Here is a 56,622-nt window from a genome sequence, read left to right as displayed (position 1 = left end):
CGTGGGAGACGTCGCCGAGGCGTACGCCCGGGCCCGCGGCCGCGATCCCGGCGCTCAGCGCACGCTCCGTCGCGGCGATCATCGCGGTGTCGGCCGCGTCCTTGGCCTCGCCCACGACGAAGCTGATCGCCGAGTCGGTGACGACACCGCCGAGCGAGACGGCGAGGTCGAGCGTCAGCAGGTCGCCGTCGGCCAGCGCGTAGTCGTGGGGCAGCCCGTGCAGCACGGCGTCGTTGACCGAGGTGCAGATGTAGTGGCCGAAGGGGCCGCGCCCGAACGACGGCTCGTAGTCGACGTAGCAGGACTGCGCGCCGGCCTCCACGATCATCGCCTGTGCCCACCGGTCGATGTCGAGCAGGTTGGTGCCGACTCCGCTGCGGTTGCGCAGGGTCTGCAGGATCCCGGCGACGAGCGCGCCGGTGTCCTTGGCCCGGGCCAGCTCGGTGGGGCTGAGGATCTCGATCATGGCCGTGCCTTCCCTCGAGCGGCCGATAACTATCCCGGCCATACTATCCCGGTATTAGTATCGGGCCATGGTCCGGTTGCCCCTCACCCCCGCCGAGGTCGAGCGGGGGCAGCGCCTCGGCGCCCTCCTGCGTCGCGCCCGGGGAGAGCGCCCGATGCTCGCCACCGCCCTCGATGCCGGGGTGTCGCCGGAGACGCTGCGCAAGATCGAGTCCGGCCGCGTCGCGACCCCCGCCTTCCCGACCATCGCCGCGATCACCGCCGTCCTCGGCCTCTCCCTCGACGACGTGTGGGCCGAGATCAGCAGGCCCGTCGAGATCGAGCCCGCAGACGCCGGGGAGCGGCTGGCCAGCTGACCGCACTGCTTGTCAGGCACGCCTGTCAGCACGGCGGACCAGCACGACGGACCAGTACGACGTAATCAGCACGGCGTATCAGCACGACAGCGCCCGGCTCTGCAGCAACGGCCCCCATCGGGAGCCGATCCCCGTCAGAGAGCCGGACGAAGGACGTGCCGTGACAGAAGGACGAGCCGTGACGAACGCCCGCAAGCTCCTCGCCGTGGCGGCCGGCGCCGTCGCGGCGGCCGCGCTCGCCGCCCCCGCGCACGCCGCCACCCCGACCACGACGGTCACCCTCAGCATCCGCGGCTGCGACGGCTGCACGTTCGGCGTCTGGAACACCACGGAGGCCGGCACGTCCGACCGCCCGTTGCGGACGGTGACGGTCAGGAACGGCACGGCGAGCTTCCGCGTCCCGACGGCACTGACCAAGGGCCTCGCGCTGGACTGGCGCGACCCGAAGGGCCGCTACCAGCTGCCCGGCGCCGTACCGGCCGTCTCGATGGCGCTGCCGCAGCACGCGCCCGGGACGGTCGTGAGCGAGCCGCGGGCGCGGGCCGCCACCCGGGCGTACTACTGCTGGGCCGGCACCCGGGCCAGGACGTACACGATCCGCCTGGGCCTCACGACGTTCCGCACCGAGAGCTACGAGGGCGACCGGATGGTGACCGGCGCCGCGATCTGGGCGTCGCCGACGCTGAAGGGGTACGGCACGGCCCGCACGCTGGAGAAGGGCCCGCAGGGCGAGCCGCCGATCTCCGGCCTGGGACACCAGGACGCGCCGTACTGCGGGAGCTGACCGGCGGTGAGCCCGCCGGGCGGCGGGGCGGCACCTGATGGTCGCCGCCGCGTCGCCGGCTGTCCGCATGGGCTTAACGCGCGGTCCCTAGCGTCCCCGGGACTCCAGAACCCCGGAAGGACCCTTCGTGCGACTCCGTTCTGCCCGTGGGCTCGGCGTGCTGGCGGCTGTCCCGCTGCTCGCCGTCGCCCCGCTCACCAGCTCCGCGCCCGCGACCGCCGACAGCGCCGTCGTGCTGCGTGCCGACTTCGACGACAACGTCCTGCCGGCGGGCTGGCGCCCGATCGAGGGCACGTGGGCCGTCCGGGACGGCCGCCTGGTCGGGACGAGCGCCAGCTCGAGCCAGCAGGCTCGCATCACGTTCGGCGAGCACCTCAGCGACTACCGGGTCGAGGCGACCGTGCGCTTCGAGACGGTGCAGAACACCGCGCGCTGGAGCGCCGTCGCCCTCGACATGCCCGCCGACGGCAGCCGGCCGTGGTGGATCGCCACCATGCGCACGGGCTCCACCGCGGCGAACGGGCTCGAGTTCGCGCAGATGACGGCCGGCGGCGCGTGGAACGTCACCAACACCGCCAGCGCGCCGACGACGGCCGGCACCGGCAAGGACGTGCGCGTCGCCGTCGAGGTGCACGGCAGCCGCGCGACCTGGGTCTTCAACGGCACGAAGGTCATGACGACCAGCGCGCTGCAGCGGTCGGCCGCGGGCGTGCTCGGACTGGTCGTGAACGGCGCGCAGGCGAGCTACGACGACATCGTCGTCACCAGGCTCGACCCCGAGCCGGTCATCGTCCCCGACGCCCCCGGGGCCCTGCCGGCCGTCATCGCGCACCGCGGCGACTCGGCCACGGCGCCGGAGAACACCCTCGCCGCCTTCGAGTCGGCCATCCGCAACGGCGCCGACTGGGTGGAGACCGACGTGCAGACCACCCGGGACGGCGCGCCTGTGCTGATGCACGACAACACGGTCGACCGGACGACCGCGGGGACCGGCGACATCAGCACGCTGACCGCGGCGCAGATCGCCCAGCTCGAGGCCGGCTCATGGTTCTCCGCGGCCGCGTACCCGGGCCAGAAGGTCCCCGCCCTGACCGACGTGCTCGACCAGGTCCGCGGCCGCGCGAGCAAGCTCCTGCTCGAGGTGAAGGGGCCGGAGACGCAGGCCGAGGTGGACCGGGTCGTCGCCGCCATCAAGAGCCGCGGGCAGACCAGTGAGGTGCTGCTGCAGAGCTTCGACGTCAACGTCCTGCGCCACGCCCGCGCGGCCGACCCCGAGCTCCGCCTCGGCCTGCTCCGGTCCGCGCTGGACGCCGACCCGGTCGCGGTCTCGAAGGAGCTGGGGCTCGCGGCGTACAACCCCAGCTGGGACGGGCTGAAGGCCGACCCGGGGGTCGTCGAGGAGCTGCACGAGGCCGGCGTGGCCGTCATGGTGTGGACGGTCGACGACACCGCCTCGTGGGAGCGGCTGCGCGAGCTGGGCGTCGACGGGATCATCACCAACAAGGCCGGGCAGCTCGCCGGCTGGCAGGACCGCTACACCCAGGCGCTGGCCGGCAAGCCGACGGCCTCGGTGCTCGCTCCCGCGGCCGGCGCCCAGCTGACCCGCGGCGAGAGCCTCACGCTCGCCGTCGCCGAGCAGGACGCCGACTCGGTCAGCGTGACCCTGGACGGGAAGCCGGCGGCCGAGGGGCAGGTCACCGACGTCGACACGCTCGCGCTCGGCACGCACACCGTCGTCGTGACGGCGACGGGCGAGGGCGGCACGACGACGACCACGTCCACGTTCACGGTGGTTCCGACCGCCCGCGGCCTTGCCTCCCTGCTGGCCGGGCCGCAGGAGGTCAAGCCGTCGCTGCGGCGCCGGATGCTCGACGACATCGACAAGCAGGACTGGGCGCAGCTGGTCGACGACGCCGAGTCGCACGCCGGGCGGGGCGTCCCCGAGCCGCTGGCGGCGCTGCTCGCCGCCGACGCCCGGGCGCTGCTGGCCACCGGGAGGTAGCCCGCTGCGGCGGGGCCCGGCCTCCGGGCCCCGCCGCGCGTCACTCGATCGGCCCGCTCGGCACCCGAGAACCCAAAGGTCCGCGCTCGACCAGCCGACAAAGCGTGGGTGAAGCAGCCGGGGGAGCGCCGTACGCGGGGGTCGCTGCGCCCACGGCTGCTCGCCCTCGTGGCGGTGCCCATGCTCGGTGTCGTCGTGCTGGCGGGCAGCGGCGTGAGCGTGACGCTCACGAGCGCGCGCGACGCCCAGGACGCCGAGCGCTCGGTCACGCACGCCGCCGCCCTGAGCTCGGTCCGCAGCATGATCGGCCAGGAGACGCTGCCCTCGGTCAGCGTCGCGATCGCCGGAGACGTGGAGCTCTCCCGCATGGTCGGGCTGCCGGAGGTGCAGCGAGAGCCGCTGCTTGCTCTGACGCTGAAGCAGGCGCAGGCCGCCCGTACGGCCACCGACGCCGCCACGGCCCGGGCCCGCGCGCAGGGCGTCAGCCCGTCGCTCATCGACTCGGTGACGTCCCAGCTGTCGGCGCTGCGAGCCGGGCTGGACGAGGAACGACCGGACACTCAGACCGCCGAAGGCGCCCTTGACGTCGCAGCCGACGTCTATCGCCGCTATGCCCGGGTCTCCGCGCAGCTCACCGAGGCCGAACGCGCCCACATCGACGACGCGATCGAGCAGGGCCTCGACCCCGACGGCGTCGTCGCCCTCGAGGACATCGCCCGCATCTCCGACCTCGTCGAGGCTGCGGCAGAGGAGCTCGGGCAGTTCCTCGCGGCCAACTTCGCCGCAGAGGGCAGGGAGGCCGAGCAGCACGCGATGCTGCTCGCCGACCGCGGCGCCTACGAGGCCGCGGCCGAGCGGGTGGACGGGCTGCACACCCCGAGCCTGCGGCAGGCCTGGAAGGCCCTGCAGCCGAGCCCGCCGGTGCGCCGGTTCGAGCGCGCGCTCGGCAGCACCACGCTGGCCCCGAAGGGCTCCGCGGCCGCCCCTTCCTTGGGCAAGGTCGTCGACAGCTATCGCGACGGCATCGCCCGCGACACCGCGCTCGTCTCGCTGCTGGACCAGGCCGCCGACCACGCGATAGCGGTGACGGGGGAGCAGCGCTCGACCGCGATCGGCACCCTGCGCGTCGTCGTGGGCTCCGCCCTGCTCCTGCTCGTCCTCGCGCTCGTCCTGCTCGTCGCGGTGGAGCAGTCGGTCTCCCGCCCGCTGCGCCGGCTGGCCCGCGATGCCGACGCGGTGAGCCACGGGCAGCTGGTCGAGGTGCACGAGTCCGGGCCGACGGAGGTGCGCACCGTCGCGCGTGCCCTCGCCGGAGCGGTCGAGAGCCTGCGGCGGGTGCAGGGGCACGCCGAGGCCGTCGCCCGCGGCGAGCTCGACGACGCGCGCCTCCGCGAGCCGCTCACCGGGCCGCTCGGCCAGGTGGTGCACGCCTCCATCGAGCAGATCGTCACCTCGATCCGGCAGCGCGAGACGCTCCAGGTCGAGCTCGCCTTCCAGGCCGCGCACGACGCGCTCACCGAGCTGCCCAACCGCGCCCAGGGGCTGCGGCTCATCGCGGGGGCGCTGCACCGGGCGCAGCGCGCCAGCGCCACCGTCGCGCTGCTCTTCGTCGACCTGGACTACTTCAAGAAGGTCAACGACACCTTCGGCCACGCCGCGGGGGACGAGGTGCTGCGCACGGTCGCGCGCCGCATGCAGGCTCTGGTCCGCTCCGGCGACGTCGTCTGCCGCCTCGGCGGCGACGAGTTCCTCGTGCTGCTCGAGCCCGTCGAGTCCGACGTGTCGCTCGTGGCGCTGGCGCAGCGGCTCATCACCGCGGTGTCCGACCCCATCGCCATCGGCGACAGCACCGTGCGCATCGGGGCCAGCGTCGGCATCGCCATCAGCAGCACCGGCTCGGTCGACGCCGACGCCCTGCTGCGCGAGGCGGACGCAGCGGCGTACCGGGCCAAGACCTCTGGGCGGGGCACGGCCGAGGTGTTCGACGAGCAGCTGCGGCGCGAGCTGGCCGAGCGGGCCGACCTCGAGGCCGCGATCGCGCACGGCCTCGTGGCGGGGGAGTTCCTCCTGCACTACCAACCGGTGGTGTCGGTCGCAACGAAGGAGCTGCGCGGGTTCGAGGCGCTGCTGCGCTGGGACCGGCCCGGGCACGGCCTCGTGCCGCCGGCCGCCTTCATCCCGCTGGCCGAGCAGTCCAACCTCATCTGCGAGCTCGGCCGGTGGGCGCTGGGCGAGGCGACGCGCCAGCTGGCCGCCTGGTCCGCCGCCGACGCCGGCCGCGGGCTCACGATGGCCGTCAACGTCTCCGGCCGGCACCTCGGCAGCCCCCGGATCCTGGACGACGTCGCCGACGCGCTGGCCGGGTCCGGGGTCGACCCGTCGTGCCTCGTCCTCGAGCTGACCGAGACGATGATCGTCGACGACGTGGCCTGCACGGACCGGCTCCGCGCGCTGCGCGGCAGCGGGGTGCGCATCGCGATCGACGACTTCGGCACCGGCTACACCTCGATCGGCCAGCTGCAGAACCTGCCGGTCGACACCCTCAAGATCGACCGCAGCTTCGTCGCGTCCGAGGCGCCCGGGCACCAGGAGCTGGTCCGCCTCATCGTGAGCGCGGCGCACACCTTCAACCTCGCCGTCGTCGCGGAGGGGGTCGAGGAGGACGCGCAGCTGGCCGCCCTGCGGACGCTGCAGTGCGACGCCGCGCAGGGCTTCCTGATCGCGCGGCCCATGTCCGCGGCCGCCGTCGAGGCCTCCTGCGGGCTGGGCGCGCGGGCGATGAGCTCGCCGGAGGCCGCGGCGCCGGCCTGACCGGTCAGGCCGACGGCGGCCTGGGCCGTCAGCCCAGCTGCAGCGCCTGCTCCACGTCCGCGCGCAGCGCGGCGAGCGCCTCGGCCGTCTCCCTGCTCGCGGCGTCCACGTCCCCGTCGGACACGTGCGCGACGACCTCGAAGTAGCACTTCAGCTTCGGCTCCGTCCCGGACGGCCGCACGACGACGCGGGCGCCGCCCTCGAGCCGGAAGCGCAGCCCGTCGGTGGGAGGCAGCCCGTCGCTCCCGGCCGAGAGGTCGTCGACGGCGAGGACGGCCCGTCCGCCCAGCCGCTCCGGCGGGTCGGCCCGGAGCCGCTCCACCGCAGCGGGGATCAGCGAAAGCTGCTTTACGCGTATGGACAGCTGGTCCGTGGCGTGCAGCCCGTGCTCGACGGCGATCTCGTCGAGGAGGTCGAGCAGCGAGCGGCCCTGTGCCTTGAGCGACGCCGCGATCTCGGCCACCACGAGCGCGGCGGTGATGCCGTCCTTGTCGCGCACCCCCTCGGGGTCGACGCAGTAGCCCAGCGCCTCCTCGTAGCCGAAGACGAGCCCCGGCACCCGGGAGATCCACTTGAACCCCGTGAGCGTCTCGGCGAACCCCATGCCGTGGGCCGCCGCGATCCGGCCGAGCAGTGACGAGGACACGATGGATGTCGCGAGCACGCCCCCGCTCCGGCCTTCGTGCGCGGCGCGGCGCGCCAGGTGCGTGGCGAGCAGTGCGCCGACCTCGTCACCGCGCAGCACCGTCCACCGGCCGTGGCGGCCGCCGGAGCGTACGGCGACGGCGACGCGGTCCGCGTCAGGGTCGTTCGCCAGCACCACGTCGGCCTGCTCGCGGCCGGCCGCAGCCAGCGCGAGGTCCATCGCCCCCGGCTCCTCCGGGTTGGGGAAGGCGACGGTCGGGAACGCCGGGTCCGGCTCGGCCTGCTCGGGCACCACGTAGGGCTCGGCGAAGCCAGCGCGGGCGAAGGCGGCGAGGGCGGTGTCGCGGCCGACGCCGTGCAGCGGGGTGTAGACGATCTTCAGGTCTCGCGGAGCGTCGGGCGGGACGACGGCAGCGGCGCGGGCGACGTACGCCTCGACCACGTCGTCCCCGGCCTCGGTCCAGCCCTCGGCCTGCGGCACCGTCATGATCGGCCCGACCGCGTCGATCTCGGCGCTGATCTCCGCGTCCGCCGGCGGGACGATCTGCGACCCGTCGCCGAGGTAGACCTTGTAGCCGTTGTCCGCGGCAGGGTTGTGCGATGCCGTAATCATGATTCCGGCATCTGCGGACAGGTGTCGGACCGCGAACGCGAGGACGGGGGTCGGCAGCGGGCGGGGGAGGACGACCGCCTCCAGCCCGGCCCCCGTGACGACCGACGCCGCGTCACGGGCGAAGTCGGCCGACCGCGAGCGGGCGTCGTAGCCGATCACGACCCGCTTGGCGACCCGGCTGCGCAGGTACGCCACGAGCCCGGCCGTCGCGCGCAGCACGGTGAGCCGGTTCATCCGGTTCGGGCCGGCGCCCAGCTCGCCGCGCAAGCCCGCGGTGCCGAACTCGAGCCGGCCGACGAAGCGGTCGCCGAGGGCGGCCGCCGGGTCCGGCCCGGCCAGCAGCGCCTGCAGCTCCCCGCGGGTCGCCTGGTCCGGGTCCTCGGCGAGCCAGGCGCGTGCGAGCTCGAGGACGTCCACGGTGTCCTCGGACTGTCGGTGCTCGTGCGCCCAGTCGGCCATCGTCTGGCCGTCGCCGGGCACCGGGTTGGGGGTCAGCGCAGGGTCGTCGCCCGGGCCGCCGGTCGCGGTGCGGTCGCCCGGCGCGCCGTGCTCGGCCTCCGGCGAGGCGGCCGCGCTGCCCTCGGTGTCCTCGGCGCGCAGGCCGTCGGGCACGCGCTCCTGGTCGCCTGCGCGCGCCTCGTCCGAGGTGGAGGGCGGCTGCTCGCTCACAGGCCCGCCACCAGGTCGCCGAGGAGCGTGCCCATCCGGCTGGCCGCCGCGTTGCCCGCAGCCAGCACCTCCTCGTGGTTGAGCGGCTCGCCGGTCATGCCCGCGGCGAGGTTGGTCACGAGGGAGATGCCCAGCACCTCGGCGCCGGCCTCACGGGCCGCGATCGCCTCCAGGGTCGTCGACATGCCCACGAGGTCCCCGCCCACCGCACGGACCATGCCGATCTCGGCCGGCGTCTCGTAGTGCGGGCCGGGCAGCTGCACGTAGACCCCCTCCTCCAGCGACGGGTCGACCTGCTTGCACAGCGTCCGCAGCCGCTTGGAGTAGAGGTCCGTGAGGTCGACGAAGCGCGGCCCCACGAGGGGGGACGTGCCCGTCAGGTTGATGTGGTCGCTGATGAGGACCGGCTGCCCGGCTGAGAAGGTCGGTCGCAGCCCGCCGCACCCGTTGGTCAGCACCACGACCGAGCACCCGGCCGCGGCCGCGGTGCGGACGCCGTGGGCGACCGCCGCCACGCCGCGCCCCTCGTAGAGGTGCGTCCGGCCGAGGAACGCGAGCACCTGCTTGCCGCCCACCGCGAGCGAGCGCACCCGTCCCGCGTGGCCCTGCACCGCCGGAGGAGCGAACCCGGGCAGGTCGGTGACGGGCAGGTCGGCCCTCTGGGAGCCGCGGCCCTCGACGATCCCGTCGACGGCGGGCACCCACCCCGAGCCGAGGACGAGCGCGACGTCGTGCCGCTCCACGCCGGTCAGCTCGCGGAGGCGATCGGCCGCGGCGCGGGCGAGGGCGTACGGGTCGTCGGTGGGAGAGGCCCCGGATGCGGGCTGGAAGCTGTCGCTCACCCGCTGCAGCGTAGGGCCGGGCTTTCGGGCGGGGCACTAGGCTCCCCGTCATGCAGGCTCTGGCTGAGGAGACCGGCGGCCGCGCGCTGATCGTGGTGGACGTGCAGAACGACTTCTGCGAAGGCGGCAGCCTCGCCGTCGAGGGCGGGGCGGAGGTCGCCGAGGCGCTCGGGGCGTACGTCCGCGAGCACCGCGACGCGTACGACCGGGTCGTCACCACCCAGGACTGGCACGTGGACCCCGGCGACCACTTCTCGGCCGCGCCGGACTACGCGCACAGCTGGCCGCCGCACTGCGTCGTCGGCACCGGTGGGGCCGACCTGCACCCGGGCCTGGACGCCGGGCACGGGGGCGGCTTCGTCGAGGCCGTGGACGTCGTCGTGCGCAAGGGCGAGCACGCCGCGGCCTACTCCGGCTTCGAGGCGACGACGCCCGGCGGCGAGCCGCTGGACGGCTACCTGCGGGGCGCGGGCATCGCCGCAGTGGACGTGGCGGGCATCGCCACCGACCACTGCGTACGCGCCACGGCGCTCGACGCGGCCGCGGCCGGCTACTCGGTCCGGGTCCTGCTGCCGCTCTGCGCCGGCGTGGCCCCGGCGTCGACGGAGCGCGCGCTGTCCGAGCTGCGCGAGGCCGGGATCGAGCTGGTCGGCGACCTGGTCTGAGCACCCCCGGGCCGCGCCGGGTCACCCCAGCGGCTCGGCCACCGGGAGGCGCTCGGCTTCGACGGCCGCGCCGGCGTGCCGAGCGAGGTCGATCCTGCGCCGACCGCGGCGGTCCGGCCGCGGGCCGGCGGACGGCTCCTGCGCCGACCACGAGGCCGCGTCGAGCCCGACCTTCTCCCGGTACATCGCGCTGTCCGCCGCTCTCAGCAGCGCGTCGGGGTCGTCGAACCCAGGACCGGCCGTGGCGACCCCGATGCTCGCGCGCAGCACGACGTCGTGGCCCGCGACGTGCAGCGGCGCCTCCAGGGCGGCGCGGACGCGTGCGGTCACCACCGCGAGCGCGTGCTCGGAGATCGTCCCGTGCGGGCCGGCCGTGAGCGACTCGCAGAGGATGACGAACTCGTCGCCGCCCAGCCGGGCCAGCGTGTCCTCGGTGCGCAGCGCGTTGCCCAGCCGCCCGGCGGCCTCGACGAGGACCTGGTCGCCGACCTCGTGGCCGTGGGTGTCGTTGATCGCCTTGAAGCCGTTCAGGTCGAGGAAGAGCACCGCGAGCGGTGCGTCCCGCCGCTGCGCCGACGCCAGCGCGTGCTCGAGCCGGTCGTAGAGCAGCGCCCGGTTGGGCAGCCCGGTCAGCGCGTCGTGCGTCGCAGCGTGGACCAACGCGTCCTGCGCCGCCTCCGCCTCGTCCCGGTCGTGGGCCATGACCACGTAGCTCACCGCGACGTCCGCGAGCGTCCGCGCCGCCTCCAGGTCCTCCTCGCTCCACGGCGACGGGGCGGACCGGTACAGGTCCAGGGCGCCCCAGGCCCGGCCGCGCGCCAGCAGCGGGACCGAGGCGACCGAGCGCATCCCCACCGCGACCGCGCGGTCGGCGAACTCCGGCCAGCGCCAGGCGCCGACCGCGAGGTCGGGCTCGAGCACGGCCTCGCCCGCGTCCACGGCGTCGTGACAGGGGCCCTGCCCCAGCACGTCCTGCGCGGTCTCCGCCTCGCACGTGCTGTCGCTGCTCGCGTCCACGAACCGCAGCCGCCGGCCGTCGACGTACATCACGCCCGCGCCGGTGACCGGAAGGACCCGGCAGGCGGCGGCCGCGAGGTCGCGCAGCACCCCCTCGACCGTGAAGGCGCCGGTCGCGCGCCGGGCGAACTCGACGACCACGTCGAAGAGCTCGCGCTTGTCCGCCATGTGCGGTCCTTCCCCCGGCAGGTGGGCCCGAGGACGTACGCCCCGGGCGGCGTGGCTGTAGCCCACGCGCGGCTCCGGGCGGCTTCAGAGCCTGAAAAGCGCAGAAATGCGCGGCGAAGTGACCGGACTATAGCCCCGTTCAGTGGGTGCGCAAACACAGCGGGTCAGCTTCGGCAGCTCGGGGGGTGCTCCGACGCCTCATGCCGACGGGGCGGGTGCCGAAGGACGAGGTAGGACAACCCCGGAGGACTGGAGCCCCATGCGCACGACGAGCATCCGCACGAAGCTGCTGGCCGGCTTCCTGTCAGTCGTCGGGCTGTCGATCGCGCTGGGGGTCTACAGCGCCTGGTCGTTCGCCCGCATCAACAACGGCGTCGAGAAGGTCGTCGCCACCCAGGACCAGGTCCTCGCGGCCGGTCAGGTCCGCTACCTCACCCAGAGCCTGACGGTGAGCGCGCTCGCCTACCCGATCACCGAGGGCGACGACGCCAAGGCGCAGATCAGCGAGGGCGCCAAGACGACGGTCGCGTCGTTCGGACCCGTGCTGGACGGCTTCGAGGCCAGCCTCAGCGCCGAGCAGAAGGCCGCGATGGCCGACGAGATCGCCTCGGTCAAGGAGGCGTGGGGGACGTTGGCGGACGCCATGCTCAAGCTCGCGAACGTCTCGGGCGCCGCCACCAGCGCGTCCGGGTCCTCGACGCTCGACTCCTCCACCGCGTACTCCAACATCATCGCCGCCGTCGACAAGCTCAACGGCGCGCTCGCCGAGTCCAGCAAGGCCCAGCAGAAGGCCTCGCACGACGTCTACAGCTCGGCCCGGCTCGTGCTCGTCATCGCCCTGCTGCTCGGTGCCGCGGGCGGCGTCGGCCTCGCGCTGGTCCTCGCCAACGGCATCGTCGGCCCGCTGCGGCGCAGCGTGGCGACGCTCAGTGCGGTCGCAGACGGCGACCTCACGGTCGAGGCCGGTGCCGACGCCCAGCGCAAGGACGAGGTCGGCGAGCTCGTCCGCGCCGTCGACACGACCGTCGCCTCGCTCCGCGAGGTCCTCGGGTCGACCGCGCGCACCGCGGGCACGCTGGCGCAGGCCGCGGAGACGCTCGAGGGCGGGACCGGCCGCATCGCCGCCGCCTCCGCCGAGGCCGTCGAGCAGGCCGCCCAGGTGGCGGCCGCCGCCGACCAGGTGTCGGCCAGCGTGCGCACGGTCGCCGCCGGCACCGACGAGATGGGCGAGTCGATCTCGGAGATCTCCCGCAACGCCAACGAGGCCGTCGCCGTCGCCGGGGCCGCGGTCCAGGCCGCCACGGCCACCGACGAGCGGGTCCGCCGGCTCTCGGAGTCCTCGCGCGAGATCGGCGACGTCGTCAAGGTCATCACCTCGATCGCCGAGCAGACCAACCTGCTCGCGCTCAACGCCACCATCGAGGCCGCCCGCGCCGGCGAGGCCGGCAAGGGCTTCGCCGTCGTCGCTTCGGAGGTCAAGGACCTCGCGCAGGAGACCGCCCGCGCGACCGAGGACATCGTGCGCCGCGTCGAGACGATCCAGACCGACACCACGGCCGCGGCGGACACCATCGCCCAGATCACCGAGATCATCGACCGGATCGCGACGTTCCAGACCTCGATCGCCTCCGCGGTCGAGGAGCAGACCGCGACGACCGGCGAGGCCAGCCGCAGCGTCGGGCAGGCCGCGCACGGCACCGACGAGATCGCCGTCAAGATCGGGCGCGTGGCGCAGGCGACCGGCAGCACCGACGAGGAGGTCCGCCTCTCGGCCGAGACGACCGGCCTGATCAAGGGCCTGAGCTCGGAGCTGCAGACCCTGGTGTCGCGCTTCCGCTACTGACCGCGGCGCCGGCCTCCGGCGTACGCCCGCAGCTCGCGGCCCTGGCTGTCCTCGGACGGCCGGGGCCGCTGCCGTGTCTGCCGTGCGTGCCGCGCCTGCGCCGCGGGTGCGGTCGGGTCAGGAGGCGGGGCCGGGCCCGACGGAGACGCACGGGCGGGCGCGCAGGTCCGAGACGTAGTCGCTCGGCGCCCCGGCCACCTCTGCGGCCTCGGCGATCAGGCCGAGGTAGCGGGCGCTGGGCAGCCCGCCCTCGTAGGCGTCCAGCACGTAGAGCCAGGCCACGACCTCGCCGTCCAGGGTCTGCACGCGGACCCGCAGCTTGCGGTAGAGCCCGATCGCCGCGCCCTCCCACTCGTCGAGCTGGCGGGCGTCGAGGTCGGTCAGGTCGTAGAGCATGACGAAGACCGAGCTGGCCGGGTCCTCCGGCGTCTCGACGACGGTCGCGAGCGCGCCCTCCCAGCCGAGGTCCTCGCCTCCGAAGGTCAGCCGCCAGCCGACCAGCCATCCCGAGCCACGGGCAGGCGAGTGCGGCGCCCGCTGCATCATCCGACGGGCGTCCATGTTGCTGCCGTAGGCGGCGTAGAGGGCCACGGCCGGAATCGTATTGGTGACGCGCGCAAGGCAGAATGAGCCCCGTGACCAGCCCATCGCGCATCGCCATCCTCGGGGGTGGCCCGGGCGGCTACGAGGCCGCGCTGAGTGCCGCCCGCCTCGGCGCCGACGTGACCGTCGTCAGCGACGGGCTCGGCGGGTCCGCGGTGCTCACCGACTGCGTCCCCAGCAAGACGCTCATCGCCGTCGCCGAGGTCGTGACGCTCGCCGCCGAGTCCGGCGGGCTGGGCGTGCGCGTCGGCAGCAACGTCATCGGCGACATCGACGGCGACGGCATCCCCGATGGCAAGGTGGGCGTCGATCTCGCCGCCGTCAACGCGCGCATCAAGCGGCTCGCCGCGGCCCAGTCGGACGACATCGGCCAGCGGTTGGAGAAGGAGGGCGTCCGCGTCCTCGACGGCCGCGGCCGGCTCGACGGCCCCTCGCGCGTCGTCGCGACCCTCGCCGACGGCAGCTCCGAGACCGTCGACGCCGACGCGGTGCTCGTCGCGACCGGCGCCCACCCGCGGGTGCTCGCCGGCTCCGAGCCGGACGGCGAGCGCATCCTCACCTGGGAGCAGCTCTACGAGCTGCGCGAGCTGCCCGAGCAGCTCATCGTGGTCGGATCGGGTGTGACGGGCGCGGAGTTCGCGTCGGCGTACAACGCCCTCGGCTCCTCCGTCACGCTGGTCTCCTCGCGCGACCGCGTCCTGCCCTCTGAGGACGCCGACGCGGCGCAGGTGCTCGAGGAGGTCTTCGCCCGCCGCGGCATGACGGTCCTGTCCCGCTCGCGGGCCTCCTCGGTCAAGCGCGTCGGCGACGGCGTCGTCGTCGCGCTCGAGGACGGCCGCACGGTCGAGGGCTCGCACTGCCTGCTGGCGGTCGGCTCGATCCCCAACACCGCGGGCATCGGGCTCGAGGAGGCGGGTGTCACGCTCGGGCGCGGCGGCTACATCGAGGTCGACAAGGTCTCCCGCACCTCCAACCGCGGCGTCTACGCCGCCGGCGACTGCACGGGCGTGCTGATGCTCGCGTCGGTCGCGGCCATGCAGGGGCGCATCGCGATATGGCACGCGCTCGGCGAGGCGGTGACGCCGCTGGACCTGAAGTCGGTGTCGGCCAACGTCTTCACCGACCCCGAGATCGCGACGGTCGGCTGGTCCCAGGAGGCGGCCGAGGCCGCGGGCTCGCACGTCGTCACGGTCAAGCTGCCGCTCTCGACCAACCCGCGGGCGAAGATGCAGGGCCTGCAGGACGGCTTCGTGAAGCTCACCTGCCGTCGCGGCTCGCGCATCATCGTCGGTGGCGTCGTCGTGGCGCCGCGAGCCAGCGAGCTGGTCCACCCGGTCTCGCTCGCGGTCGCGCTCGGGCTCACGGTCGACCAGGTCGCCCACGCGTTCACCGTCTACCCGAGCCTGTCCGGCTCGATCGCCGAGGCGGCGCACCAGCTGCACAACCGGGCCTGAGCGGCACGCGCCCGGTCCGGGAGACGTCCGGGCGCGAGCTGTCGGGGCCGCGCCTGACTCGTCGTCGAGCTGGGCATGAGGGTGTCCGCAGCACGACACCCTCGAGGAGACTTCATGGAGTACCGCCAGCTCGGCAGCTCGGGCCTGCTCGTGTCCACGCTCACCCTGGGCACGATGGGCTTCGGCGGAGGCGGCAAGTTCGCCAAGGTCGGGACCGGCTCGGTCGAGGACGCCCGGCAGCAGCTCGACCTCTGCCTCGAGGCCGGCGTCAACCTCGTCGACACCGCGGACGTCTACTCCGACGGGGTCTGCGAGGAGATCGTCGGCGAGGCGCTCAAGGGACGGCGCGACGAGGTGCTGCTGGCCACCAAGGTGCGCTTCCCGATGGGGCCCGGGCCGAACGACCGCGGGCTGTCGCGGCACCACGTCGTCCGCGGGTGCGAGGCCAGCCTGCGCCGGCTCGGCGTCGAGCACATCGACCTCTACCAGCTGCACGAGTGGGACGGGCTGACGCCGCTGGAGGAGACGTTCGAGGCGCTCGACAGCCTCGTCCGGTCGGGCAAGGTCCGCTACGTCGGCATCTCGAACTACTCGGCCTGGCACGCGATGAAGGCGATCGGCGTCGCGGAGCGGGGCGGGCTGCCGCGGCCGGTGAGCCAGCAGGTCTACTACTCGCTGCAGGGCCGCGAGGCGGAGTACGAGCTGGTCCCGCTCGCCCTCGACCAGGGGCTCGGCGTGCTGGTGTGGAGCCCGCTCGCCGGCGGCCTGCTGTCGGGCAAGTACCGCCGGGGGCAGCAGGCGCCCGAGGGCTCCCGCCAGCTGCAGGACTGGGGCGAGCCGCCGGTCTACGACGAGGACAAGCTCTACGACACGATCGAGGTGCTCGTGGAGGTCGCCGAGGCGCGCGGCGTGCCGGCCGCGCAGGTCGCCCTGGCCTGGACGCTCGCCAAGCCGGGCGTCACGTCGCTGGTGATCGGCGCCCGCACGACCGACCAGCTGCGGCAGAACCTCGTCGCCGCCGAGCTCCGGCTCGACGAGTCCGAGATCGCGCGCCTCGACGCGGCCAGCGCACTGCCGCTGCTCTACCCCTACTGGCACCAGGCCGCCACCGCGTCCGACCGGCTCTCGCCCGCGGACCTCAGCCTGCTCGGGCCGCACCTGCCCACCTGACGCCGGCCGGCCGAGGCCTGCACGCAGGCGCTGCGTGGTTGCCGCACCCGGCGCGGGGTAGGCGCGCCCGCCATGGGTGGGCAACGGACCAGTGAGTCGGCCGAGGACAACGACGCCGAGCTCGAGTCGTCGCTGGAGAGCGCGTTCGACCGGCTGGCCGGCGAGGGCGAGCAGCGGCTCGGGCGGACGTGGGGCGCGCTCATCAGCACGGGCCTCATGGGCGGGATCGACGTCGGTGTCGGCCTGCTGGCGATGCTCGTCGTCCTCGACGAGACCGGCAGCCCGCTGCTCGGCGCGCTGGCGTTCTCCGTCGGCTTCCTCGCGCTGCTCCTCGCGGACAGCGAGCTGTTCACCGAGGGCTTCCTCGTGCCGGTGACCGCGGTGGCGGCCAAGCGCGGCCGCCCCGCGTCCCTCGCGCGGCTCTGGGGTGTGACGCTGGTGGCGAACCTCGTCGGCGGCTGGGTCATCGCGTGGCTGATCGCCCACGCGTTCCCGCACCTGCACACGCTTGCCGTGGAGACCGCGGCGCACTACGCCACCGCGGGCCTCTCGGTGCGTACGGCGTGCCTGGCGCTGCTCGCCGGCGCGGCCATCACGCTGATGACCCGGATGCAGCACGGCACCGACTCCGACCCGGCGCGGGCGGCGGCCGCGATCGCCGGGGCGTTCGTGCTCTCGGGAACCCAGGTCTTCCACTCGATCCTGGACTCGCTGCTGATCTTCACCGCGCTGACGGGCGGCGCGGCGCCCTACGGCTACCTCGACTGGCTGCACTGGTTCTGGTACACGACGCTCTTCAACGTCGTCGGCGGCCTCGGCCTGGTCACCCTGCTCCGGCTCGTGCGCACCAAGGAGCGGGTCCGGCAGGAGCGGGAGGAGCATTAGCGCCGCCAGCCCGCGCGGCTACCGCGCCGTGTGCCGGCGCAGCGCGCTCGTCCCGGCCGCGGCCCCGTAGCCGGCCGGCACCACGACGCGCAGCGTCGACGTGCCGCGCGGCGGGGACCAGACGAAGGCCACGGTGCCCTTGGCGGAGACGGGAGCCGTCGCCCGGACCACCCAGCGCTTGCCGACCTTCTGCTCGAGGCGCGCCCTGAGCCGGGCCGGCGCGTCCACGTCGGCGCGGAACGCAGTGCGCGCACGGGCCCGCCCACTGCTCGTCGCGGCCCAGCTGACCCCGGCCGCGACCGTGCGCGCCGAGCCGACGCTGACGACCGCGGTCCGGCTGCCCGACGTCACGCTGACCCGCAGCGTCCCGCTGCGTTGCAACGGCGCCCGCAGGGTGAACGTGCCGGCGCGCACCGAGCCGGTGGCGAGCGTCCGGGCGCCCTCCAGCAGGCGGGCCGTCCCCGTCAGCCCGAGGCCGCCGAGCAGCGCCGTCCCGGTGACCGTCACGGTGCTGCCGTACGTCACCCGCGCCGCGGCGGGCCGGGCGGCCGCCGTGACGGTGAGCCCGGCGGGCGCGGTGCCCGTGGAGCCCCCGGAGGGCGCGGGCTCGGGCGCGGTGGAGGGGGCGGGGGCGGGGTCGACTGGCAAGGGCTGCGTCGAACCGGCGACCGGAGCCGGCGCGGGCTGAGCCGTGGGTGCCGGCGCAGTCGTGGGTGCCGGGGCGGTGGGGGGTGCGGGGTCGGTCGTGGGTGCGGGGTCGGTCGTGGGTGCGGGGTCGGGCTGGGGTGCCGGGGCGGTGGGAGCAGGATCGGTCGGGGGAGCGGGGTCGGGCGTGCCGCTGCCGCCCGAGCCGCCGTTCCCGCCCGCGCCGCCGCTGGCCACCGTCCCCGTCGGCTGCGGCTCGGCCGTCACCCCGTCCGGCTGCGTGCTGAGGGCGCGGACCGGGTCGATGAGCCCCCACCCGAACTCGTCGTCGAAGCCCGGGTCGCCGAGATCGGTGGTGGTGGCCTCGATGTGGCTGACGGCCTGGGCAGCGGTCAGCGACGGCCAGGCCCCGAGGACCAGGCCGAGGGCGGCCACCGCGTACGGCGTCGCCATCGACGTGCCGTCGAGCCAGGCGTAGCGATCGTCGGGGTAGGTCGAGAGGATGTCCTCCCCCGGCGCGGCGACGCCGATGTGCGAGCCGGTCGAGGAGAAGGGCGCTCGGGTGTCCGTGTCGGTGGTCGCGCCGACGGCCAGGACACCGGCGTACGCGGCGGGGTAGGACGTCGGGCTCCCGGTCTCGCCGTCGTTGCCCATCGCCGCGACGATGGCCACACCGTGGCTGGTGGCGTAGCGGACGGCCGAGGCCTCCGCGGCGCTCGGGGTGTCGCTGCCGAGGGAGAGGTTGAGCACCTTTGCGCCGTGGTCGGTGGCCCAGATGATGCCCTTGGCCACGTCGGAGGAGTATGCGGTGCCGTCCGGGCCGAACACCTTCACCGGCATGATGCGGGCGTCCGGGACGAGCCCGGCCACGCCGATGCCGTTGCCGACGACCGCGCCGATGATGCCGGCGACGTGCGTGCCGTGCCCCTCGCTGTCGGTCAGCCCGTCGCCGCCGGTGAGGACGTCCGTGCCCGCGACGAGCACGCCCGCGAGGTCGGGGTGCGTCCCGTCGACACCCGTGTCGATGACCGCCACGACCGGGGGAGTGCCGTGCGGCAGCCCGCGCGCCTGCTGCGCGCCCAGCCGGGCGAGCGCCCACTGCGACCTCGCGTACGGGTCGGGCAGGTCTCCGGCGAGCAGCGAGCGGCGGGTGTCCGGCCCGGCGGCGACGACGGAGGGCTGGGCGTCGAGCAGCCGGGACGCGGTGCTGACGGACTCCGCGGCCACCTCGACGGTGTCGACGGCGAGGGTGCCGCCGGCCTCGACCGTGTAGGCCAACGACGCCGCGCTCTCGCCGCGCTGCGGCAGGGCGTCCACGAACGCCTGCGCCTCGGCGGGGGTCAGCTCTGCGGTGACGACCGCGTCCAGGCCGGCTGCGGAGGCGGCGCGCAGTGCGGCGGCCTCGGCCGGCGTGGCGGTGAGGGACAGGGCCGCGACCGCAGCGACCGTGACGAGGGCGGCGCAGCAGCGCGCGGGGCGTGTCGAGGTCACTGTCCCCCCATCGGCTTGCAGGGGAAGCTCTCGCAGGTCCGTTCGGGGGTAGCCGGCCCCTACCCTGGTCCTCTGATGTCCGAGCTCGTGATGTCCCAACCCGCCGTCGACCCGGCCCGCGCCTCGTCTCTGCCGCTACCGGAGCACGAGTGGCGCCGGCGGGCCGCGGCCCATGCCGCCCGCGTCGAGCAGTGGGTACGCCCCGTGCAGGAGCGCCGGCTGCGCGGCGAGGCGCACCCGGTCGAGGACTTTCTGTTCACCTACTACTCCCAGCGCCCGGCCCGGCTGCTGCGGTGGAGCCCGGGGGCCGGTGCCGTGCTCGCGGCCGTCGACCGCGACGCCCTGCCCGAGGGCTGCGACTGGGAGGCGGTCCCGGGCGGCTTCCGGCTCGCAGCACCGCCGGAGGGCATCGCTCGCACCGCCGCCTGGGTCGTGGAGCTGCTGGAGCGGACGGCGTCCCGCCCGGCCCAGTTCGGCTGCTTCGGGCTCCACGAGTGGGCGATGGTGCACCGCCAGCCCGCCGAGCAGGTCCGGCACGCGAGCTGGCCGCTGCGGCTGGGCGCCGACGGGACCTCCGAGGTCGTCGAGTCGCTGCCGGTCCGGTGCTCGCACTTCGACGCGTTCCGCTTCTTCACGCCGGAGGCGCGCCCGCTCAACCAGCTCCAGCCGACGCGCGCGACCCAGGCCGAGCTCGAGCAGGGCGGCTGCCTGCACGCCAACATGGACCTCTACAAGTGGGCCTACAAGGTCTTCCCGTACGTCGATGCCGAGCTCGTCGCCGACTGCTTCGACCTCGCGCGCCGAGTGCGTGAGCTGGACATGCGGGCCTCGCCGTACGACCTGCGGGCCCTCGGCTACGAGCCGGTGGCGATCGAGACGGCCGCCGGTCGGGCGGAGTACGTCGTGCAGCAGCGCGCGTTCGCGGCGGAGGCGGCGACGCTGCGGGAGAGGCTGCTCGCGCAGGCGCTGACGGTTCTGGAGGTCGGAAGAGCCGCGCAGTCGGGCTGCGCCCCGCAGTCGGGCTGAGCCCGGGAGGTCAGGCCGTACGCCCCAGGAACGCGACGAAGCGGTCGACCGCCGGCGCGTCGTCGGCGATGGGGACCTCGGGCGCGAAGGCGTCCCCGCGCAGCTCGGGAGTGAGCATCCCCCGTCCCGTGGCGAGCGCGCTCTCGGCCTCGTCGGGGGCGTACGGGATCGGCTGCCCGGTCGCAGTCGCGAGGTCCCAGCCGTGGCCGACGTACTCCATGAGCATCATCCCGGCGACGGCGCTGCCGGGCAGGGTCATCTCGCCCAGCGTCACCTCGCGCTCCATTGCGCCGGCCCGCAGGGCCGCGACGGCCCGCTCGGCGCTCGCGCGGAACTGGTCCTCGGCCAGCTGCCCGGGCTGCGGGGTGGCCGGCCCGCCTGCAAGCGCGTCCGCGAAGTGGCCCACCCACTCGACCGTGTGGCCGACCAGCGTCGCGACGTCGTAGTCGGGGCACGGCGTCGGCAGGCTGCCCTGCTCGGGCCGGACCTCCGCGATCAGGCGCGCGGTCTTGTCCAGGACGGCCTCGAGCTGGTCGACGTCTGCGGGCATCAGCGGCTCCTGTCCGTCCGGATCATGTCCCTGCCTCGGGTCCACGCTTGAAGGAATCGCCTCGAGTGCACAGGCTGCGCTGCCCGAAGTGGTCCGAACCCTAGCGAAGAGCTCGATCTGGCCGCGCTTGCACCGTCAGCGCCCGCGCCTGCGCTGATCCCGACGCCGCCGCTCGGCACTGCCGAACGCGACACCCAGCGCGAGCGCCGCCCCGACGAGCAGCACCAGCATCAGGACGAGCAGCAGGGCCTCGCTGGCCGAGACGCCGCCCACGGCGTCAGTCGGTGATCTCGCAGATGACCGCGCCGCTGGCGAGCGTCGCGCCGACCGTGGCCGCAAGGTTGGTGACCTTGCCCGCCTTGTGCGCGTTGAGCGGCTGCTCCATCTTCATCGCCTCGAGCACGACGAGCAGGTCCCCGGCGGCGACCTCCTGGCTCTCGGCGACGGCGACCTTCACGATCGTCCCCTGCATCGGGCTCGTGACGGCGTCGCCGCTCGGGGCCGCGATCGTCGGCTCGGTGCGGCCGCCGCGGCGGGCGGGGCGGCGTACGCGCCCGCTCGCCGACGCGACCGAGGCGGCGCCGGCGGTGACCCATCCGGGGAGCACGACCTCGAGCCGCTTGCCGCCGACCTCGACGACGACGCGCTCGCGGTCGCCCTCGCCCTCGGGGTGCACGTGGGGGCCGGCGTAGGCGTCGAGGTCCAGCCGGGCCTCGGTCTCGATCCAGCGGGTGTGGACGCGGAACGGGTTGTCGGTGAACGCGGCGTCCTCGAGCACGGCCCGGTGGAAGGGCAGCGCGGTGGGCATGCCCTCGACCTCGAACTCGGCGAGCGCGCGGCGGGCGCGCTCGAGCACCTGCTCCCGGGAGAAGCCGGTGACGATCAGCTTGGCGAGCAGCGAGTCGAACGCGCCGCCGACCTCGGAGCCCTCCTCGACACCGGCGTCGAGCCGGACGCCGATGCCGCCCGGCGGGCGCCAGCGGGTGACCCGGCCGGGAGCAGGCATCCAGTTGTTCGACGGGTCCTCGCCGTTGATGCGGAACTCCATCGCGTGCCCGCGCACCGGCGGGTCGTCGTAGCCCAGCGGCTCGCCGGCCGCGACCCGCAGCTGCTCACGCACCAGGTCGATACCGGTGACCTCCTCGGAGACCGGGTGCTCGACCTGGAGCCGGGTGTTGACCTCGAGGAAGGAGATCGTGCCGTCCTCGGCGACCAGGAACTCACACGTCCCGGCGCCGACGTAGCCGGCCTCGCGCAGGATCGCCTTGGAGGAGTCGTAGAGCCGGTCGATCTGGGCCGCGCTGAGGAAGGGCGCGGGCGCCTCCTCGACGACCTTCTGGTGGCGCCGCTGGAGTGAGCAGTCGCGCGTGCTGACGACGACGACGTTGCCCTGGGTGTCGGCGATGCACTGGGTCTCGACGTGACGCGGACGGTCGAGGTAGCGCTCGACGAAGCACTCGCCGCGCCCGAACGCCGTGACGGCCTCACGCACCGCCGAGTCGTAGAGCTCGGGGATCTCCTCCAGCGTGCGGGCGACCTTGAGGCCACGCCCGCCGCCGCCGAACGCGGCCTTGATGGCGACCGGCAGGCCGTGCTCGCGGGCGAACTCGACGACCTCGGCCGAGCCGGCGACCGGGTCGGAGGTGCCGGGGACGAGCGGGGCGCCGACCTTCTGGGCGATGTGGCGGGCGGTGACCTTGTCCCCGAGCGCGCGGATCGCCGACGGCGGGGGACCGACCCAGGTCATGTCGTTGGCCAGCACGGCCTCGGCGAAGTCGGCGTTCTCCGCGAGGAACCCGTAGCCGGGGTGCACGGCGTCGGCGCCGCTCTGCCGGGCGACAGCAAGGATCTTGTCGATCACGAGGTAGCTGTCGGCGGGGGTGGAGCCGCCGAGGGAGTACGCCTCATCCGCGATCCGCGCGTGCAGCGCGTTGCGGTCGGGGTCCGCATAGACGGCGACGCTCTGGATGCCGCTGTCGCGGCAGGCGCGCGCGATGCGGACGGCGATCTCGCCTCGGTTGGCGATGAGGACCTTGCGCAACTGACGCCCTCCCGGCTTGGACGAGATGGTCACCCTAGCCGTCCGGTGCCGGGCCCCCTGCGCTGCGTGCGGCAAGGCGGGGGCGCGGGGCGCGGACGCTAAGGTCAGGAGCATGGCCTCGCGAGTCCTGCTACACGTCGGACTGCAGAAGTCCGGGACCACCTACCTGCAGCACGGTCTGGCGGAGAACGTCGACGCGCTGGCCGCGGCGGGGGTGGCCTACCCGGTGCGGCGCGGTGACGAGTTCGACGTGCCCAACCACCAGCGCGCGTTCTACGGGCTGCTGCCCGGGGAGATCGCGTACGTCAGCGACCAGCACGCCGCCGACGCCGCCCCGACCTGGGAGTGGCTGCGGGGGGAGATCGAGCAGGCGCCCGGGGCGGTGCTGCTCTCGGCCGAGGGGCTGGCGTTCCTGCGCCCGAGCGGGGTCCGTCGGACGGTCGAGGCGCTCGGCGGGGACGACGTCACCGTGCTCGTGACGGCGCGCGACCTGGCCCGCACGTTGAGCTCGGCGTGGCAGCAGAACGTCCGCGCCAGCCAGAGCCACTCCTTCGAGGCGTTCCTCGCGGCCCGGGCCGACGACCGGCGGGCGGCCGCCCAGCGCGACGCGGACGACGTGGTGCGGGCGCCGTGGCGGGCGTACGCCCTCGCCGACCTGGTGCGTCGCTGGGGCGACGTCGTCGGCATCGACAACGTCCGCGTCATCACGAACGCCGGCTCGCCGCCGCGGCTGCTGTGGGACCGGTTCCTGTCCGCGCTGGACGTCCCGGGCCTGGCGGCGCTGCCGCAGCCGAAGCTCACCGCGGCCGAGGCCCACGTCGGGCTGACCTGGCCCGAGGCCGAGCTCATGGCCTCGGTCAACGCCGTGCTGCGTGCGCAGGAGTGGCCGCTGCACCGGGCGAACGAGCTGCGCCGCACGATCATCCGCGACGGGCTCGTGCCCCGCGAGGACCGCGGGCCGAAGATCGTGATCCCTGCGCAGTGGCGCACCGCCGTCGAGGAGTGGGCGGCCCATGACATCGCCGGGCTGCAGGAGTCGGGCGTACGCGTCATCGGCGAGCTCACCGACCTCGAGCCGCGGGTGCCGAAGGACGCCGAGGACGTGGGCTACTCGGTGCTCGACGACCTGCGGGCCGCTGCGGCCGCGGCCGTCGTCGCCGCCGCGGTCGCGCCGGCTCCGGGGTCGAAGCCCGCGCGCGCCGCTGCCAGCGTGGTCGAGCAGCGCACGCCCGGTGTCGTGGAGCGGGCGCGGCTGTCGTTGCGCCGGCGCGTACGGGGCCGGCGCGCGCACGCGTAGCGCGGGCGGGCGCGGGCGGCGCGAGCGCGGGCGGGGGCGGGCGGCCCGGGCGCACGCGTAGCGCGGACGGCGCGGACGTGCGGCGGCGCGGACGGGCGGACGGCGCGAACGGGCGGACGGCGCGAACGGGCGGACGGCGCGAACGGGTGGACGGCGCGGACGTGCGGCGGCGCGTGCGGGCGGGCGCCTCAGGTCCGCGTCGGGACCGTCAGCTCTTGGCCCAGAGCGAGGGCCAGGCCACGTCGAGCTCGGCGAGCATGCGGCGCAGCAGCGGCAGGCTGATGCCGACGACGTTGTGGGGGTCGCCCTCGAGGCTCTCGACAAAGGCCCCGCCCAGGCCGTCGACGGTGAACGCGCCCGCGACGACGAGCGGCTCGCCGGTCGCGACGTAGGCCTCGATCTCGGCGTCGGTGACCTCGGCGAACCGCACCAGCGTTGCCGCGCCGCGCGTGACCTCGCGGCCGTTCGCCGTGTCGATCACGCAGTGGCCGGTGTGCAGGGTGCCGCTGCGCCCGCGCATCCGCTGCCACCGCTCGCGGGCCTGCGCGGCGTCGACGGGCTTGCCGTGCGCCTCCCCGTCCAGCTCGAGCACCGAGTCGCAGCCCACGACCAGGGCCGCGCCCTCGACCCGTCCCGCCACCGCGCGGGCCTTCCGGGTGGCGAGCTCGAGCGCGACGTACGCCGGGGCACCGGTCACGTCGGACTCGTCCACGCCGCTGACCAGGACCTCGGGGTCGAGGCCGGCGGCACGCAGGGTCGCGAGGCGGGCGGGGGACTGGGAGGCGAGGACGAGCCGGGGCACGGCGGGAGGCTACTTGCGTTGCAGCCGTCGCTACGCCGGGACCGTCTCGGTAGTGCCCGTCAGTGCCCCCGACCCGGCTCGCCAGGCTTGTCTCCGCTTGGCCGATTCGCCAGTGCCTGTCAGTGCGCTGGGGCCTGTCGCGAGGCTCGTTTCTCCGCCGCGTTCCGGCATGCGAGCGCCCGTCGACACAGCGCTCGTCAACACAGCGCGCGGCTCGCAGTGCTCGTCACTGCGCCGAGCCCGGCTCGGCCAGGGCGCCGGTCACTCCACCACGTTTCGGGCTCGGCCCGCGATCGCAGTTCCGCTGGACGTGCCATCCTCGGGCTGCGACGGCCCGCTCGCCGCCGTCAGAAGACGCGCTGCCGGGCCTTGCTGAGCGAGAAGCCGTGCGCACGCCGGTTGCTGCACGTGAGGCCGCTCTCGCGCGAGCTGCAGGTGAAGGGGCCGACGCGGATCGAGCGTCCGTACTTCACCGTGCGAGCGCGCTCGGGGTCGCCGACGAAGTCGCTCACGCAGAGGTAGCGGCCCTTGCCGGTGGCCGTCAGCCCGAACGCGTGCCCGTAGTCGAAGTCGCACGAGCGCGGGCGTCGCGGCGGCGTGTTGGTCGTCTCGAGCATGTCGCAGCGCAGCTGCCATCCGTCTGCGCTGTAGACGGCGCACTGGATGTTCCGCGACGGCGTCTGGAACCAGACCATGTCGTCGGCGTGGGCTGCGGGCGCGGGAAGGGCGAGGGCGGCGGCGGCACACGCGAGGCCGAGAGCGAGTCGTCGTAGCACGGGGGAGAGGAGTCCCCGGCGGGCGTGGGTGATACCTGAGGCGGGATTCGTGCCGCTCATGGTCGTCGCCACAGCAAGCTGCCGTCTCAGCCCGCGCGAGGGTGCGCTCGCCGAGGGCTGCGCATGCCCCGCGCAGAGGTCGGCTCCCGAGAGGTCACGGCGTGTGCGTGATGCGAACTGACCGGGGCGTGCGTGGTCGGCGTGGGTGGTCGGCTCGGTGTGGGTGGTCGGCTCGGCGCGTGTGGTCGGCTCGGCGCGTGTGGTCGGCTCGGCGCGCGTGGTCGGCTCGTGCGTGTGGTCAGCTCGTGCGTGTGATCGGGTTGCGCGGCGCAACATCACGCCGGAGCTCGATGCGCGTGCGCGGGGTGGGGTCGTACGTATGACCGGGTCGGGTCGCGGAAGGGCACGCGTCATTCGGGGTCGAGATCCTCGGGCGGGATGACGTAGCGCCGGCCGAGGGGCGTCCGCCACGTCACCGTTCCGTCGGGCGCTCGCGTCGGGCGCCAGCCGCCGTGCGTCTTGGCGTTGTGCCAGCGGCGTCGTAACGGCTGGAGGTTCGCACGCGTCGTGTTGGCGCCGTCGAACTCCGCGACGTGGTCGAGGTCCGCTCGGTCCGCGGGGTATCCGCTGCCCGGGCCGCGGCAGGTCCGGTCCCGCGCCGTGACAAAGGCCGCCAAGCGAGCGCTCGGGCGGTAGGTGCACGAGCCGACGTCCAGTAGCTGGCCGGTCTGCGGCTCCAGCGTCCAGCGTCGCCACGTGCCGTCCGCAGCCAGCTCGCGAGCCATCGGCGCCGGGATCGGCCCGTAGCCGTCCAGCTCGCCCGGACGCTCCGACAGGCCGAGCAGTGTGTCGAGCGACACGGTGACGCGCACCGCGGGCCGCTGTGTGGCGGCGTGCGCCAACCCCGGCAGCACGTCGGGGTCACCGAGGACCGCGGCGCAGAGCGCGACCAGTCCGTCGGCCCGGCGCGCGGCGACCGGCACGGGACGGCCCTCCGGGTCCACTGCTGGGAGGTGGGCCGCGACCGCGTCCAAGGCCGCCCACACCGTCTGCGCTCCCGCGGCATCGGTCGTCAGCGCGACCTGCGCCATTCCGTCCGGCAGCGTAGTCAGGGCCACGTCACGCTCTGCGCGCGCCGCCGCCTGCCGCTCGGCCGCTGTCGACGGGTCAGCCGCGATGACCGCCCGTCTCAGCGACCGTCGCAGCTGGGCGACGGTCTGCTTGCCCGCGCGGCCCAGCACTCGCTGCTGCACCTGAGCGGCTGCGGCGTCGCCCAACGGGCCGCACGCCTCGACCACAGCTGCGGCCTGGCGTGGCTCGAGGCGGCCGGCCTCCAGCTCGTCCAGCGTCGGCACGCACCGCCCGGTCAGCTCACCGGCAAGGTGGATCCGGTTCGCGACGGTCGGCTGCGACCACCGGACCGCTGCGCCGATCTCGGCCTCCCCAGCCTGCTCGCCCGACCAGTGCTCGGCCGCGGGACTGCCCGGCTGCGGGGCCAGCTCGACGGCGGCGGCCTCGGCGGCCGCCGCGAGCGCCCGGGCCTGGCGCGCAGCGAGCCACGCGCCCGCTCGCTCCCAACCGCGGACGACCTCGACGCGGTCGTCCGCGGACAACGCGCGTGCTGCCACGCATTCGAGCACTGCGATCAGCGCGGGCCCCGGGGGCACGGCCGCGACGAACGCGGCGACGGGCTCCCCGTCCGGCGGCATGAGCCTCAGCACGACACTCGCGCTGAGCGAGCCGCTTGCCACCGCGTCACCCTGGGCGGCGCGGGCGAGCGTGAGCTCCAGGACGGTCCCCGCCTCGCGCTCGGCCTGCTCGCGAAGCTCGTCCAGCGAGTGCTGTGCAGGAGAGACGCTGCGTTCACCCTTGCCGGAGGCGCCTTCGTGGCTCGGCTCGTGCGCCGAGGCTTCGCTCGCCTTCGAGGCCGAGGCCGAGGCCGAGGCCGAGGTGGAGGCGGAGCTCGCCGCCGCGGTCCGCCGTTGCTCGCTCCTCACCTGTCGCGCCCACCGGGCGGCATCGAGCCGCACGACCGTCATGGTCGCGCGCCTCGAGCCGTCCGAGAACTCCATGGCCGCAAGCTAGCGGGACCCACTGACAGAGCCACTGAACGAGCCACACCGCGCGGACGAGCAGCTCGGCGGAACGGCGCGCGCCCGCCACCAGCCCGGGCTACCGCCTCGGCCACGGCCCCCACGTCCGGCGCCACGGCTCTCCCTCGGCCTCCGCCTCCCCGCCGTAGAGGTACGTCGTGCCCGCACGCCCCGGGCGGCGCAGCGTCAGCTCCGCGGTCCCGGGGCCGCGGCGTACCTCCTCCTCGACCCGCCCCTCGACGACGTCGTCGACGAGCGCCCGCAGCTCATCGGCCTCATCCTTCACCTGCTCGTCGCAGGCGTCGCAGCCGCAGGTGGGGAAGGCGGCGCTCCCGTTCCGGCCGAATCGGAGCGAGACGCCGGGGAAGGGGGACAGGCCGACGACGAGCGACGTGCCGCTGCCTGCACGAGGCGTGATCCGCACCGCGTCCAGGACCGGGATCGCAGGACGCTCGCGCCGGAGCTCCTCGGTCGCGTCCGCCACCTCGACGTCGTACGCCGCCTGCAGCCGGGCGATGAGGCCGCGGGCGACGCCGTGCAGCGGGGCGAAGCGCACGGCGCCGGTGACCCGGCCGTACGCGTCCGGGGCGGGGTCGTCGTCCCTCGGGCCGGGCGGGAGTGTCGCGTCGTCCACCCCTGGACGCTAGGCCGCGCCCGGTGCGGGTGTCCCGTGCTTTTCCGGCCCGCGGAGGCCACGTCCCCCGAGCCCGTCGCTGCGGTACCGGGGAACGGCGGATTCGTCTGGATCGATCTCTTGACCGATCAAGATCACGGTTCTACTGTACCGATCCAGAAGGAACCCCTTGACCGATCCAGTACCGCGCTGCGAGGAGGGAGGGCGAGATGGCCAAAGCGACGCTGCTGACGGTCGCGGAGGCGGTCGGCGTCAGCCGCACCACCGTGTCCAACGCGTTCTCCCGGCCCGACCAGCTCTCGCCGGAGCTGCGCGCGCGGATCCTCGCCGCCGCCGAGGAGCTCGGCTACTCCGGCCCGAGCGCGAGCGCCGCGGCTTTGCGCACGGGGCGTACGGACACGATCGGCGTCCTCTTCACCGACAGCCTGCGCTACGCGTTCACCGACGCCGTCGCGACCGAGTTCCTCGCCGGCATCGCGCAGTCCGCCGAGGACGCCGGCTTCGCGCTCACCGTCGTCTCGACCCCGCACGGGGCCGAGCGCGGGCCGATGGCGCGGGCGATGGTGGACGGCCTGATCGTCTACTCGGTCGAGGACGAGTCGCCCGGCCTCGACGCGGCGAAGCGGCGTGGGCTGCCCATGGTCTGGGTGGACGTCGAGCCCGACCCCGCGGTGCCGAGCGTCAACGTCGCCGACCGCGAGGGCGGCCTGCTCGGCCTGACGCACCTGATCGAGCTCGGGCACCGCGACCTCGGCGTGGTCGGGGTGGGCATGGCCGAGGGCGGCTGCCAGGTCGTGCCGGCCAGCGCCACCAGCCGCCATCACGTCGTCCGCGAGCGGCTGGCGGGGTGGGCGCGTGCGGCCCGGCGCGGCGGCACGCGGCTCCCGGCGACGATCTCCTGCACCGAGGCCACGCGGGAGCAGGGCGTCTTGGCGGCGAAGCTGCTGCTCGACGGCAAGCGCCCGCCGACCGGCATCGCGTGCATGAGCGACGGGCTCGCATTCGGGGTCATCGACGAGCTGCGCTCCCGCGGGCTGCGGGTGCCCGAGGACGTGTCGGTCATCGGGTACGACGACAGCGCGGCCTCGCGCGACTCGACCCCTCCGCTCACGACGATCGCCCAGCCCGTCCTGGAGAAGGGCGCTCTCGCCGGGCGCCTCCTGGTCGACACGCTCGCCGGCGGCCTCGAGCCGGCGCACCACACGCTGCCGGTCCAGCTGGTCGTCCGCGGCAGCACCGGCCCGCCCCCGCGTACCTGAAGAACAAATCACGCTTCCGAGATCCCCGAAGCTGCTGCCCCTCAATGGGGCCCCAGACCTCCCCGGTCTCCGCCGCGCCCCGTCCGGCGGAGACCGGGGACGCCAACCTCGCCGCAGCCTCACGAGCGCGGCTCCATGCCACAGGAGAGCTCGATGCCGATCTACTCCGCCGGCCGCCACAAGCCGGCCCCGCTCCCGTCGACCGTCCTGACCCGCCGGCCGGCCCTGTCATCGTTCATCACCCCGGACGGCGCGTGCGCTTCCACCCGAGGGCCGGTCCCGTCGTCCTAGCGCGGCCGCGCCGCTTCTCCCTGCGCCGGCGGTCCTGTCGAGCCGCGCACCACGAGCGTCGCCGGCAGCTCCGTACGCGCCTCGACCGGCTGGCCGGCGAGCGCGGCGAGCAGCGCCCGGGCGGCCGTCTCGCCCTTCTCGCGCAGCGGCTGGGCGACCGAGGTCAGCCCGACCTGCGCGGCGAGCGGGCTGTCGTCGAAGCCCACGACCGAGAGGTCGCGCGGCACGCCCAGCCCGAGCTCGCGCGCCCCCTGGGTCATCCCGAGCGCGAGCACGTCGCTGACGCAGGCGACTGCGGTGACCGGGGCCCGCGCCGTGACGAGGTCGCGGGCCAGCTGCTGCCCGGCCTCCACGGAGTTCGCACCGGCCTCGTGGACCTCGAGCGCCGAGAGGGGGAGCCCGGCCCGGCGCCACGCGTCCGCGTAGCCGGCGAGCCGCTCCCGGATCACGCTGCTGGTGGCCTGCCGCGCCTGCGACCAGGGCGCGCGCCCGGTGCGCGCGGCGCTCGTCAGCCGGTCGACGACGACCGCGACCCTGCGGTGCCCGAGCGCGGCCAGGTGGGTCGCGGCGTCGGCAGCGGCGTCGCGGTCGCGGACGAGCACGCGGGCAACCCATGGCGCTTCCGTCGCGTCGCGAGGGCTGTCGACCGCCACCAGGGGGAGCCGGCGCGCGACGAGCGTCGGGAGCGCCGGGGAGTCCTCCTCGATGCTGTAGACGATCGCCCCGTCGACGATCGCGCGCTCCAGCGTCGGGAGCCCGCGCGCCGTCGGGCCGGTGCGGTCGGGCCGCCCGGGCGGGACGGGCAGCAGGGTCAGCCCGACGTCCGCGGCGTCGCCGACCTCCGCCACGCCCGCGAGGAAGGCGCCGGCGGCCGGGTCGCCGAGGGCGTACCCGAGCCCCTCGGCCAGGACCACGCCGATGATGCCCACCCGCCCGCGGCGCAGCGAGGCCGCGGCGGGGTTGGGGCCGGCGTACCCGAGCGCCGCGGCCGTCTCGACCACGCGCGCCCGCACGGCGTCGGACACGCGGCCGGTGCCGTTGAAGACGTTGGACGCGGTCGCCGTCGACACGCCTGCCGCGGCGGCGACCTCGCGCAGCGTCGCCACCGTCCGACCCCCTCCGCCACTCGACCTGGATGCGGGAAGCAGTCTAGTGGGGCTATGGTTAAACGATTAACCACACGGACGGCATGGGAGACGACGTGAGCGAGCAGAGCCGAGCGGGGACGGTCACGACGGACGCGGGCGACAAGCCGCGCCCGGCGCCGACCGCGCTGCACGCCCGCGTGGCCACGGCGGTCGTCTTCCTGCTCAACGGCGCCGCCTTCGGCTCCTGGGTCGGCCGCATCCCGGACGTCAAACGCGCGCTGGAGCTGCAGAACGGCGAGCTCGGGCTGATCCTGCTCGGCCCCGCGGTCGGCGCGGTCCTCGGCATGCAGCTCGTGCCGCCGGCCATCGCACGGTTCGGCGAGCGCCGCACGCTGCGGGTGGCCGCCCTGCTCATGCCCCTGGTGCTGCTGCCGGTCGCGTACGCCGGGGGGCCGGTGTCGCTGGCCGCGGCCCTAGTTGCGCTCGGCGCCTCGAACGGCCTGCTCGACGTCTCGATGAACGCGCAGGCCGTCCGGGTCGAGCGCGGCTACGGCCGGCCGATCATGAGCAGCTTCCACGCGTGGTTCAGCATGGGCGGCTTCCTCGGGGTCGGCGTCGCCGGCCTCGCGGCGCAGGCCGATGTGAGCGCGCGGGCCAGCTTGACGGCCACCGCGCTCGCCCTGACCCCCCTGATGCTGGCGGCGGGCACCCGGCTGCTCCCGGACGGGTACGCGACGGTGGCTGAGGAGCGGCCCGCGGGCGCGCGGGCGATCCCGCGCGGGGTGGGCCGGCGGGTGCTGCTGCTCGGCGTGCTCGCCTTCATCTGCCTGCTCGGCGAGGGGGCCGCGGCCGACTGGAGCGCGGTCTACGTGCGCGACGAGCGGGACGCCGGCCCGGGGCTCGCGACCGCCGCGTACGCCGCCTTCAGCCTGTGCATGACGCTCGGGCGGCTGGTCGGTGACCGGGCGACGGGCGCGTGGGGGCCCGTACGCACGGTGCGGCGCGGTGCGGCCCTGGCCGGTGCCGGGCTGCTGGCCGGCCTGCTCCTTCCCGGCAGCCTCGCGGCGATCGCCGGCTTCGCGCTCCTCGGCGCAGGCCTGTCGGTGCTGGTCCCGGTGCTGTTCAGCGCGGCCGGGAGCATCCCGGGGGCCGCGGCCGGGGCGGGCATAGCCCGTGTCAGCACGCTGGGCTACCTCGGCTTCCTCGTCGGCCCGCCGGTCATCGGCGGGATCGCCGAGCTGGTCGGGCTGGGCGCGGCGCTCGCGGTGCCGGCGCTGCTGCTCGTGGTGGTCGTGCTCACCGCCGGTGCCGTGCGGGTGGACGAGGAGGCCGGCGACGCCGACCCTGTGCGCGACGGCTCGCTGCGCGCCTGATCATGGATCACGGGCGCATCGGTCGATAGGGTGCCGACGTGGCGGTCCTGGACACTCCTGCGCTGGAGTGCGTCGGAGTGAGCAAGAGCTTCGGCCGGGCCGGGTCGCGCGGCGGGGTGCAGGCGCTGTCCGAGGTGACGGTGACCGTGCGCGCCGCGGCGACCGGCCTGCTCGGAGCCAACGGTGCCGGCAAGTCCACGCTCATGAAGGTCGCGCTGGGGCTCACCCCGCCCGACTCGGGCACGGTCCGCGTGCTGGGCATCGACGCGGCCGCCGACCGCGACGCGGTGCGCCGCCGGGTGGGCTACATGCCCGAGCACAACTGCCTGCCGACGGAGATGTCCGCGCAGGACATGTGCGTGCACATCGCGCAGCTGCGCGGGCTGAACCGCCGCGACGCCCGCCGGCGGACCTCCGAGGTGCTCTTCGCGGTCGGGCTCGAGGAGGAGCGCCGCCGGGCCATCGGGACGTACTCGCTCGGCATGCGGCAGCGGGCCAAGCTGGCCCAGGCGCTGGTGCACGGCCCCGACCTCGTCGTGCTCGACGAGCCGACGAGCGGACTGGACCCCGCGGGGCGCCGCGAGATGCTCTCGATCGTGCGCCGGCTCTCCCACGAGCTGGGCATCCGGGTGCTCGTCTCCTCGCACGTGCTCGAGGACATCGAGCAGACGTGCGACGAGGTCGTGGTGCTCCGCTCGGGGCGGCTAGCCGCGCAGCAGCCGGTGGAGCCGGCGGCCCGCGTCGGGCCGGTCGCGCTGCGGGTGACCGGCGACCTCGGGGCGTTCGCTGGGCTGCTGAACGCCCGCGGGGTGCCGACGTACCCGACCCAGCAGGGCGACATCGGGATCGCGGTCGGCGACCAGACCACCCTGACCCTCGTGCGGGACCTCGCGGCCGAGCAGGGCATCGGGATCCTGCGCCTCGCCGACGAGGGGGACCGGCTGGAGGAGGCCGTCATCGACGCGATGTCATCGGACCGGGCCACCGACGGGGCGCGCCCGTGACCTCCCCGACGCGGCCGCCGGCCGTCCTCTACGACATCCGCTACTCCCGGTTCACCGGGCAGCTGCGCCCGCGGGTGTACGCGGTGCTGGCGCTCGCCCGGTCCTCCGCGCTCGGGGCGCTGGGCGTCCGGCGCTCGACCGGCGCGAAGATCTGGCCGTTCCTGCTCGTGGTGGTGGCGTACGCCCCGGCGGTGGTGGCGGTGGGCATCCCGCTGCTCGTCCCGGACAACGACGAGTTCACCGAGCCGCTGGACTTCGTGAGCTACTACGAGCTGCTCGCGCTCATCGCGACGCCGCTGCTCGCCTACGTCGCGACCACCATCCCGTCACTGCTGACGCGCGACCGCCGGGACAGGGTCCTCACGCTCTACTTCTCCACCGCGCTGTCCGCCTGGGAGTACGTCCTGGGCAAGGTCATCGCGGCGCTGCTGCTGATCCTGCTAGTCACCCTCGGCCCGCTGCTGGTGCTGCTCATCGGTGGCGCCCTCGTCTCGGACTCGCCGATCGACTACGTCGGCGACCACGCGGCGGACCTGCCGAAGGTCGTGCTCGCCGGCGTGCTGCTCGCCCTCTTCCACGCCGGCTGGGGGCTCGCGATCGGCTCGCTCACGCCGCGCCGGGTGTTCGCGGTCGGCGGCTACCTCGGGGTGATGCTGGTGGCCTCGACGCTGGGCGGCGCGGTGGCGTCGATCAGCAACTCCGACGCCTTCCTCGCCTTCGTGCTCCCGATCGTGCCGATCGACATGACCGCGTCGTTCCTCGACACTCCCGAGGGCAACGTCACCGCTCCGCAGGGCCTGCTGTGGGCCGTGTGGCTGGTCGTCGTGCTCGGCGCCGCGGCCGTCCTCTGGCGCCGCTACCGGGGAGGGCGGGAGTCGTGACCGCTGCCCCGGCCGCACCCGTGTCGACCGCGCCCGTCGTCCTGGACAACGTCTCCAAGTGGTTCGGCGACACGGTGGCGCTCTCGGACGTGTCGTACGAGCTCTTCCCCGGCGTCACGGGCCTGCTCGGCCACAACGGTGCCGGCAAGTCGACCACGCTGTCGCTGATGGCGGGCTGGACGTCGCCCAGTCAGGGCACGGTGCGCGTGCTCGGGCGCGACCCGCGGGCCGAGCCGAAGGTCCACGAGGGGCTGGGGGTGGTGCCGGACTCGGAGGGGCTCTGGCCGTTCCTCACCGCCCGGCAGACGGTCGAGCTGCTCGCGTCCCAGCGTGGCGTCGCCGCAGCGGGGGCAGCGGCCAAGGCCGCCCTCGAGCGGGTGGGGCTGACCGAGGCGGCCGACCGCAAGGTCGCCGGCTTCTCCAAGGGCATGCGCCAGCGGGTCAAGCTGGCTCAGGCGCTCGCCCATGACCCCGCGGTGCTCCTGCTCGACGAGCCGCTCAACGGGCTGGACCCGGCGCAGCGGCGCGCCGACGTCGAGCTCATCCGCCGGCTCGGCGCCGAGGGCCGCACCGTGCTCGTGTCCTCGCACATCCTCACCGAGGTCGAGCGCATGGCCAGCCGGCTGCTCGTCGTCGTCAACGGCAGGCTGGTGGCCGAGGGCACGGCGGAGGGCATCCGCGACCTCATGACCGACCGGCCGCGCACCGTGCGCATCTCCACGGACGACGCGCGCCGCCTCGGCGGCCTGCTGCTCGCCGACGGCGTCGTGCACGCGGTCGAGCTGGAGGGGGAGGAGCTCACCGTGGAGACCGCGCAGGCCGTCGCGCTGGCCACCCGGCTGCCCGTGCTCGCCCGCGAGGCCGGGCTCTGGCTGCGGCGGGTCGAGCCGGTCGGCGAGGACCTCGAGAGCGTCTTCGCGGCTCTCACCAGCGCCGCGCGGGGAGTCGGCCGATGACGATGTTCGGGCTCGCGCTGCGGGCACTGCTCTTCCGTGGCCGCACGCTGGCCATCGCGTTCCTCCCGCTGGCCATCGGCATCGTCGCCGTGATCATCCGGCTCGCGGCCGACCCGGTCGACTTCGACAGCGCGTACGCCACCCTCGGCGGCAACCTGCTGATCGGCGTCGTGCTCTCGCTGGTCTCTCTCGTCATCGGGGTCAACGCGTTCGACGACGAGCGCGAGGGCGGCACCCTGCCGTTGCTCATGTCCACGTCGACCCCGCGCTGGCGCATCGTCGGGGCCAAGCTGGCGGCGGCCTGGATCACCACCGTGCTCGTCAGCCTGCCGGCGGTCGTCGGCATCGGCGTGCTGGGCACCGGGGAGGAGCTGGACACCGGCAAGGTGTGGTCGTCCCTGCTCGCGGCGACCCTGCTGACCGCCGCGGCGTACACCGCCCTCTTCGTCCTGCTGTCGCTGGTGTCCGGGCGGGGCCTCTTCATCGGCCTGGCCTACGTCGTCATCTGGGAGATCTCGCTCGCCGGCCCGGTCACCGCGCTGCGCAACCTCTCCGTCGCCGCCTACGGGCGACGGGTGCTCGGTGCGCCCTGGGCCGAGGACCTGGTGCCGTTCAACATCGCCGACGTCGGGGTCGTCGTCGGGGGTGTCGTGCTGGCCGTCGCTGCTGCGGCGCTCGGGCTGCTGGCCGTGCGGCGGCTGCCGCGGATCGACGCGGCGGCGGGGTAGCTGCGCGGGGGGCGTGCAGGCCGTGATCACCTGTCCCTCGTGGTCGGCATGACGACCACGAGGGACAACTGTCTCCTGTTGCGGCGACGCCCGCCGAGTGCCTGCTCCCCGGGGACGCCCTCGTCCTCGGCGGCCGCCCGTCAGAGCCCCCGCACCGCCGCCTGCCAAGCGCCCGGCCCAGGGGCGGGCATGCGCCGGTGCGCGGACGCCCGCGAGGCCCACGCCGAGCGCTGCGGCGCCTCGGCCGGCGCGTGGGCCTGGGCTTGGGCGGCCGAGTGCGCCACCAGCACGGCGAGCAGCGCCGCGATGTCCTCCGGGGCCGCGCTGCCGTGCACGACCGAGACGGCGTCCTCGGGGCCGGGGTCCTGCGGCACGCTCACAGCGGGATGTTCCCGTGCTTCTTCGGCGGCATCGCCTCGCGCTTCGTGCGCAGCAGGCGCAGCGCGCGCGTGATCGAGGCCCGGGTCTCCGACGGCGCGATGACGCCGTCGATGTGGCCCCGCTCGGCCGCCACGTAGGGGTTGGCCAGCGTGTGCTCGTACTCCTCGACGAGCTGCGCCCTGGTGGAGTCGGCGTCCTCGGCGGCGGCCAGCGTCTTGCGGTGCAGGATGTTGACCGCGCCCTGCGCGCCCATGACCGCGATCTGCGCCGTCGGCCAGGCCAGGTTGACGTCGGCCCGCAGGTGCTTGGACCCCATGACGAGGTAGGCGCCGCCGTAGGCCTTGCGCGTGATGACCGTGAGCTTGGGCACGGTCGCCTCGGCGTAGGCGTAGATCAGCTTGGCGCCGCGGCGGATGATGCCGTCCCACTCCTGTGCCGTGCCGGGCAGGAAGCCGGGCACGTCGACGAAGGTGACGACCGGGATGTTGAAGGCGTCGCAGGTGCGGACGAAGCGCGCGGCCTTCTCCGAGGCGTCGATGTCGAGGGTGCCGGCGAAGTGCATCGGCTGGTTGGCCACGACCCCGACCGTGCGGCCCTCCACCCGACCGAAGCCGACGCAGATGTTTGGCGCGAACAGCGGCTGCACCTCGAGGAACTCGCCCTCGTCGACCACAGCGTCGATGACGGTGCGGACGTCATAAGGCTGGTTCGGCGAATCCGGGATCAGCGAATCCAGCGACAGGTCCGTGTCGGAGGGCTCGAGGTCGACCTCGGTGTGCCAGTCCGGCGCGTCCTCGAGGTTGTTGCTAGGCAGGAAGGACAGCAGCGCCCTGACGTAGTCGAGCGCGTCCTCCTCGCCGTGCGCCATGTAGTGCGCGTTGCCCGAGGTCGTGTTGTGGGTGCGAGCGCCGCCGAGCTCCTCGAAGCCCACCTCCTCGCCGGTCACCGTCTTGATGACGTCGGGCCCGGTGATGAACATGTGCGACGTGCCCTCGACCATGATCGTGAAGTCGGTCAGGGCGGGGGAGTAGACCGCGCCGCCGGCGCACGGCCCGAGGATCACCGAGATCTGCGGCACGACGCCGGACGCGGCGACGTTGCGGCTGAAGATGTCGCCGAACAGGGCCAGGGCGTTGACGCCCTCCTGGATGCGGGCGCCGCCGCCGTCGTTCAGGCCGATGACCGGCGCGCCGGTCTTGAGCGCCATGTCGAGCAGCTTGACGATCTTCTGGCCGTGGCGCTCGCCGAGGCTGCCGCCGAACGCGGTGAAGTCCTGGCTGTAGACGAAGACCTGGCGGCCGTCGACCGTGCCGTAGCCGGTCACCGCGCCGTCACCGTGCGGGCGGTTGCGCTCCATGCCGAAGTCGGTCGAGCGGTGCCGGGCCAGCTCGTCGATCTCGACGAACGAGCCCTCGTCGAGCAGCAGGTCGATGCGCTCGCGGGCGCTGAGCTTGCCCCGCTTGTGCTGGACCTCCTTCGCGCGCGCGGCCGCGGTGCGTACCTCGGCCTGGCGGCGCTCCAGCTCGGCGCGACGCCCCGCCGTCGTCTTCGGGTGCGGCGCGTCCCCTGCGGACGGTGAGGCAGGCGCGGGTGCGGCGGAGGGCTCGGCGGACATGAGTCCCTACCCTATCCGCGTGTCGGAGATCTCCCGTCCCGCGCTGCGCGCATCGGAGCTCAACGTACGGCTGGCCGGCAGCCTCGGCTGGGACGTCAGCGTCCTCGCCGAGACCGGGTCGACCAACGCCGACCTCGCCGTCCGCGCCAGGGAGGGCGCCCGCGCGGGGACCGTGCTGGTGGCCGACCTGCAGACGGCAGGGCGGGGGCGGTCCGGCCGCTCCTGGTCGGCGCCGCCGCGGTCCAGCCTCGCCGTCTCGGTCCTGCTGCGCCCCGTCGACATCCCGGCCGAGCGCTGGGGGTGGCTCCCGCTCCTCGCCGGGGTCGCAGTGGCCGAGGTCGTCCGGCGGGTCGCGCAGCTCGAGGCCACCCTGAAATGGCCGAACGACGTGCTCGTGGACGACCGCAAGCTGGCCGGGCTGCTCGCGGAGCGGGTCGACGGCGGCGTCGGCCCGGCCCTGGTCCTCGGGATCGGGCTGAACACCACGCTCACCGCCGAGGAGCGCCCTGTTCCCACCGCGACGTCCCTGCTCCTCGAGGGCGCCGCCGAGACCGACCGCACCAAGGTCCTGGTCGCCGTCCTGTCCGAGCTCGGGGAGCGGTACGCCGGGTGGGCCGCCGCGGGGGGCGACCCGGAGGCGTCCGGGCTGCTTCCGGCGTACACCGGGCTCTGCTCGACCCTCGGGCGCCACGTCCGCGTCGAGCTGCCGGGCGGCGAGGCGCTGACCGGACGAGCCGAGGCCGTCGACACCGAGGGCCGGCTCGTCGTGGACGGACGCGCCGTGAGCGCCGGGGACGTCGTGCACGTGCGCTGAGCCCCGCCTCGCGCGGCCCGCCACCGCTCGCGCCGCCCCGTCAGCGCCTGAGGGGGTGGGGGCGGGTGAGGTGAGCGGGCGGGTACCCAGGCCGGTTTGAGTACGCGGGCTCAGGCTCGTGGCCCCCCTCCGGGCGCACGCTCGAAGGCATGATCGACGCGTCCGCCATCGAGGCTCTGACCGACCCCGGCCGCTGCCCGGACTGCGCAGCCGGCCTTCCCTCCGGCCCCTCGCGCTGCCCACGCTGCGGCCTGCCCCTGCAGGGCGACGCCGCCGTGCAGGTGTGGGAGCTCTCGCTGCGCGCTGCGGCCGCGCTGACCGCCCGCCGGGACGCGCTCGCCGTCCTGCGCCGGGCCGTGCCGGCCCCAGTCGCCCCGTCCGCGCCGGCCCCGGCCGCCCCGTCCGCGCCGGCCCCGGCGGCCGGTGCTGAGCGGTCTGGCCGCGGCGTGCAGCGCCTGCTCGTCGGGCTCGGCGCGCTGCTGCTCGCGGTCGCCGCGGTCATCTTCGCCGTCGTCTCCTGGGACCTCGTCGGCGTCGGCGGCCGCGGGCTGATCCTGGCTGGCGCCACGGCAGCCGTGGTCGCCGTCACCGAGCTGGCGCGGGCCCGGCGGCTCCCGGTCACCGCCGAGGCGCTCTCCGCCGTGGCGGTGGTGCTGGCCGTGCTCGACGGGTGGGCGGCGTACCGGGTCGGGCTCGCGGGTGTCGACGCGGTCGGCGGCGCGCGCTACGCCCTCACCGTCTCCGTGCTGCTCGCCGTGCTCAGCCTGAGCTGGGCGCGCCTGCGGCCCGCGGTCGTCCCCGAGGCCGCCGCCGTGCTGCTCGGCGCTGCTGCCGTCGTCAGCGCCGCCGTCGACCTCCAGCCGTCCGCCGGCGGGACCGGCAGCGCGCTGGCCCTGGCCGCCGGCGGCACAGCGCTGCTGGCGCCCGCCCTGCGCGGGGCCCTGCGCTCCGGCGCGGCCCGCGTCGCCGCCCTCGGCGCGGGGAGCCTGCTCTGGGGCCAGGGCGTGCTGATGGTGACCGTCGGCGGCTTCGTCGACGGCACCGCCGGGCCGGTGGCCGTGCTGGCCGTCGCCGCCGTGCTCGCAGCGGGGCTGGCCGCCCTCGCCCCGCGCGGGGGCCTCGCCTCGACCGTCGCCGCCGGCTCGTCCACCGGCGCCGTGCTGCTCGCGGCGGCCGTGGCGGCGTTCGCGCTCGGCGGGTTCGACCTGCTCGTTCCCGCGACGATCGCCGCCTGCGCGCTGGTCGCGGTCGTCGCGTGGCTCGTCCCCGCGCCGCTGCGGCGCGCCCCGCTCGCGGTGGCCGCGGCAGCAACCGGCCTGGCCGCGCTGCCCTCCTGCTACGCCCTCCTCGCGGCCCTGACGGCGACGGCCGACGCGACCGCGTGGTCGGCCACCCCGGGCCAGGGCTACGCCGACGTCATCGCGCCGACGCTCGACGCCGGCCTGCCCTGGAGCCGTCCGCTCGAGGCGCTGCTCGCCGGCGCCGTCCTCGCCCTGCTGGCCCGCACGGCCCGGCTCCCGCTCGCCGGCCTGCCGCTCCCGCTCGGGGCCGCCGTTGCCGCGGTCCTCGGCCTCGCCGCCTGGAACCTCCCGCTCGCGGCCGCGCCCGTCCTCACCGCGGCCGCCGCCGCCGCCCTGGTCGCCGCGCTCGTCGCCCGGCCGCGCAGCGCCACCGCGTACGCCGCCGGGGCGGCCCTCGTCGCCACCGGCCCGGCCGCGGCGCTGACCCCGGGGACGACGGTCGCCGCCCTCGCCGTGGTGCTGGCCGCCGCCCTCGTGGCGGCCCGGGTCGTGGCCGCGACGCTGCGCCCGCACGCCCTCGCCGTCGCCACCGCCGCGGCCGGCGCACTGGCCCTGACCACGCCGCCCGCCGCCGGCACCACCGCGGCGGTCGCCGGCCTCGGGGCCCTGCTCGTCGCCACGCTCGCGGCCGTCGCAGCCCGAGCGCTCGCCGCGCAGCCCGAGCGACTGGCGGTCGAGGCCGCCGCCGCGGCCGTCGCGCTCGCCGGGCTCGCCGCCGCGGGGACGCAGGCGGCGTACCTCTCGCCTGCGCTCGCCCTGGCGGCCGCCGGCCTCGGCGCCGTCGCGGTGCGCGCCGACCGTCGGAACCTCGCCTGGCCCGCGCTCGGCGCCGCCCTGCTCGCGGTCGAGAGCCGGCTGGCGTACGCAGGGGTCCAGGCGGTCGAGCCCTACACGCTGCCGGTGGCCGCCGCGCTGCTGGCCGCTGGGGTGCTCGCCCGGCACCGCGCCCCGCAGACGGTCGGCTCCTGGCTCGCGTACGGCCCGGGCCTGCTGCTCGGCTTCGTCCCCAGCCTCGCGCTGGTGGGCGGCTCCGGCGCGGCCCGCCCGGTCGTCCTGGCCCTCGCGGCGTTCGCGACGCTCGTCGTGGGGCTGCAGCGCAAGCTGCAGGCGCCGCTGCTCGTCGGGGCCGGCGTGCTCGCGGTCGACGCCGTGGCGCAGCTGGCGCCGTACGCCCCCGCCGTCCCGCGCTGGGCGGTCCTGGGGCTGCTGGGAGTCGCGCTGCTCCTGCTCGGGGCGACGTACGAGCGCCGGGTCGCGCAGCTGCGGACCGCGGCGCGGGCGCTGGCGACGTTCGGCTGAGCCGGCTAGCGGCCCATCTGCTCGGGGCGGCCGCCGCCGGCGTGCTCGACGGCCTCGGCCTCGTCCTCGGCCTGCTCCACGGCCTCATCGACGAGGGCGGGGAAGACCAGCCGGCGGTAGCCCCAGAAGCGGAACGCCGTGCCGGCCAGGAGGCCGATGCCGTTCGCCGCGACGTTGAACGCGAGCGCCCCGCGCTGGTCGAGCACGTAGTAGCTGAAGCCGGTGATGGCCAGCGTGATGAGGAAGCCGATGAGGCTGACGGCCAGGAAGCGGACGGCCTCGATGTGGAGCCGGCCGCCCCCGCGGTGGCGGAACGTCCACTCGCGGTTGCCGTAGAACGTAACCGCGATCGCGACGCCGGAGCCGATCGTCTTCGACGTCAGCGGGCCGAGATCGAAGTAGAGGTGGCAGAGGTTGCTGAGCCCCACGTCGATCACGAGTCCGATGCCGCCGACGATGCCGAACTTCAGCAGCTCGCGGACCAGGTGGCCGAGCCCGTAGTAGAGCCGGAGGACGGCACCGGAGCGCTTGGCGTCGACCTGGGTCACGGGTCGAGGGTACTGGCGCAGATACGCTCCGCCCCGTGGCCTTCCCAACTGTCGGCATCGTCGGCGCCGGCCAGCTCGCCCGGATGACCGCGCCCGCCGCGGCCGCCCTCGGCGTCCGGCTGCGGCTCCTCGCCGGTTCCCCTGACGAGAGCGCGGCCCAGGTCGTCCCCGACGTGGTGCTTGGCTCGCCGGACGACCTCGACGCGCTCCGCCGGCTCGCCGACGGGTGCGACGTCATCACGTTCGAGCACGAGCACGTGCCCCCGGAGCACCTCGAGGCGCTCGTCGCCGACGGCGTGCCGGTCCGCCCCGGCCCCGCGGCCCTCGTCCACGCCCAGGACAAGGCCGTCATGCGCGAGCGGCTCACGGCGGCCGGCATCCCGTGCCCGCGGTGGCGGGTCGTCGCCTCGGCGGACGACGTCGCGGGGTTTGCGGCGGAGGCCGGCTGGCCCGTGGTGCTGAAGACGGCGCGCGGCGGCTACGACGGCCGCGGCGTGTGGGTCGTCGGGTCGACGGCCGAGGCCGTCGAGGTCCTCGAGGCCGCGGCCGCGCGGGGCGTCCGGGTGCTCGCCGAGGAGAAGGTGGCGTTCGTCCGCGAGCTCGCCGCGCAGGTCGCGCGCAGCCCGCACGGGCAGGCCGTGGCGTACCCGGTCGTCGAGACCGTGCAGCGGCAGGGAATCTGCCGGGAGGTGTTCGCCCCCGCCCCGGGCCTCGCCGAGGACGCGGCGGTCGCCGCCCAGGAGGTCGCGCTGCGCATCGCCGGGCTGCTCGACATGGTCGGGATCATGGCGGTGGAGCTCTTCGAGACCGCCGACGGCCGGGTGCTGGTCAACGAGCTGGCGATGCGGCCGCACAACTCCGGCCACTGGACGATCGAGGGCGCGGTCACCTCGCAGTTCGAGCAGCACCTGCGGGCCGTGCTCGACCTGCCGCTCGGCTCGCCCGCGGCGCTCGGCCCGCACGCGGTCATGGCCAACGTGCTCGGCGGCGACTACCCGGACATGTACCCGGCCTACCGCCACATCCTCGCCCGCGACCCGGGGGTCAAGGTGCACATGTACGGCAAGCAGGTCCGGCCCGGGCGCAAGGTCGGGCACGTCACCGTCGTCGGCGACGGGCCGCTCGACGGCCTCACCGAGCGCGCGCGGCACGCCGCGGCGTACCTCACTGGGGAGATCACCGAATGAGCGCGCTCGTCGGCGTCATCATGGGCTCGGACTCGGACTGGCGGGTCATGTCGGCCGCCTCCGAGGCGCTCGACGAGTTCGGGGTCGAGCATGAGGTCGACGTCGTGTCCGCGCACCGGATGCCGCGCGCGATGGTCGAGTACGCCGCGGCCGCCGCGGCGCGCGGGCTCAAGGTGATCATCGCCGGCGCAGGGGGAGCCGCCCACCTGCCGGGCATGGTCGCGTCCGTGACGCCGCTGCCGGTCATCGGCGTGCCCGTGCCGCTGGCCACCCTCGACGGCATGGACTCGCTGCTGTCCATCGTGCAGATGCCGGCCGGCGTGCCCGTCGCGACGGTCTCGATCGGCGGCGCCCGCAACGCCGGGCTGCTCGCGGTGCGGATCCTCGCCGCGTCCGACCCCGAGCTGCGCGACCGCATGGAGGAGTTCCAAGGCTCGCTCGAGGCGACGGCCCGCGCGAAGGGGCAGGCGCTGCGCGAGACGTGGGCGGCGCGCGGGGAGTAGCCCCCCTCAGGCGACCAGGGCGACGGCCGCCAGCGCGAGCCCGTTGTGCAGGGCGTGCACCAGGACCGCCGGCACGAGCCGGCCGGTCCGCCGCGTCAGCAGGCAGAGCACGAGCCCCAGGGCGCCGGTGTGCAGGACGACCGCGGGCGCGCCTGTGAGCGCGGTCGGGGCGTGCATGAGCCCGAAGAGCGCGCTGCTGATCAGGGCGGCCGGCCAGAACCGGAGCCGGGTCATCAGCCCGCGCAGCAGCAGCCCGCGGAAGAGCAGCTCCTCGACCACCGGCGCCACGACGACCGAGAGCACCGCGACGACGGCGAGCGCCCATACGGGCACGCCCGACAGGTCGTCCAGGTTGCTGCCGGCGGTCGCCCCGACCGCGAGCAGGGCGATCGCGAGGACGACCCGGACGGCGTACGCGGCCAGGAGCCAGAGCGCTGCCCGGGGGAGGTCCCGCCACCGCGGTCGGTCGAGCCCCGTCGCGGCCTCGACACCACCGACACCACCGGCGGCCCGGGCGGCCGCGCTGACCAGCAGCAGGCCGCCGCCGTAGAGCACCAGGACCGGCACGAGGAAGAGCGCCACGGCCGGCAGCGGCAGCAGCGCCAGCAGCTGGGCACCGGCGACCAGTCCGACCACCGGGGCCACGGCCCACGGCGAGAGGAGCCGGCCGGGGCGTGCCCGGAGGCCGGACACGGCGGCGTCCAGGGGTGGCTGCGGCCCGGGCGCCGGCTCCGCGAGGGGCGCGCCGACGGAGCCCTCCGTCGTGCCCTGCTCGGCCTCCGTCGCCACGCCGCCTCCCCTCGCCTTCCCCCTCGCCTGCCGGGAATTGTGCCAACGCTCGGGTGGGGCAGGCCGTCCCGTGCCCGGCGGCCGCCCCGCGGCCCCTCGCACAGCGCGGAGGGCCGGGGCGCGTACGCCCCGGCCCCCGTCGTCCTGCCGGGTCAGCTCAGCACGACCTCCAGCGCGGTGCTCCCGGCCGAGACGCGGATCAGCGATCCCGGCTTCACCGAAGCCAGGTACGCCTTGGGCAGGCGCACCGTCGCCTTGCCGCCGTTGGTGATGCGGTCCGTGCCGACGGTCGTCCAGCCCCCGGTCGTGGCCACGGCGACGGTCGCGGTCAGCCCGCCGAACTCCTTACCGAAGCGGAGCTCGACCTTGTCGCCGCGCAGGGCCGCGGTCGGCGAGTCGGCCCCGATCAGCTCGCCGGGGAGCCCGGGGGTCAGCGGCGACGGCGCCCGCAGCTTCGACGCCTGCTCGTAGTCGTACGCCATGCCGAGGATCTCGCCCTCGGCGTAGGGCTTGCCCATGAGGGAGATGTCCATCGGCAGCCCCTGCGGGCCAAAGCCCATCGGGACCACGATGCCGGGGAAGCCGACGGAGCTGTAGGCCGCGAAGATCGAGGGCTGCGGCCGGCTCGACGGCACGTGCGTAGGGTCGGGGATGGAGAACGCGGGATTGCTGATCGGCGCTGCGTAGCTCGTCTGGTAGGGGAAGACGAGCGCGTCGAGGTCGTTGTCCTCGAACAGCGAGAGCTTGTAGTCCGTGGCGGCCGGGAGGACGCGGTCGACGAGGTCCTTGAACGCAGGGTCGTCAGCAGTCGTCGTCAGCGAGCGCTTGAGCAGGTTGAGCACGCTCGCCTCGACCGGCAGCGGCGACTTCGCGACCTCCGTCTCGTAGATCTCGATGAACTCCTCGACGGTCTTCGGTACCTCGGGCCCGAACGTCGCGAGATAGGCCTCGAACTCCTCCTTGAAGCGGTAGTCCGCGATCGTGCGGATCGTGCTCCCGCCACGGGTGACGTAGAAGTCGAGGAACGCCGCGTCGAGCGTGATGTCGACGAGGGTGGCGCCCTGCGCCTCCATCGTGTCGAGCGCCTTCTCCGCGAGCGCGTCGATCGTCGGGTCCCCGCCGAAGAAGTCGCGCACGACGCCGAGCCGCTTGCCCTGCAGCGCGTTGTCCCGCAGGTAGCTCGTGTAGTCGATGCCGAGGTCGTGCGAGCCGCCCCCGGGATAGTCGTCGTAGACCTGGACGCTCAGCGGGTCGGCGGCGTCCTTGCCGGTCAGCGCGCCCATCATGAGGGCGGTGTCGGTCACCGTGCGCGCCATCGGGCCGGCGCTGTCGAAGGTGAGGTTCTTGGGTGCGATGCCGTCGCGGCTGATGAGGCCGGTCGTGGGGCGCAGGCCGACGATGCCGTTGTAGGCGGCGGGGCCGCGTACCGATGTGCTCGTGTCGGTGCCGACCGCGAGGACCGCGAGGTTCGCCGCGATCGCGGCCCCCGAGCCGGCGCTCGAGCCACCGGTCTGCCGCTTGAGGTTGTAGGGGTTCACGACCTGGCCGTCGATCGTGTTGTAGCTGCCGCCCGCGAACTCGCCCATCTCGGCCTTGCCGAGGATCAGCGCGCCCTGCGCCCGCAGCTTCGCCGTGATGTAGGCGTCGTCGGGCGGCACGGCGTCCTTGAGGATGACCGAGCCGTTCGTCGTCGGCATGTCGTAGGTGTCGACGTTGTCCTTGAGCAGCACCGGGATGCAGTGCAGCCGGCTGCGCGGCCCGAAGCGGTCCATCTCCTCGTCCAGGGCGGCGGCGGTCTCGAGGACGTCGGGGTTGACGGTCGCGACGGAGTTGATCCGCGGCCCGGCGTCGTCGAACGCGGCGATGCGCGCGAGGTAGAGCTCGGCGAGCTCGACGCAGCTGAGCGAGCCCTTGGCGAACGCCGAGCTGATGTCGGCGATCGTCGCCTCCTCGAGGACGAAGACGTCGAGGTCGGCGGCCGGGGCGGCGGAGGCGGGTACGGCGACGGTGAGGAGCGCGGCGGCTCCGAGCAGCGCGGCGCGGCGGCGGGCGGTCCTGTTCATGCGGCCCTTCCTGGCGGGGGTGGGGGAGCACCCGGAGGCCGGCGGCGCGCCGTCGGGTGCCGCGACCGACTCCAGTCGAGCGGCGTCTCGCCGGGGTTCGAGCGGCGTTAAGTCCCGGTTGCGGAGGGCGGGCGCCGGTTACGCCAGTTCGTCGCTCAGACGAGAAAGCCGCGCTTCCGGGCGCGCTCGGCGTGGAAACATCGGCGCCCTCCACCCGCTCTAGGGAGGGAGTGAGGGCACGAACGGGGGCGCAGTGAGCTTCGACGAGTACGTGGCGGCGCGCGGGCTCGCGCTGTCACGGTTCGCGTACGTCCTGACCGGCGACCGGCACCAGGCCGAGGACCTGCTCCAGGCCGCGCTGCTGAAGACCTACCGCAACTGGGACAAGGTCCGGCGGGCCGACCACCCGGACGCGTACGTCCGGCGCATCCTGGTCACCACGCACACCTCGTGGGCGCGGCGGCTCTGGCACCGCGAGCACAGCGTGGCCGAGCTCCCCGAGGCGGCCACGGGTGGGCGCCTCGACGACCCCGCCGACCGGGTCGCGGAGCGCGACGCGCTGCGTCGCGGGCTCGCCGGCTTGCCGCCCCGTCAGCGGGCCGTGCTCGTGCTGCGCCACCTCGAGGGCTACGACGACGCCGCCATCGCCGACGTCCTCGGCTGCAGCGTCTCGGCCGTCCGCAGCTACGCCAGCAAGGGCGCCACGCGGCTCCGGGACGTCCTCGCGCCACCGTCGTCCGACCCCGCCCCGACAACGCTCGGAGGTGCCCGATGACACCCGACCTCGACTTCTGCCGTGATGAGGAGTGGCTGGCGCTCGCGGTCCAGGGCCTCGCCGCCGACCTCGACGCCAGCCTCACGTCCGGCCCGCACGTACGCGCCCGGGCCCGGCGGCGTACCCGGCAGACCGCTGCGGTGGTGGCCGTCACGGCCGCCGTCGCCGCCGTCGCGGTGCTGCCCACGGTGGTGGGCGGCAGCGGCGGTCCGGCGGTCGAGCCCGGCGGCCCGCCGAGCGCGGCGCCGCTGCGCACGCCCGGCCCCGGCGAGGCGCCGCAGGCCTTCTGCGACCTGGAGCCGGTGCCGGCCTGGTGCACGCCCGGCGTCGACCCGGCCAGCGGGCCGCTGCTCCGGGCGACGAGCTTCTGGGACGGAGTCTGGGGAGACCGGCCGGTGGTCCCCACCGCCGTGCCAGCGACGTTCGGCAACCTGCTCGTGCGGCCGCAGGACCAGCTCGAGGCCTGGACGACGAGCGTCGTGGGCGGGGCGCGCACCACCTCCGTCGGCTGGGTCGTGGCCCAGACGGTGGTGCGGTTCCGCAGCGGCACCGTCGACGCCGCCTGGGACAAGGCCGTGCTGGGCCTGCGGGCCGAGGCCGGCGCGACCGACCGCGGCATCGTGCTGCCGGTCGGCGAGTCCGCGCTGTGGGTCTGGTCGCCGACCATCGCGCCGGGCGGGCAGTGGCTCGGGGTCGTCCGCCACGGCGACCTGCTCGCCCACGTCGAGATCACCGACGACCCCGCCGGCCCGGGCGCCGCCCGGCTGCGCTGGTCCCCCGAGACACTCGAGGAGCTGGCCGACGCGGTCCGGGCGCGCCTGGACGGGCGGCCGGGGGAGGCGCGGGTGCGCGGCGAGCTCGAGGTGGTCGCGAGCCCGGGGGCGGGGACGTCGTCCTAGCGGCGCCTCCGGTCAGCCGGTGCGGCCCCCTCTCCGCTCGTGCCGCTTGCTGTCGCCCCGCGCCGATAGGGAGCAGCACTCCCCGGTGGGAGGCGAGGGGCGTGCAGTCAAGGCGTTGGGTGCCCTGGCCCACGTCGGGTGAATCGGTCAGGACTCGCACCCGACGCCGTCGTCGTCCCTGTCGAGGTGGCTGCCGTAGCCGGGGTCGCCGCGATGGACGGGAGCGGCCCCGGCCGCCCTGGCGTCGTCGCAGTTGTCGAAGTACGCGCTGCCCGAGTCGGGCTCGGGCTCGACGATGACCGCAGGCGGCGGCTCCGGCTCGTTGACGGTGATCGCGGTGACGTCGGAGGTGGCGCGCCGAGTGCTTTGCGTTCCCGATGCAACGACGCGATAGCGCGCAGTGCGCTCGGCTGTGACCTCGAACGCCGCTCGGCCGCGGGCGCCCGTGCTCGCGCGCCCGACGGACTGCCACGAGACGCCCCGTCGTACCTGCAGCACCACCGGAACGCCGGCCGTGCGCGGTGACGTCGAGACGCTGAGCTCGACGCGCCGCCCGCTCGTCACCGTCGTCGCGCTCGCGCTCACCGCCAGGTCGACGGTGGTCGGGGCCGGCTCCGCAGTCGGCGTCGCGCTCGGAGTCGATGAAGCGGTCGGTGTCGCGGTCACCGTCACCGTGACGGTCGGGGTGGGGACGGCACTGGGCGTCGGTGATGGTGTCGCCGCGCTTGCCAGGGCCTCCTGACCGACACCTTCAATCGACTCCTCGGCGGGCAGGACGGCTCCCCCGACCGCGACCGTCAGGAACCCCAGGACGAGCACTCCAGCGGCGCCCCGCCGGCTCGCCATTCCGAGCCCGCGCGAGCTGCCGCGCGCCAGAGCCCAGAGTGCGGCGACGAAGAGGCCGAGACCGGCGAGACCGAGGACGAAGCCCGTGATCGAGCGGCCGTGCGGAAGGATCAGCAATCCGATCACGAGGACGACGAACGATCCGATCAACGAGGCGCGCAGCTCTCTTGGAGAATGCTTGCCTCGGTCGAGCCAGAAGCCCAACCCGGCGAGCAGCCCCGTGGCCGCAAGAAGACCGCCGACAACGTATCGGAGAAGATCGAGCATTCTGCTACCCCCGCACGAGAAGTCCGAGTCGCGACGACGCGAGGAGACGCGGGGGATAGTCCGCCTCGAGCCTGCGAGCAGGCCCTGCACAGCGGGCCAAGCACGCTCTGATGGCTCGAGGCACTCCCGGTGCAGAGATTGGCGAGCCCAAGGCGCGCCGATGATCCCCCGAATGCTGCTTCGTCGTGCTGTCGCAGCCTAGGACGCCGTTGCGGTCGGAGGGGTGGCTTTCGCGAAGAATCACCTGTCCACTCAAAATTGAAGAGTCGAACGGGCATCATTTTGGTTGGTGGAGCAGACGTGGGAGTGCGGCTTGCTTCGTCCCGCTAGGGCGCTGGGTGCAGCGTCATCACCCAGTTGAGCACCCACGTCGCGCCGCCGTCCCATGAGAACGACTGGCGCCACGTCGGGCAGCCCGGCCCCGCGTGCCACTCGAAGGAGACCCTGACCGGCCGGCCGCGAAGAGTGTCATCGCCGGTGAAGACGCCGTGCCCGTCGGTGAAGCGCCCCACCACCGGTGGGTCGAGCCGCCCGGGCGCGCGGGTCGAGCTCCACCAGATGCTCCAGGTGCCGGCCGCGGGGTCGAACAGCCGCAGCGTGAGGCCCTCGAACGGCTCGCCGTCGGGCGGGTCGGGGACGTGCATCCGGTCGACGTTGCCGATGCCGTGCAGCACCGGGACGGCCTCGCTGGTGGCCGCGAACTCCACCCACTCGGTGCAGTCGGGGTCGGTGTTGTCGCGCAGCTTGCGGTTGTGCACCTGCCACCGGCCGAGCAGGAAGTCGAAGTCGGCGCTCATGGCGTGACTGTGGCACGCCCCGGTGACAGTGCCCCGGTTTCGAGATGCCGTGACGCGTTCCGGGTCGTAGGTTGTTCAAGAGCGCTCACTCCAGGTACGCCCCTCGACGCTGAAGGACGAATCCCATGAGCAGAACCCGCTCCGCCTCGCGCCTGCTCGCGGCCGCACCTCTGGTGGCCGCCCTGCTCGCGCCGACCGTGCTCGCCGCTCCCGCCGCCCAGGCCGCGACCGGCACCAAGCCCCTCTCGGCGGTCCTGACCTCCGACGGGAACACGTTCGACAAGAACGCCGCGGACTTCGACGTCCTCACCGAGGCCGTCCTCGCGGTCCTGAAGGCGAAGCCGAACTCCCCGGTCAAGGCGCTGACCCAGGGCGCGACCGCGCTGACCGCGTTCGCCCCCAACGACCGCGCCTTCCGCTCCCTCGTCACCGACCTCACCGGCAAGCGCGTCGCCGACGAGCGCAAGGTGTTCGCCGCCGTCGCCGGGCTCGGCATCGGCACCGTGGAGACCGTCCTGCTCTACCACGTCGTGCCCGGCGCGACGATCGGCTCGGCCAGGGCGCTCAAGTCCGACGACGTGTCGCTGCGTTCGGCGCAGGGCGGCGCGATCATCGTCGACGTGGTGGACAACGGCATCACGCTGCGGGACCAGGACCCGGACGACACCAACGCGCGGGTGGTCGCCGTCGACGTCAACAAGGGCAACCGGCAGGTCGCCCACGTCGTCGACCGCGTGCTGCGGCCCGCGGACCTCTGACCGGACGCGCGGCCGGCCGTCCTCCCGCGGCCGGCCGCGCGGCCCACGGTCCGGGGGCGCCCAGCAGCCGGAGCGCTCCACGGCCCGAGGCGCCCAGCTTCGCGGGAGCGCCCCTCTCGGCCCGGCGGCGGCGCGGGGACTCAGGCCTGCGCCGGCCCCAGCAGCGGCCAGTCGATCTTCGGGCAGCGGTCCATGACCATGGCTACGCCCACGGCGCGGGTCCGGTCGTACGCCGCCTCGTCCACGACACCGAGCTGCAGCCAGACCGCCTTGGCGCCGATGCGTACGGCGTCGTCCACGACCTCACCGGCCTTGTCACTGCGCACGAAGACGTCCACGACGTCGACGGGGAACGGGATGTCGGCCAGCGTCTGGTAGCCCTGCTCTCCGTGGACCGTCGCCGCGCGCGGGTGGACCGGGACGATGCGCTTGCCCTGCTGCTGCAGGAAGCGAGCGACGCCGTACACGGCTCGCGAGGTGTCGTTGGACAGCCCCACGACCGCCCAGGTCGTGGAGTCGCGCAGGATGCGCAGAGCGGTGTCGTCGTCGCCGTAGGGCATGGCGCCAGGCTAGGCGCCGGCCCGGGCGCACCGGTGGCCGGGAGCGGCGAGCGGCGGCCGGGTGCGCCCCGTGCCGCGCAGCGGTCAGCTCGTGGAGAAGAGGACGACCGAGGACGCGATCAGCGCCGTGGAGGCGAACAGGGAGAGGGCGCCCCAACGGCGCAGTGCGCGCTTGGGACGCGAGGACAGCACGGCGCCCACGAGCGCGAGAGCCATCCCGCTGAAAACGAATGCGCTGTCCACGGTCTTCTCATCGGGTGGTGCGGGGGCAACCTGAGCCGAAGCCCGGGGCCGTGGCGGCTCCCGGGCTTCGGCCAGGGCGAAGGCTGTCGAGCGTGGCGTCAGGGACGGCCGAGGGCGCGGTAGTGCCACCCCGCCGCGCGCCACGCCGTGACGTCGAGGGCGTTGCGGCCGTCGACGATGTTGCGCTGCTCGACGATGGCCCCGAGCTCGACCGGGTCCAACTCGCGGAACTCGCGCCACTCGGTGAGGTGCAGGACGACGTCCGCGCCGCGCGCAGCCTCCACGACCGAGTCGACGTAGCGCAGCGTCGGGAAGACGCGGCGGGCGTTCGCGTTGGCCTTCGGGTCGTAGACCGCGACCTGTGCGCCCTGCAGCTGCAGGGACGCCGCCACGTTGAGTGCGGGGGAGTCGCGCACGTCGTCGCTGTCGGGCTTGAACGCGGCGCCGAGCACCGCGACGCAGGCGCCGAGGAACGACCCGCCGACCAGCTCGCGGGCGAGGTCGACCGTGCGCTGGCGGCGGCGCATGTTGATCGCGTCGACCTCCTTGAGGAAGGTCAGCGTCTCGCCCGCGCCCAGCTCGCCGGCGCGGGCCATGAACGCGCGGATGTCCTTGGGCAGGCAGCCGCCGCCGAAGCCGAGGCCGGCGTTGAGGAACCGGCGCCCGATGCGGGCGTCGTAGCCGATCGCGTCGGCCAGCGTCGTCACGTCACCGCCGGCGGCCTCGCAGATCTCGGCCATCGCGTTGATGAACGAGATCTTCGTCGCGAGGAAGGAGTTCGCCGCGACCTTCACCAGCTGGGCGGTCGCGAAGTCGGTGACGACCACGGGCGTGCCCTCGGCGATCGGCGTCGCGTAGACGTCGCGCAGCACCTGCTCGGCGCGCTCGCTGCGGACGCCGAACACCAGGCGGTCCGGGTGCAGCGTGTCCTCGACGGCGAAGCCCTCGCGCAGGAACTCCGGGTTCCACGCCAGCTCGGCGGCGGCGCCGACGGGGGCCAGCTCGGTGATGCGCTCGGCGAGCCGCTCCGCGGTGCCCACCGGCACCGTCGACTTGCCGACCACCAGGCACGGCCGGGTGAGGTACGGCGCGAGCCCGTCCACGACCGCGTCGACGTAGCGCATGTCGGCCGCGTACTCGCCCGGCTTCTGCGGGGTGCCGACCGCGACGAAGTGGACGTCGCCGAACTCGGCGACCTCGGCGTACGACGTGGTGAAGCGCAGCCGCCCCGCAGCGATCTGCTCCTGCAGGATCTCGTCGAGCCCCGGCTCGTAGAACGGCACCGTCCCGGCGGAGAGGGCCTCGACCTTGTCCTTGTCGACGTCCATCCCGAGGACCTCGAAGCCGAGGGCTGCCATGCAGACCGCGTGGGTCGCGCCGAGGTAGCCGGTGCCGAGCACCGTGATGCGGGGTGCGCTCATGGCATAGGAGGCTAAGGCACCGACGGCGTGCCAGGGGCGGATCTCCAGCGGGTGCGCGCCGCCCCTCATCCGCGTGGAGCAGGTGATGTGACGGGCTCGTCACGGTGAGTGCCGGGTGTCAGCCGCCGCTCGGCCGCCGCCCGGCCCGCAAGTCCTCGAAGAGCCCGGCAGCCGCGCGCTCGTCCCAGCGGACGGTCGAGCCGGCGGCCGTGCGGTAGTTCGTGTCCGCCACCGGCACCGTCGTGACGACCCCGTCGCCGCTGCTGACCGAGCGCATGGCCCGCACGAGCCGGGTCAGGCCGAGCGGGCCCGCGCCGTCGGTGGCCAGCGCCCCCGTGCCGGCCGCCGAGAGCCGCCACTGCCGCACCGGGTTGAGCAGGACGCCCTTCGACGTCAGCTTGGAGATCAGGGCGGCGAGGTACTGCTGCTGGCGCTCGATCCGGCCGAGGTCGCCTTTGGGGTCGCTGTAGCGGGCGCGGACGTAGGCCAGCGCGGTCGCGCCGTCCAGCTCCTGGCACCCGGCCTTCACGTCCAGGCCGGCCTTCTCGTCCTTCATCGCCCGCCGCACGCAGACGTCGACCCCGCCCACCGCGTCGGTGATGTCCACCACGCCGCCGAAGCCGACCTCGACGTAGGAGTCGATGCGCAGCCCGGTCGCCTGCTCGACAGTGCGCACGAGCCGTGGCGCCCCGCCCGAGGCGTACGCGCTGTTGAGCTTGTTCCTGCCCCCACCCGCGATCTCGACGTAGGAGTCCCGCGGCAGGCTCACCAGCGTCGGCGGGCCGCTGCGCGGCGCGTGCAGCAGGATGATCGTGTCGGTGCGTTGGCCCTCCGCCGACCCGGTGTGCAGCTCGGCCCGCTCGGCCCGGGTGAGGCCGCTGCGGGTGTCCGAGCCGACGAGGAGCCACGTCGTGCCCCCACTGTCGGCGGGGCGTCCCGCGTAGTCGCCCAGCGCATCCGTGCCCTGCAGCCGGCTCAGTGTGAACACGGTCAGCCCGACGACGTGCGCCACGAGCAGCAGCACGACGAGCAGCACCAGCCGGCGGGCGCGCCGGAACGTACGGAACGGGAAGAGCAGCAGGCGCAGCGGCCGGAAGCGCGGCCGGGGCAGGGGCAGCGCGCTGGAGCCCCGGCGTGGCTCGGGCGGCTCGCCGCCGTAGCCCCGCTCGCCGCCGCCGGGGGCGCGCGTGCCGGGTGTGGAAGGGGCCCCCGGGGTCGAGGCGTAGGGCGACGCCGGCCGCGAGCCGCCGCCTGCGTACGCGCCGGCGGCCTCGTCCGGCCGTGCGGGCCGCGGGCGGCCGCGCCGTGGGTCCAGCTCGGGCGGGAGGTCGCGCCGCCGCGGGTCGAGCTCCGGCGGCAGGCCGCGGCCGCTCCCGGCCGGGCGCTCCTCCTCCGGGCGGTCCCACCCCTCCGGCCACTGCGTCATCGCCGCGCCCCCGCGACCGGGGTCAGGTGCACGAGGCGTCCGCGGCGGTGGACGTCTTGGCGGCGACCGCTGGCGTGGGCGAGGCGGCGGGCTTCGGGGCCGCCGCGACGGCCACGACCGGCTTGACGGCCTTGGTGTAGCCCGAGCCGACGACGACCTGCAGCGTCGCGCCGAGCCCGTCGACGGCCTCGGCCCGGGCGCCCGGCAGCGCGGCCTGGACGGTCTTGATCGACTCGGTGTAGCGGCTGTCGTAGCGGATGACGGTCTCGGTCGCGCCGCTCGAGTCGGCGTTGCCCGTGCCCGTCACCGCGAAGCCGACGCCGCGCAGGTCGGTCGCGGCGCGCCCGGCGAGGCCGGTCACCCCGGCGCCGTTGAGCACCTGCAGCCGGACCTGCGACGGAGGCACCTTCACGCCGGCCGGGGCCATCGCCGACGCGGACGCGGCCGGTGTCGGGCTCGTCAGCGGCAGGTCGTCGCGGATCTTGGTGAAGAGCGCGTCCGCCTGCTCCTCGTCCCACACGACCGTCGCCGCCAGCGGCCCCGGCGGGTTGAAGTTGTCGTCGGCGATCGGGATGGTCGCGAACGTCAGCGCCGACGGCGAGAGGCCGCCGAGCTTGCGGGCCAGCCCGAGCATGTCGCTGCGCCCCAGCCCCTCGTCGACCGTCACGGAGCTGAGCAGGGCGTTCACGAGCTTCGTGAGCTTGACCGGGTTGGTGAGCGTCCCCGCACTGGTCGCCTTGCGGACGATGGCGCCGAGGAACTTCTGCTGACGCTCGATGCGCCCGAAGTCGCTGTCGAGGTAGCGGGCGCGGACGTACTTCAGCCCCATCTCGCCGTCCAGCTCGGACGTGCCGCTCGGGATGTCCAGCCCGCTCTTGTCGTCCTTGAGCGCGCGCGGGGTACAGATCTCGACCCCGCCGACGGCGTTGACCATCTTCTCGAAGCCGAGGAAGTCGATCTCGATGTAGTGGTCGATGTGGATCCCGGTCGCCTGCGCGATCGTCGCGATCGTGAGCCCCGGCCCGCCGGCGGCGTACGCGGTGTTGATCTTGTTCTTCTGCGCCGGGACCTGCTTGCCGTTGTAGGTGTGCGCCGGGATCGTGACGTAGGAGTCGCGCGGGAAGCTGACGAGCGTCGCCTTCTCCTGGTCCTCGGACACGTGCAGCAGCATCATCGTGTCCGCGCGCCGCCCGGCCGCGCTGTCGACCGAGCCGACGTGCAGCCGGGCGCGGTCCTTGCGGCTCATGTCCTCGCGGCTGTCGGAGCCCACGAGCAGGATGTTCTGCGCGCGGTCGGTGGTACGCGCCGGCTGGTCGCCGCTGGCGAGGTCGCCGAAGACCGAGATCCGGTCGATGCGGCTGTCCGCGGCCCAGCCCACGACGCTGACGCCGAGCACGCCGACCGCGGCCGCGGCGGCGGCCCAGCGCACGGCCTTGCCGGCCTTGCCTGCGCGGCCGGTCCCGCTCTCGCGGCCGGCCGGCCGGGGAGCCGGGGGAGGGGTGCGCCGCGTCGCCCGCGGGTCCAGGTGCGGTGGCAGCCCCGGCGCGGCCCGCGGCCTGCGGTCCGGGCCGCGGCGGACGGGCGGGGCCGTCGACCGTCGGCTCACCCGGCTGCCGAGGAGCTTCGGGGCCGGGAGTCGAGGTCATGCAGTGTCCTTCCGCATCCGTGCGCGCGCTCGCGGTCGAGCGGCCGGTCAGGGGCGCGCCTGCAGGAGACGCGCGACCCGGGCGTGGCGTTCCGTACGGTCCGTCCGCAAGGCCCGGCGCCCGCACGGCGGGCGCAGCCTCGGCCAGGGTAGGAGGGCGATGGTGCCCGCCCCGTCAGCCACGCCGGGCAGCCGCGCGCTGAGGTGGTGGCGCGGGCCGTTCGGCAGGGCCCTGCCAGTAGCGTTGACGGGCGATGCCTACTCCGCCCGCTGACCCGTCCCCGCCACCGGCCGAGGCCGCTGAGGCCGTCGAGGCCATCGGCGCCTCCGCCGCCACCGGGCCGGTCGCGCCCGCCGCGCGGGCCTGGCCGCCGGTCTCGGTGATCATGCCGGTGCTCAACGAGGAGCGGCACCTGCGGACCGCCGTCCGCCACGTGCTCGAGCAGGGCTACCCGGGCGAGCTCGAGCTCGTCCTCGCGCTCGGGCCGTCGCGGGACCGGACCGACGCCATCGCCGAGGCACTCGCGGCGGCCGACCCCCGCGTACGCACCGTCCGGA

The 56,622-nt window shown here is 74.9% G+C and carries 52 protein-coding genes (1 of these 52 only partly in view); 26 read left to right on the top strand and 26 right to left on the bottom strand.

The annotated features are described in order from the left end of the window. Positions 1–466, bottom strand: partial view of a type I methionyl aminopeptidase gene (map, locus tag G9H71_RS13015; RefSeq protein WP_166282486.1) — the 5' portion only. 308 nt of this gene lie to the left of the window's left edge; only the first 466 of its 774 coding nucleotides appear in the window; the start codon lies at positions 464–466; its stop codon lies off the left edge, out of view. A gap of 67 nt (positions 467–533) precedes the next feature. Here map and G9H71_RS13010 point away from each other — a divergent pair, with 67 nt between their 5' ends. The 4 genes from G9H71_RS13010 (at position 534) to G9H71_RS12995 (ending at position 6,418) form a co-directional block, all read left to right on the top strand. Then, complete coding sequence (locus G9H71_RS13010; RefSeq protein ID WP_166282484.1) at positions 534–821, top strand: helix-turn-helix transcriptional regulator; 288 nt, start codon at positions 534–536, stop codon at positions 819–821. Between the two features lie 178 nt (positions 822–999). After that, positions 1,000–1,605, top strand: coding sequence for a hypothetical protein (locus G9H71_RS13005; RefSeq protein WP_166282482.1), 606 nt, complete (start codon positions 1,000–1,002; stop codon positions 1,603–1,605). A 127-nt stretch (positions 1,606–1,732) separates the two neighbouring features. Then, positions 1,733–3,607, top strand: a complete 1,875-nt coding sequence (locus tag G9H71_RS13000) for a glycerophosphodiester phosphodiesterase (protein ID WP_166282481.1) — start codon at positions 1,733–1,735, stop codon at positions 3,605–3,607. A gap of 108 nt (positions 3,608–3,715) precedes the next feature. Further along, a complete protein-coding gene (locus G9H71_RS12995; protein ID WP_166282479.1) occupies positions 3,716–6,418 on the top strand; it encodes a putative bifunctional diguanylate cyclase/phosphodiesterase in 2,703 nt (900 codons plus the stop codon). A 28-nt stretch (positions 6,419–6,446) separates the two neighbouring features. Here the strand turns inward: G9H71_RS12995 and G9H71_RS12990 are convergent, their stop codons facing one another. Then, the gene (locus tag G9H71_RS12990; protein WP_166282534.1) at positions 6,447–8,135 is read right to left on the bottom strand and encodes a phospho-sugar mutase; all 1,689 of its coding nucleotides are present in this window, start codon (positions 8,133–8,135) and stop codon (positions 6,447–6,449) included. Between the two features lie 206 nt (positions 8,136–8,341). Beyond that, on the bottom strand, positions 8,342–9,187 hold the full coding sequence (locus G9H71_RS12985) for a purine-nucleoside phosphorylase (protein ID WP_166282477.1): 846 nt from the start codon (positions 9,185–9,187) through the stop codon (positions 8,342–8,344). 50 nt (positions 9,188–9,237) lie between these two features. On the opposite strand from G9H71_RS12985, the gene G9H71_RS12980 reads away from it, so the two are divergent. Continuing rightward, positions 9,238–9,852, top strand: coding sequence for an isochorismatase family protein (locus tag G9H71_RS12980; protein ID WP_166282475.1), 615 nt, complete (start codon positions 9,238–9,240; stop codon positions 9,850–9,852). 21 nt (positions 9,853–9,873) lie between these two features. Here G9H71_RS12980 and G9H71_RS12975 read toward each other — a convergent pair whose 3' ends face one another. Beyond that, positions 9,874–11,037, bottom strand: coding sequence for a sensor domain-containing diguanylate cyclase (locus tag G9H71_RS12975; RefSeq protein ID WP_166282473.1), 1,164 nt, complete (start codon positions 11,035–11,037; stop codon positions 9,874–9,876). A gap of 259 nt (positions 11,038–11,296) precedes the next feature. On the opposite strand from G9H71_RS12975, the gene G9H71_RS12970 reads away from it, so the two are divergent. Next, complete coding sequence (locus tag G9H71_RS12970; protein WP_166282471.1) at positions 11,297–12,880, top strand: methyl-accepting chemotaxis protein; 1,584 nt, start codon at positions 11,297–11,299, stop codon at positions 12,878–12,880. Between the two features lie 117 nt (positions 12,881–12,997). Here G9H71_RS12970 and G9H71_RS12965 read toward each other — a convergent pair whose 3' ends face one another. Next, positions 12,998–13,471 carry a gamma-glutamylcyclotransferase gene (locus G9H71_RS12965; RefSeq protein ID WP_166282469.1) on the bottom strand — a complete coding sequence of 158 codons (474 nt, stop codon included), beginning with the start codon at positions 13,469–13,471 and terminating at the stop codon, positions 12,998–13,000. A 35-nt stretch (positions 13,472–13,506) separates the two neighbouring features. Between G9H71_RS12965 and G9H71_RS12960 the strand changes: the two genes are divergently transcribed. The 3 genes from G9H71_RS12960 (at position 13,507) to G9H71_RS12950 (ending at position 16,992) form a co-directional block, all read left to right on the top strand. Beyond that, the gene (locus G9H71_RS12960) at positions 13,507–14,937 is read left to right on the top strand and encodes an NAD(P)H-quinone dehydrogenase (RefSeq protein WP_166282467.1); all 1,431 of its coding nucleotides are present in this window, start codon (positions 13,507–13,509) and stop codon (positions 14,935–14,937) included. Between the two features lie 114 nt (positions 14,938–15,051). Continuing rightward, a complete protein-coding gene (locus tag G9H71_RS12955; RefSeq protein WP_166282465.1) occupies positions 15,052–16,107 on the top strand; it encodes an aldo/keto reductase in 1,056 nt (351 codons plus the stop codon). Positions 16,108–16,179: 72 nt separating this feature from the next. Next, positions 16,180–16,992 (top strand): formate/nitrite transporter family protein, encoded by an 813-nt coding sequence (locus tag G9H71_RS12950; protein ID WP_166282463.1) that lies wholly within the window; start codon positions 16,180–16,182, stop codon positions 16,990–16,992. A gap of 18 nt (positions 16,993–17,010) precedes the next feature. Here G9H71_RS12950 and G9H71_RS24545 read toward each other — a convergent pair whose 3' ends face one another. Further along, complete coding sequence (locus G9H71_RS24545; RefSeq protein ID WP_166282461.1) at positions 17,011–19,128, bottom strand: S8 family serine peptidase; 2,118 nt, start codon at positions 19,126–19,128, stop codon at positions 17,011–17,013. Positions 19,129–19,203: 75 nt separating this feature from the next. Here G9H71_RS24545 and G9H71_RS12940 point away from each other — a divergent pair, with 75 nt between their 5' ends. Continuing rightward, on the top strand, positions 19,204–20,154 hold the full coding sequence (locus G9H71_RS12940; protein ID WP_231134737.1) for a 3-methyladenine DNA glycosylase: 951 nt from the start codon (positions 19,204–19,206) through the stop codon (positions 20,152–20,154). A gap of 10 nt (positions 20,155–20,164) precedes the next feature. Here the strand turns inward: G9H71_RS12940 and G9H71_RS12935 are convergent, their stop codons facing one another. The 3 genes from G9H71_RS12935 to G9H71_RS12925 all read right to left on the bottom strand — a co-directional run bounded on the left by G9H71_RS12935 (position 20,165) and on the right by G9H71_RS12925 (position 22,745). Beyond that, positions 20,165–20,704, bottom strand: coding sequence for a TIGR03086 family metal-binding protein (locus tag G9H71_RS12935; protein WP_166282459.1), 540 nt, complete (start codon positions 20,702–20,704; stop codon positions 20,165–20,167). A 135-nt stretch (positions 20,705–20,839) separates the two neighbouring features. Next, positions 20,840–20,977 carry a hypothetical protein gene (locus G9H71_RS12930; RefSeq protein WP_166282457.1) on the bottom strand — a complete coding sequence of 46 codons (138 nt, stop codon included), beginning with the start codon at positions 20,975–20,977 and terminating at the stop codon, positions 20,840–20,842. 4 nt (positions 20,978–20,981) lie between these two features. Further along, on the bottom strand, positions 20,982–22,745 hold the full coding sequence (locus tag G9H71_RS12925; protein WP_407939736.1) for an acetyl/propionyl/methylcrotonyl-CoA carboxylase subunit alpha: 1,764 nt from the start codon (positions 22,743–22,745) through the stop codon (positions 20,982–20,984). Between the two features lie 112 nt (positions 22,746–22,857). On the opposite strand from G9H71_RS12925, the gene G9H71_RS12920 reads away from it, so the two are divergent. After that, positions 22,858–24,042: a hypothetical protein gene (locus tag G9H71_RS12920; protein ID WP_166282453.1), complete on the top strand. Its 1,185-nt coding sequence runs from the start codon at positions 22,858–22,860 to the stop codon at positions 24,040–24,042. A 208-nt stretch (positions 24,043–24,250) separates the two neighbouring features. On the opposite strand, the gene G9H71_RS12915 is transcribed toward G9H71_RS12920, so the two are convergent. From G9H71_RS12915 to G9H71_RS12900, 4 genes are all read right to left on the bottom strand, one after another. Continuing rightward, a complete protein-coding gene (locus tag G9H71_RS12915; protein WP_166282451.1) occupies positions 24,251–24,844 on the bottom strand; it encodes a Maf family protein in 594 nt (197 codons plus the stop codon). A 347-nt stretch (positions 24,845–25,191) separates the two neighbouring features. After that, positions 25,192–25,620, bottom strand: coding sequence for a DUF6636 domain-containing protein (locus G9H71_RS12910; RefSeq protein WP_166282449.1), 429 nt, complete (start codon positions 25,618–25,620; stop codon positions 25,192–25,194). A gap of 410 nt (positions 25,621–26,030) precedes the next feature. Then, positions 26,031–27,692, bottom strand: coding sequence for a DUF222 domain-containing protein (locus G9H71_RS12905; protein WP_166282447.1), 1,662 nt, complete (start codon positions 27,690–27,692; stop codon positions 26,031–26,033). A gap of 100 nt (positions 27,693–27,792) precedes the next feature. Beyond that, entirely contained in the window at positions 27,793–28,347 is a 555-nt protein-coding gene (locus tag G9H71_RS12900; RefSeq protein ID WP_166282445.1) for a DUF6226 family protein, read from the bottom strand. Between the two features lie 209 nt (positions 28,348–28,556). On the opposite strand from G9H71_RS12900, the gene G9H71_RS12895 reads away from it, so the two are divergent. Both G9H71_RS12895 and G9H71_RS12890 read left to right on the top strand, forming a co-directional pair. Continuing rightward, positions 28,557–29,606 (top strand): LacI family DNA-binding transcriptional regulator, encoded by a 1,050-nt coding sequence (locus G9H71_RS12895; protein WP_166282443.1) that lies wholly within the window; start codon positions 28,557–28,559, stop codon positions 29,604–29,606. A 153-nt stretch (positions 29,607–29,759) separates the two neighbouring features. Beyond that, a complete protein-coding gene (locus G9H71_RS12890; protein WP_166282441.1) occupies positions 29,760–29,897 on the top strand; it encodes a hypothetical protein in 138 nt (45 codons plus the stop codon). On the opposite strand, the gene G9H71_RS12885 is transcribed toward G9H71_RS12890, so the two are convergent. Then, positions 29,894–31,003: a LacI family DNA-binding transcriptional regulator gene (locus G9H71_RS12885; RefSeq protein ID WP_166282439.1), complete on the bottom strand. Its 1,110-nt coding sequence runs from the start codon at positions 31,001–31,003 to the stop codon at positions 29,894–29,896. The two genes, G9H71_RS12890 and G9H71_RS12885, sit on opposite strands and share 4 nt — an antisense overlap. Before the next feature lie 95 nt (positions 31,004–31,098). Here G9H71_RS12885 and G9H71_RS12880 point away from each other — a divergent pair, with 95 nt between their 5' ends. Genes G9H71_RS12880 through G9H71_RS12860 form a run of 5 tightly spaced genes read left to right on the top strand, consistent with a single transcriptional unit; the run spans position 31,099 to position 35,927 of the window. Next, complete coding sequence (locus tag G9H71_RS12880) at positions 31,099–32,358, top strand: MFS transporter (protein WP_166282437.1); 1,260 nt, start codon at positions 31,099–31,101, stop codon at positions 32,356–32,358. A 38-nt stretch (positions 32,359–32,396) separates the two neighbouring features. Further along, positions 32,397–33,362: an ABC transporter ATP-binding protein gene (locus tag G9H71_RS12875; RefSeq protein WP_331272954.1), complete on the top strand. Its 966-nt coding sequence runs from the start codon at positions 32,397–32,399 to the stop codon at positions 33,360–33,362. Then, the gene (locus G9H71_RS12870) at positions 33,359–34,243 is read left to right on the top strand and encodes an ABC transporter permease (protein WP_166282435.1); all 885 of its coding nucleotides are present in this window, start codon (positions 33,359–33,361) and stop codon (positions 34,241–34,243) included. The genes G9H71_RS12875 and G9H71_RS12870 overlap by 4 nt, the downstream gene beginning before the upstream one ends. Next, positions 34,240–35,199, top strand: a complete 960-nt coding sequence (locus G9H71_RS12865; RefSeq protein ID WP_331272953.1) for an ABC transporter ATP-binding protein — start codon at positions 34,240–34,242, stop codon at positions 35,197–35,199. Before G9H71_RS12870 ends, G9H71_RS12865 begins: the two co-directional genes overlap by 4 nt. Then, positions 35,196–35,927 carry an ABC transporter permease subunit gene (locus tag G9H71_RS12860; protein WP_166282433.1) on the top strand — a complete coding sequence of 244 codons (732 nt, stop codon included), beginning with the start codon at positions 35,196–35,198 and terminating at the stop codon, positions 35,925–35,927. Before G9H71_RS12865 ends, G9H71_RS12860 begins: the two co-directional genes overlap by 4 nt. A 140-nt stretch (positions 35,928–36,067) precedes the next feature. On the opposite strand, the gene G9H71_RS12855 is transcribed toward G9H71_RS12860, so the two are convergent. Both G9H71_RS12855 and G9H71_RS12850 read right to left on the bottom strand, forming a co-directional pair. Beyond that, positions 36,068–36,307, bottom strand: a complete 240-nt coding sequence (locus G9H71_RS12855) for an acyl-CoA carboxylase subunit epsilon (RefSeq protein WP_166282431.1) — start codon at positions 36,305–36,307, stop codon at positions 36,068–36,070. Then, positions 36,304–37,923, bottom strand: a complete 1,620-nt coding sequence (locus G9H71_RS12850; protein WP_166282429.1) for an acyl-CoA carboxylase subunit beta — start codon at positions 37,921–37,923, stop codon at positions 36,304–36,306. Before G9H71_RS12850 ends, G9H71_RS12855 begins: the two co-directional genes overlap by 4 nt. On the opposite strand from G9H71_RS12850, the gene G9H71_RS12845 reads away from it, so the two are divergent. Together G9H71_RS12845 and G9H71_RS12840 are read left to right on the top strand one after the other, a co-directional pair. After that, positions 37,922–38,737, top strand: coding sequence for a biotin--[acetyl-CoA-carboxylase] ligase (locus G9H71_RS12845; RefSeq protein ID WP_166282427.1), 816 nt, complete (start codon positions 37,922–37,924; stop codon positions 38,735–38,737). The genes G9H71_RS12850 and G9H71_RS12845 overlap by 2 nt on opposite strands. A 149-nt stretch (positions 38,738–38,886) precedes the next feature. Then, complete coding sequence (locus G9H71_RS12840) at positions 38,887–41,337, top strand: SCO7613 C-terminal domain-containing membrane protein (protein WP_166282426.1); 2,451 nt, start codon at positions 38,887–38,889, stop codon at positions 41,335–41,337. 5 nt (positions 41,338–41,342) lie between these two features. Here G9H71_RS12840 and G9H71_RS12835 read toward each other — a convergent pair whose 3' ends face one another. Then, complete coding sequence (locus G9H71_RS12835; RefSeq protein ID WP_166282424.1) at positions 41,343–41,885, bottom strand: GtrA family protein; 543 nt, start codon at positions 41,883–41,885, stop codon at positions 41,343–41,345. Positions 41,886–41,920: 35 nt separating this feature from the next. Here G9H71_RS12835 and G9H71_RS12830 point away from each other — a divergent pair, with 35 nt between their 5' ends. After that, positions 41,921–43,072: a 5-(carboxyamino)imidazole ribonucleotide synthase gene (locus G9H71_RS12830; RefSeq protein ID WP_166282422.1), complete on the top strand. Its 1,152-nt coding sequence runs from the start codon at positions 41,921–41,923 to the stop codon at positions 43,070–43,072. Further along, the gene (purE, locus tag G9H71_RS12825) at positions 43,069–43,575 is read left to right on the top strand and encodes a 5-(carboxyamino)imidazole ribonucleotide mutase (protein WP_166282420.1); all 507 of its coding nucleotides are present in this window, start codon (positions 43,069–43,071) and stop codon (positions 43,573–43,575) included. The genes G9H71_RS12830 and purE overlap by 4 nt, the downstream gene beginning before the upstream one ends. 6 nt (positions 43,576–43,581) lie before the next feature. On the opposite strand, the gene G9H71_RS25100 is transcribed toward purE, so the two are convergent. Then, positions 43,582–44,364, bottom strand: coding sequence for a CPBP family intramembrane glutamic endopeptidase (locus tag G9H71_RS25100; RefSeq protein WP_166282418.1), 783 nt, complete (start codon positions 44,362–44,364; stop codon positions 43,582–43,584). A gap of 152 nt (positions 44,365–44,516) precedes the next feature. Then, positions 44,517–46,427 (bottom strand): amidase family protein, encoded by a 1,911-nt coding sequence (locus G9H71_RS12815; RefSeq protein ID WP_166282416.1) that lies wholly within the window; start codon positions 46,425–46,427, stop codon positions 44,517–44,519. Positions 46,428–46,680: 253 nt separating this feature from the next. On the opposite strand from G9H71_RS12815, the gene G9H71_RS12810 reads away from it, so the two are divergent. Further along, positions 46,681–47,202 (top strand): SigE family RNA polymerase sigma factor, encoded by a 522-nt coding sequence (locus G9H71_RS12810; protein WP_166282414.1) that lies wholly within the window; start codon positions 46,681–46,683, stop codon positions 47,200–47,202. Further along, positions 47,199–48,101 carry a hypothetical protein gene (locus G9H71_RS12805; RefSeq protein ID WP_166282412.1) on the top strand — a complete coding sequence of 301 codons (903 nt, stop codon included), beginning with the start codon at positions 47,199–47,201 and terminating at the stop codon, positions 48,099–48,101. The genes G9H71_RS12810 and G9H71_RS12805 overlap by 4 nt, the downstream gene beginning before the upstream one ends. Before the next feature lie 147 nt (positions 48,102–48,248). Here the strand turns inward: G9H71_RS12805 and G9H71_RS23125 are convergent, their stop codons facing one another. Then, entirely contained in the window at positions 48,249–49,097 is an 849-nt protein-coding gene (locus tag G9H71_RS23125; RefSeq protein WP_231134735.1) for an excalibur calcium-binding domain-containing protein, read from the bottom strand. Between the two features lie 443 nt (positions 49,098–49,540). Further along, positions 49,541–50,011, bottom strand: a complete 471-nt coding sequence (locus G9H71_RS12795) for a hypothetical protein (protein ID WP_166282410.1) — start codon at positions 50,009–50,011, stop codon at positions 49,541–49,543. 125 nt (positions 50,012–50,136) lie between these two features. On the opposite strand from G9H71_RS12795, the gene G9H71_RS12790 reads away from it, so the two are divergent. Then, positions 50,137–50,769, top strand: coding sequence for a fasciclin domain-containing protein (locus tag G9H71_RS12790; RefSeq protein ID WP_166282408.1), 633 nt, complete (start codon positions 50,137–50,139; stop codon positions 50,767–50,769). A 140-nt stretch (positions 50,770–50,909) separates the two neighbouring features. Here the strand turns inward: G9H71_RS12790 and G9H71_RS12785 are convergent, their stop codons facing one another. From G9H71_RS12785 to G9H71_RS12765, 5 genes are all read right to left on the bottom strand, one after another. Beyond that, on the bottom strand, positions 50,910–51,329 hold the full coding sequence (locus G9H71_RS12785; RefSeq protein ID WP_166282406.1) for a CoA-binding protein: 420 nt from the start codon (positions 51,327–51,329) through the stop codon (positions 50,910–50,912). Positions 51,330–51,413: 84 nt separating this feature from the next. Next, positions 51,414–51,572 (bottom strand): hypothetical protein, encoded by a 159-nt coding sequence (locus tag G9H71_RS12780; protein WP_166282404.1) that lies wholly within the window; start codon positions 51,570–51,572, stop codon positions 51,414–51,416. Between the two features lie 98 nt (positions 51,573–51,670). Next, positions 51,671–52,993 carry a UDP-glucose dehydrogenase family protein gene (locus G9H71_RS12775; protein ID WP_166282402.1) on the bottom strand — a complete coding sequence of 441 codons (1,323 nt, stop codon included), beginning with the start codon at positions 52,991–52,993 and terminating at the stop codon, positions 51,671–51,673. A 118-nt stretch (positions 52,994–53,111) separates the two neighbouring features. Then, entirely contained in the window at positions 53,112–54,419 is a 1,308-nt protein-coding gene (locus tag G9H71_RS12770) for an LCP family protein (RefSeq protein ID WP_231134734.1), read from the bottom strand. Positions 54,420–54,441: 22 nt separating this feature from the next. Further along, positions 54,442–56,025, bottom strand: a complete 1,584-nt coding sequence (locus G9H71_RS12765) for an LCP family protein (RefSeq protein ID WP_166282400.1) — start codon at positions 56,023–56,025, stop codon at positions 54,442–54,444. A 293-nt stretch (positions 56,026–56,318) separates the two neighbouring features. Here G9H71_RS12765 and G9H71_RS12760 point away from each other — a divergent pair. Next, the coding region (locus G9H71_RS12760; protein WP_166282398.1) for a glycosyltransferase at positions 56,319–56,622 on the top strand (304 nt) is incomplete at its 3' end.

The organism is Motilibacter deserti, from assembly GCF_011250635.1.
In the GTDB taxonomy this organism is placed as follows: Bacteria; Actinomycetota; Actinomycetes; order Motilibacterales; family Motilibacteraceae; genus Motilibacter_A; species Motilibacter_A deserti.
Note: the sequence above shows the minus strand (reverse complement) of the source record. Positions and strands in the feature narration are given on the sequence as shown.

Coding starts and splice junctions, on each gene's coding strand:
- G9H71_RS13010 (WP_166282484.1), top strand. CDS start 534: ATGGTCCGGTTGCCCCTCACCCCCGCCGAGGTCGAGCGGGGGCAGCGC.
- G9H71_RS12990 (WP_166282534.1), bottom strand. CDS start 8,135: ATGGCCGACTGGGCGCACGAGCACCGACAGTCCGAGGACACCGTGGAC.
- G9H71_RS12980 (WP_166282475.1), top strand. CDS start 9,238: ATGCAGGCTCTGGCTGAGGAGACCGGCGGCCGCGCGCTGATCGTGGTG.
- G9H71_RS12975 (WP_166282473.1), bottom strand. CDS start 11,037: ATGGCGGACAAGCGCGAGCTCTTCGACGTGGTCGTCGAGTTCGCCCGG.
- G9H71_RS12970 (WP_166282471.1), top strand. CDS start 11,297: ATGCGCACGACGAGCATCCGCACGAAGCTGCTGGCCGGCTTCCTGTCA.
- G9H71_RS12960 (WP_166282467.1), top strand. CDS start 13,507: ATGAGCCCCGTGACCAGCCCATCGCGCATCGCCATCCTCGGGGGTGGC.
- G9H71_RS12955 (WP_166282465.1), top strand. CDS start 15,052: ATGGAGTACCGCCAGCTCGGCAGCTCGGGCCTGCTCGTGTCCACGCTC.
- G9H71_RS12950 (WP_166282463.1), top strand. CDS start 16,180: ATGGGTGGGCAACGGACCAGTGAGTCGGCCGAGGACAACGACGCCGAG.
- G9H71_RS12940 (WP_231134737.1), top strand. CDS start 19,204: ATGTCCGAGCTCGTGATGTCCCAACCCGCCGTCGACCCGGCCCGCGCC.
- G9H71_RS12935 (WP_166282459.1), bottom strand. CDS start 20,704: ATGCCCGCAGACGTCGACCAGCTCGAGGCCGTCCTGGACAAGACCGCG.
- G9H71_RS12920 (WP_166282453.1), top strand. CDS start 22,858: ATGGCCTCGCGAGTCCTGCTACACGTCGGACTGCAGAAGTCCGGGACC.
- G9H71_RS12905 (WP_166282447.1), bottom strand. CDS start 27,692: ATGGAGTTCTCGGACGGCTCGAGGCGCGCGACCATGACGGTCGTGCGG.
- G9H71_RS12895 (WP_166282443.1), top strand. CDS start 28,557: ATGGCCAAAGCGACGCTGCTGACGGTCGCGGAGGCGGTCGGCGTCAGC.
- G9H71_RS12890 (WP_166282441.1), top strand. CDS start 29,760: ATGCCGATCTACTCCGCCGGCCGCCACAAGCCGGCCCCGCTCCCGTCG.
- G9H71_RS12860 (WP_166282433.1), top strand. CDS start 35,196: ATGACGATGTTCGGGCTCGCGCTGCGGGCACTGCTCTTCCGTGGCCGC.
- G9H71_RS12845 (WP_166282427.1), top strand. CDS start 37,922: ATGAGTCCCTACCCTATCCGCGTGTCGGAGATCTCCCGTCCCGCGCTG.
- G9H71_RS12850 (WP_166282429.1), bottom strand. CDS start 37,923: ATGTCCGCCGAGCCCTCCGCCGCACCCGCGCCTGCCTCACCGTCCGCA.
- G9H71_RS12840 (WP_166282426.1), top strand. CDS start 38,887: ATGATCGACGCGTCCGCCATCGAGGCTCTGACCGACCCCGGCCGCTGC.
- purE (WP_166282420.1), top strand. CDS start 43,069: ATGAGCGCGCTCGTCGGCGTCATCATGGGCTCGGACTCGGACTGGCGG.
- G9H71_RS12815 (WP_166282416.1), bottom strand. CDS start 46,427: ATGAACAGGACCGCCCGCCGCCGCGCCGCGCTGCTCGGAGCCGCCGCG.
- G9H71_RS12805 (WP_166282412.1), top strand. CDS start 47,199: ATGACACCCGACCTCGACTTCTGCCGTGATGAGGAGTGGCTGGCGCTC.
- G9H71_RS12795 (WP_166282410.1), bottom strand. CDS start 50,011: ATGAGCGCCGACTTCGACTTCCTGCTCGGCCGGTGGCAGGTGCACAAC.
- G9H71_RS12790 (WP_166282408.1), top strand. CDS start 50,137: ATGAGCAGAACCCGCTCCGCCTCGCGCCTGCTCGCGGCCGCACCTCTG.
- G9H71_RS12785 (WP_166282406.1), bottom strand. CDS start 51,329: ATGCCCTACGGCGACGACGACACCGCTCTGCGCATCCTGCGCGACTCC.
- G9H71_RS12775 (WP_166282402.1), bottom strand. CDS start 52,993: ATGAGCGCACCCCGCATCACGGTGCTCGGCACCGGCTACCTCGGCGCG.
- G9H71_RS12770 (WP_231134734.1), bottom strand. CDS start 54,419: ATGACGCAGTGGCCGGAGGGGTGGGACCGCCCGGAGGAGGAGCGCCCG.